The sequence below is a fragment of the Fenollaria sp. genome (genome assembly GCF_057222035.1).
Map to the genome: position 1 here is coordinate 1 of NZ_JBXXYC010000009.1, position 42,620 is coordinate 42,620.

Annotated in this window: 33 protein-coding genes and 1 riboswitch; of the genes, 21 read left to right on the forward strand and 12 right to left on the reverse strand. The window is 37.8% G+C overall.

All coding sequences use genetic code 11. From position 1 onward, the window contains the following. Positions 1-318: 318 nt before the first annotated feature. On the reverse strand, positions 319-5,718 hold the full coding sequence (locus AC2UOP_RS06615; protein WP_484833077.1) for a lectin like domain-containing protein: 5,400 nt from the start codon (positions 5,716-5,718) through the stop codon (positions 319-321). A 409-nt stretch (positions 5,719-6,127) separates the two neighbouring features. Between AC2UOP_RS06615 and AC2UOP_RS06620 the strand changes: the two genes are divergently transcribed. The 3 genes from AC2UOP_RS06620 to AC2UOP_RS06630 are packed head-to-tail and all read left to right on the forward strand — an operon-like array spanning position 6,128 to position 11,995. Beyond that, positions 6,128-9,202: a C1 family peptidase gene (locus AC2UOP_RS06620; protein WP_484833078.1), complete on the forward strand. Its 3,075-nt coding sequence runs from the start codon at positions 6,128-6,130 to the stop codon at positions 9,200-9,202. Between the two features lie 54 nt (positions 9,203-9,256). Continuing rightward, a complete protein-coding gene (locus tag AC2UOP_RS06625) occupies positions 9,257-10,954 on the forward strand; it encodes a CAMP factor family pore-forming toxin (protein WP_484833079.1) in 1,698 nt (565 codons plus the stop codon). 24 nt (positions 10,955-10,978) lie between these two features. After that, complete coding sequence (locus AC2UOP_RS06630) at positions 10,979-11,995, forward strand: CAMP factor family pore-forming toxin (protein ID WP_106018399.1); 1,017 nt, start codon at positions 10,979-10,981, stop codon at positions 11,993-11,995. 365 nt (positions 11,996-12,360) lie between these two features. Here the strand turns inward: AC2UOP_RS06630 and AC2UOP_RS06635 are convergent, their stop codons facing one another. From AC2UOP_RS06635 to AC2UOP_RS06670, 8 genes are all read right to left on the reverse strand, one after another. Next, positions 12,361-12,624: a hypothetical protein gene (locus AC2UOP_RS06635; protein WP_484833080.1), complete on the reverse strand. Its 264-nt coding sequence runs from the start codon at positions 12,622-12,624 to the stop codon at positions 12,361-12,363. 489 nt (positions 12,625-13,113) lie between these two features. After that, positions 13,114-14,793, reverse strand: a complete 1,680-nt coding sequence (locus AC2UOP_RS06640; protein ID WP_484833081.1) for a sensor histidine kinase — start codon at positions 14,791-14,793, stop codon at positions 13,114-13,116. Further along, entirely contained in the window at positions 14,790-15,461 is a 672-nt protein-coding gene (locus AC2UOP_RS06645; protein WP_484833082.1) for a response regulator transcription factor, read from the reverse strand. Before AC2UOP_RS06645 ends, AC2UOP_RS06640 begins: the two co-directional genes overlap by 4 nt. Positions 15,462-15,469: 8 nt before the next feature. Next, positions 15,470-16,126: a phosphate signaling complex protein PhoU gene (phoU, locus tag AC2UOP_RS06650; protein WP_484833083.1), complete on the reverse strand. Its 657-nt coding sequence runs from the start codon at positions 16,124-16,126 to the stop codon at positions 15,470-15,472. A gap of 15 nt (positions 16,127-16,141) precedes the next feature. After that, positions 16,142-16,894 carry a phosphate ABC transporter ATP-binding protein PstB gene (gene pstB, locus AC2UOP_RS06655; protein ID WP_484833084.1) on the reverse strand — a complete coding sequence of 251 codons (753 nt, stop codon included), beginning with the start codon at positions 16,892-16,894 and terminating at the stop codon, positions 16,142-16,144. Further along, positions 16,894-17,697, reverse strand: coding sequence for a phosphate ABC transporter permease PstA (pstA, locus tag AC2UOP_RS06660; RefSeq protein ID WP_484833085.1), 804 nt, complete (start codon positions 17,695-17,697; stop codon positions 16,894-16,896). Before pstA ends, pstB begins: the two co-directional genes overlap by 1 nt. Beyond that, positions 17,690-18,556 carry a phosphate ABC transporter permease subunit PstC gene (pstC, locus tag AC2UOP_RS06665; RefSeq protein WP_484833086.1) on the reverse strand — a complete coding sequence of 289 codons (867 nt, stop codon included), beginning with the start codon at positions 18,554-18,556 and terminating at the stop codon, positions 17,690-17,692. The genes pstA and pstC overlap by 8 nt, the downstream gene beginning before the upstream one ends. Before the next feature lie 68 nt (positions 18,557-18,624). Beyond that, entirely contained in the window at positions 18,625-19,560 is a 936-nt protein-coding gene (locus tag AC2UOP_RS06670) for a substrate-binding domain-containing protein (RefSeq protein WP_484833087.1), read from the reverse strand. A gap of 942 nt (positions 19,561-20,502) precedes the next feature. Here AC2UOP_RS06670 and secA point away from each other — a divergent pair. The 8 genes from secA (at position 20,503) to AC2UOP_RS06710 (ending at position 30,476) form a co-directional block, all read left to right on the forward strand. After that, complete coding sequence (secA, locus tag AC2UOP_RS06675) at positions 20,503-23,265, forward strand: preprotein translocase subunit SecA (RefSeq protein WP_484833088.1); 2,763 nt, start codon at positions 20,503-20,505, stop codon at positions 23,263-23,265. Continuing rightward, positions 23,265-24,369, forward strand: a protein-coding gene (prfB, locus tag AC2UOP_RS06680; RefSeq protein WP_484833089.1) for a peptide chain release factor 2 whose coding sequence is annotated in 2 segments (ribosomal slippage) — positions 23,265-23,339 and positions 23,341-24,369 — 1,104 coding nt in all. Because the reading frame shifts where the segments join, the coding sequence is not laid out codon by codon here. The genes secA and prfB overlap by 1 nt, the downstream gene beginning before the upstream one ends. 1 nt (position 24,370) lies before the next feature. After that, entirely contained in the window at positions 24,371-24,787 is a 417-nt protein-coding gene (gene tsaE, locus AC2UOP_RS06685; protein ID WP_484833090.1) for a tRNA (adenosine(37)-N6)-threonylcarbamoyltransferase complex ATPase subunit type 1 TsaE, read from the forward strand. 7 nt (positions 24,788-24,794) lie between these two features. Next, a complete protein-coding gene (tsaB, locus tag AC2UOP_RS06690; RefSeq protein ID WP_484833091.1) occupies positions 24,795-25,466 on the forward strand; it encodes a tRNA (adenosine(37)-N6)-threonylcarbamoyltransferase complex dimerization subunit type 1 TsaB in 672 nt (223 codons plus the stop codon). Then, the gene (gene rimI, locus AC2UOP_RS06695; protein ID WP_484833092.1) at positions 25,463-25,879 is read left to right on the forward strand and encodes a ribosomal protein S18-alanine N-acetyltransferase; all 417 of its coding nucleotides are present in this window, start codon (positions 25,463-25,465) and stop codon (positions 25,877-25,879) included. Before tsaB ends, rimI begins: the two co-directional genes overlap by 4 nt. Next, on the forward strand, positions 25,864-26,877 hold the full coding sequence (gene tsaD, locus AC2UOP_RS06700; RefSeq protein WP_484833093.1) for a tRNA (adenosine(37)-N6)-threonylcarbamoyltransferase complex transferase subunit TsaD: 1,014 nt from the start codon (positions 25,864-25,866) through the stop codon (positions 26,875-26,877). Before rimI ends, tsaD begins: the two co-directional genes overlap by 16 nt. Before the next feature lie 1,732 nt (positions 26,878-28,609). Continuing rightward, positions 28,610-28,756 carry a hypothetical protein gene (locus tag AC2UOP_RS06705; protein ID WP_480021397.1) on the forward strand — a complete coding sequence of 49 codons (147 nt, stop codon included), beginning with the start codon at positions 28,610-28,612 and terminating at the stop codon, positions 28,754-28,756. Positions 28,757-29,011: 255 nt separating this feature from the next. Next, positions 29,012-29,078: riboswitch (Fluoride riboswitch) on the forward strand. A gap of 204 nt (positions 29,079-29,282) precedes the next feature. Next, positions 29,283-30,476 carry a cation:proton antiporter gene (locus tag AC2UOP_RS06710; RefSeq protein ID WP_484833094.1) on the forward strand — a complete coding sequence of 398 codons (1,194 nt, stop codon included), beginning with the start codon at positions 29,283-29,285 and terminating at the stop codon, positions 30,474-30,476. 98 nt (positions 30,477-30,574) lie between these two features. On the opposite strand, the gene AC2UOP_RS06715 is transcribed toward AC2UOP_RS06710, so the two are convergent. Continuing rightward, entirely contained in the window at positions 30,575-31,279 is a 705-nt protein-coding gene (locus AC2UOP_RS06715; RefSeq protein ID WP_484833095.1) for a B3/B4 domain-containing protein, read from the reverse strand. Positions 31,280-31,506: 227 nt separating this feature from the next. Here AC2UOP_RS06715 and AC2UOP_RS06720 point away from each other — a divergent pair, with 227 nt between their 5' ends. Genes AC2UOP_RS06720 through AC2UOP_RS06730 form a run of 3 tightly spaced genes read left to right on the forward strand, consistent with a single transcriptional unit; the run spans position 31,507 to position 34,439 of the window. Next, a complete protein-coding gene (locus AC2UOP_RS06720; RefSeq protein WP_484833096.1) occupies positions 31,507-32,739 on the forward strand; it encodes a DNA cytosine methyltransferase in 1,233 nt (410 codons plus the stop codon). Positions 32,740-32,742: 3 nt separating this feature from the next. Continuing rightward, positions 32,743-33,993 (forward strand): hypothetical protein, encoded by a 1,251-nt coding sequence (locus AC2UOP_RS06725; RefSeq protein WP_484833097.1) that lies wholly within the window; start codon positions 32,743-32,745, stop codon positions 33,991-33,993. After that, the gene (locus AC2UOP_RS06730; RefSeq protein ID WP_484833098.1) at positions 33,993-34,439 is read left to right on the forward strand and encodes a hypothetical protein; all 447 of its coding nucleotides are present in this window, start codon (positions 33,993-33,995) and stop codon (positions 34,437-34,439) included. The genes AC2UOP_RS06725 and AC2UOP_RS06730 overlap by 1 nt, the downstream gene beginning before the upstream one ends. A 195-nt stretch (positions 34,440-34,634) precedes the next feature. On the opposite strand, the gene AC2UOP_RS06735 is transcribed toward AC2UOP_RS06730, so the two are convergent. Together AC2UOP_RS06735 and AC2UOP_RS06740 are read right to left on the reverse strand one after the other, a co-directional pair. Next, positions 34,635-35,765, reverse strand: a complete 1,131-nt coding sequence (locus AC2UOP_RS06735; protein ID WP_484833099.1) for a voltage-gated chloride channel family protein — start codon at positions 35,763-35,765, stop codon at positions 34,635-34,637. A gap of 12 nt (positions 35,766-35,777) precedes the next feature. Next, positions 35,778-37,007, reverse strand: coding sequence for an aminopeptidase (locus AC2UOP_RS06740; RefSeq protein ID WP_484833100.1), 1,230 nt, complete (start codon positions 37,005-37,007; stop codon positions 35,778-35,780). 95 nt (positions 37,008-37,102) lie between these two features. On the opposite strand from AC2UOP_RS06740, the gene AC2UOP_RS06745 reads away from it, so the two are divergent. The 7 genes from AC2UOP_RS06745 to AC2UOP_RS06775 form a co-directional block, all read left to right on the forward strand. Then, complete coding sequence (locus AC2UOP_RS06745; RefSeq protein WP_484833101.1) at positions 37,103-37,810, forward strand: hypothetical protein; 708 nt, start codon at positions 37,103-37,105, stop codon at positions 37,808-37,810. 40 nt (positions 37,811-37,850) lie between these two features. Further along, on the forward strand, positions 37,851-38,933 hold the full coding sequence (locus AC2UOP_RS06750) for a hypothetical protein (protein ID WP_484833102.1): 1,083 nt from the start codon (positions 37,851-37,853) through the stop codon (positions 38,931-38,933). A 5-nt stretch (positions 38,934-38,938) separates the two neighbouring features. Continuing rightward, the gene (locus tag AC2UOP_RS06755) at positions 38,939-39,361 is read left to right on the forward strand and encodes an NUDIX hydrolase (RefSeq protein WP_019214436.1); all 423 of its coding nucleotides are present in this window, start codon (positions 38,939-38,941) and stop codon (positions 39,359-39,361) included. Continuing rightward, positions 39,361-40,299: a DNA-binding protein WhiA gene (whiA, locus tag AC2UOP_RS06760; protein ID WP_070600170.1), complete on the forward strand. Its 939-nt coding sequence runs from the start codon at positions 39,361-39,363 to the stop codon at positions 40,297-40,299. Before AC2UOP_RS06755 ends, whiA begins: the two co-directional genes overlap by 1 nt. A gap of 1 nt (position 40,300) precedes the next feature. Next, on the forward strand, positions 40,301-40,687 hold the full coding sequence (locus tag AC2UOP_RS06765) for a GrdX family protein (protein ID WP_019214438.1): 387 nt from the start codon (positions 40,301-40,303) through the stop codon (positions 40,685-40,687). Continuing rightward, positions 40,687-41,991 carry a 23S rRNA (uracil(1939)-C(5))-methyltransferase RlmD gene (rlmD, locus tag AC2UOP_RS06770; protein ID WP_484833103.1) on the forward strand — a complete coding sequence of 435 codons (1,305 nt, stop codon included), beginning with the start codon at positions 40,687-40,689 and terminating at the stop codon, positions 41,989-41,991. The genes AC2UOP_RS06765 and rlmD overlap by 1 nt, the downstream gene beginning before the upstream one ends. Positions 41,992-42,287: 296 nt before the next feature. Next, positions 42,288-42,620, forward strand: a 333-nt coding sequence (locus tag AC2UOP_RS06775; RefSeq protein WP_484833104.1) for an ASCH domain-containing protein, incomplete at its 3' end; no start/stop codon positions are given.

Below are 42,620 nucleotides of genomic sequence, written 5' to 3' on the forward strand. Positions count from 1 at the left end.
TGATACAATAGACCCTTTTAAAGGGTAGCTAGTATAATTTGCAAGTGACAGATTAACCAACGTCCTTGAGGCGTGGCTAGTAATACAGGCCCTTTGGGCCGCATGAGAAAAACCCCCGGCTAGGCCGGGGGATATTTATTGGTGTTTCAAACTAGATAATTATTTACAAGTGTGTGAAGCTATTCTATATACAAAATTATTAAATTATTTATCTTGTAATTAGCAAAATATATTCACAAGAAAATAGGTGCCATCTTTTTTAGGTGGCACCTACGGTGTAAACTAATTATTAAGCTGTATAATAGAGTGTGTGTTTAATTATTTCGAAGTTGTTCCAGCTATTGTCCTAACTATGCTTAGTACTTCTTCGTTTGAGTTAAAGTAGCTTAGGTTTGTTATATTGCCGTCTTTATCAAGATACATTAGGCAAGGAACGTAGTTTGAGCTGATTAGGTTAAATAAGCTTCTTGCGTTGTAGTGGAAATATGGTAGCATTTGGCTTAAGCCAAGTCTGTTTAGTATGGATGTGATGCTTTGGCTGTCGCCGTTTGTCATTGCTTCTACCATGTTGAAGCTTGATTTATTGATGTTTACAAGGCTTCTCCAGCTTGCTTGACAGCCTCCACATGTTGGATAACCCATGGCAATGACTGTTGGGCGGCGTCCATCCATTAGTGAAGCGATAGTAACTGTTTGTCCTTGCATGTTTGTAAGTGTGTAGTTAGAAACGTTTTTGCCGTATGCGTTTCTTAATTTGCCAAGTAGGTCGCCTGATTGTAAGTGATTAAACTCGCCGTTATTGTATCTGTCTTGATAGCTTAGTGAATCTTTGTTTATAGGCTTATCTGGATCTTGGCTTCCAATTGTGAATGACTTTTCGGCTGTATACTCTGGTCTATCTGTCAATGATGCTTTTAATGTGAATTTGCCTTCTGGAACGTAGGAGTTTGTTGTAAATGTTAGCATTGCTTGTCCATAGTAGTCTGTTTGTCTATCATAGTTATATGATTTTCCATCAGGATATACGAATATTAATTTAACTCTTTCGTTTTTAACTGCGTTTCCATTTTGGTCTTTCACTTCTAAAACCATTCTGATAACGTCGCCTTTTTTGAAATTATCTTTACCAAAGGAGATGTTTAAGTTATAATCGGCTTTCTTTTCTTCTTTCACTATTCTAAATGATTTTGTGACTTTTTTTGCTTTGTAATTATTTGAGATAAGTTCGATAGTAACTTCATGTTCGCCTTCTACGCTTGATTCATCACTTGTGAAGTATAAGTTTGTTTCGCCTGTATAAAGTGTTTTTCTATCGTATACGCCGTCTTTGTAAGCGCCGTTTGGGTACTTGATTGTGTATCTGATTGTATCTTGGTTGATGTTATTACCTGCTAAATCTTGTAGTTTAGCTGTAATCTTAACTGTTTCGCCACTTCTTATCTCTTCTTTATCGAAGTTTAAGTCTAATTTAGCGTTATATTCTTCTACTGGTTTGTCGTCTCCTTCAACGTTTAAGCCTAAAGTTTTGTATAGTAAATCATATAGACCGTCTTTATCAAGTGCGCCGGCTATATTTACTAATCTTCCGTTTTCATCTAGTATAACTGTGTTTGGTGTTGTTAAGAAACCAAGGCGTGATGCCCAGATTTTTTCGTCTGCATCGTAGAATATATGGTTTTTGAAGTGTTCGATATTTAATTCTTTCAAAACATTGTCTACGAAATTAACTGTTGATTTAACATCTTCTTCAACTGAAGTAACTATCTCAATGAAATTATATTTTTCGTGTGCAAGTGGCGCCATAGCCTTCCACATTTCTACACAGGCTCCGCATCCTGGGTAACCAAAGACTAAAACTGTTTTCTTATTAGGGTCTATAAGGTCTAAAATTTTGTGATCTTTTAGATTTGCATCCTTTACATAATATTGAAGTATGTTCTTGCCATAATGTTTTTGAAGTGCTTCGTATTCAAAATCAGTTGTTTTTAAGTGCTTGTATTGGCCAGCTGCTTTTCTTTCTTCATAAGATGTGAATTCTTTTGCATTTGCATCTACACTAAAGATGGCAAGACCATTTGCATTTTTGAAGTCGTTGTAGCTAGCCTTTGCTTCTACTGTGTATTTGCCAAGCTTTGCTGGAGCTGTGAAATTAACTGTGAACTCACCAGTATTGCCTGATTGAACAGTTTTTCTATCGATAGATTTGCCATTGTCATCAAGTAAGACTAAATCGATATTTGCTTTTCTTACGCCGTTAGCATCAAGGTCTGTTACTTTTGCGTTTAAAACAACATTTTCGCCAGGAGTGTAGGCTGATTTTTCTGCGCCAATGTTTAAATCAAGCGCTTTATCGTATTCAGGGAAGACTGATGGACGATTTTCTCTAAGCCACTTAGTCATACCGCCGTTCATCCAATAAATCTTAGTAAAGCCAAGCTTTTTCATAATCTCAGCAGTAGCGCCTGAACGAACTTGTGTCCTGCAGTATAATAGGTAAGTTTTGTTCTTATCTAGTGTTTTTATAAAATCTTCATGATCTTTTTGGTAATAATCGTGGTGTATGCAGCCATCGATGTGAGATTCGTTGTATTCAGCCTTTGTTCTTGCGTCAAAGATAACAAAGTTTTCATTGCCTTTATTTTCTTCGATAAGTTTTTGAGCTTCATCAGTCTCTATCATCTTGTAGATAGTTTCTTCTGGTATAACTGGGTCTACTGGATCGATAGGCTTTTTATCGCCGAAAATAATTTTGTATTCGCCAAGAGCATCGTCGTAGCCGTATTTACTTGCGCTTGCCTTGATAGTGTATTCGCCATCGCCCATTTCAGCTGTTGGAGTGATGTAGACTGTAGCTATACCATAGTTATTAGTGTATTTTGTTAAATTATATTTAAAGTTATTTGGACCACTTACTTCAATCTTAACAGGTAAGTATCTTACACCATATTTTCTTTGGTCAATAACTTTAATGTTTATCTCAGCTCTATCGCCTAATTTGTAGCTTTCACTATCTTTTTCGAAAGACATATCTAGGTGATAAGGGTTTTTGTATTTTTTAACTTCAAAGCTTGCTGTTCCAACGGCGTCCTTATATTGAGAGCTCTTAGCTGTAACTTTAACAGTATAAGTGCCTTCAGCTCCTCCGTCTGGACTGTAGAAATAGTTTGCTCTGCCGTAGTAGTTAGTTCTGCCTGTGTTTTTATGAACAGCGCCACTTGCAGTTACTATCTCGATATCTAGGTCTACATTTCTTAAGTTTCTGCCGTTAGCAGTAGTTTTGATTGCTAGTTGAATTTTTTGGTTGTTCATGATTTCTTTTGACATAGGTTTTACCTCTACATCAAAACTTGGACGAGAATCTTCAACTGTAAATGTTAATTTATCAGTATTTGCTTTGTAAGTTCCGCCGCTAACCTTGATATTGACAGTGTATTCACCTGTAGCATAAATTTCATTTGAGCCGAAAGTGAATTTTGCGTTGCCATAGTAGTCAGAGTAGGCTGATTTGTTTATGCTAGTTCCATCTGGAGCGATAAGTTCGATCTCAGTCATTACATAGCGAAGATTTCTGTTTAGGTAGTCCTTTGAATTAACTGTTATACTTTGGCTGTAGCCTTGCTTTATAGTCTTAGCGTATACAGATGATGATACTTTGATAATGTTTTTGTCATTATCATCATTATCATTATCGTTATTTTCATCATAAACAATTACGTGAGCTTTTTTATAAACACCGTTAGCAGTTTTAGCGATGATGTCGCACTCGCCCTTAGCAATGGCTTTTACGAAGCCTCCTTGAACTGTGGCAACTCTTGTGTTAGTGCTTGTCCAGTATATAGCTCTGTTTGTAGCATTACTTGGCTCAACGCTTGCTTTTATGGTACTTGTTTCATTAACTTTTAATTTAATATTTTCCTTATCTAAGATAATATTTTTTACTTCAATATTTTGAACGTCATCCAAAACATTTACAGTAAATGAATTTCTCTTGTAAGAGCCGTCAGTAGCTGTGGCTGTTACAGTTGCTGTCCCTTTTCTTAAAGCTCTTAAAACGCCGTTATTAACACTAACAATTCCGCTTGGATTAACAGAGTAGTTTAAATTTTTATTTGCAGCGTCCTGTGGCAAAACAGTTGGATTTATTTCATAATTTTCTCCGACTTTAATATTTAGTGGATCTTCATTAAATTCGATTGAAGAAACTTTCTTATCATACGATGGAGAAGAACCTGCTGGTACTGTCATAGCCTTTAAAGCGACGTTAGCATTGTATCTAACTTGAGTCATATCAGTCCATCTAGCTCCGTCGTAGGAGATGTAGGACTCGCCTCTATTTGCTCTTGCTCTTGATGAGTAGCCAGCGATGTAGTTTTCAACAGGGATTGGATAGTTATATCCAGGAGTAGTTAGTTTAACTATAGGGGCAAAGTATTCACCGTTTGAAACATTATACTTCCTTATAGGTACATTGACATAGCCAGCATAAGTTACACTTCCTTCAGCAACTTTTACTCTGTTATTGAAAGAAACTTGTCCTCTGCCTTTAGTCATGTATATTTCATATCTTGCTCCGTTTGATGGAACAAAGAAACCAACTTGGTAAACATCTTTATTAGCATTAACTGGGCCGAAAACATTTGAGAAATAAGCACTTTGACCATTACCATAGGTACTTGTCATACCTAAGTCGTCATAATACCAAATCTCTTCGTTAGGAGTCATGTCCTTTAATTTAAAAATTGCATTGCTTCTGCCTGCAAAACCGTCATAATAAGAAACCCAATAATAACCGCCCATGTATTTCCAGTTTTGTCCCCAAGAGTTCTTGATTAACCAAGCGCCATCTCCTGGAGGAGTGATACCAAAATTATAACGAGAGAAATTATCGTCCCAGCCGACTATGGCAACAGCGTGGTTAGCATAGCCACGGTAGCCTGGGTTGTATGAACCCATAGTTCTTGTATTTAAGTATGATTCGTCACCGTTAACAGTTGTATAAGCAGCGCCGTACTCCATAACAGCTTGCTTTAAAGTATCTGTATCCCAGCCGCCTCTAACGTCTGGTATATTCATGATCATATCAACATCTTTAACTCTTCTTAATCCTCTAGGAGAGTAAAAATCATAAGGTGAGTATGGTTCGTCTCTTTCTGCGATAGGACCAGAACCACGAGTTAAGTAGGCACTAGCTACTTGCCAAGTACCGCCTTGGTCTGGACCCCAGTCAAAGCCGTGAGTGTTTCTCATGTTCTTTTCACTAAAGTCATTGTACTCGGGCATCAAAACTGATTCAGCTGATCCAAACGATGCAAATGACCAACAAGAGCCGTTAGGACCTTGATTTTTGACTGAAGTAACACGATTGTGCTCTCTTAAGTCATACTTTCTTGGCGCCGCTTGACGCTCTTTCCAAGGAGCAAACTCATCGCTCTTTTCAAGATTATAATTTGCATTGTAAAGCACGGGACTTACACGCAAGCCATAAAACTTTTCGTCTTGCTTGTTTGACATTACCTTGTTGTACTCGGGATTGATAGGCGAGAAAGAGCCCTCGATCTCATCAGTAATTTCATCTTTGTTAACAAGATCTGCTGGATTTACTTGATCTACTAAAGGATCAGATATTTCTAAATCCTCAGCAAATGCTGTTACTGGTGTGACTAGTATTGTAAGCGCTAAAACAAAGCTTAAAATACCTTTAAGAAATTTTCTTTTCATTTACAAACCTCCCTTAGAAAGAAAATGCATGAATAAACAAATAAGTTGCATCATTAAGACGTATACCCAAAACAATTGTACCGCGATAAACCGTCAACATTATACTGCTTATAATAATTGATTATAGCATAAAATATAGAAGATTTCAATGATTAAATCTATAGAAAATATTTATAAAAAAACTCGTATTATATAGAAAAATTTAATAATAAAACCTAAAAATTCATACTTTTGTAGTATTTTTCGGTAAAAATTGAAAAAAGTTTGCAATATTTGAAAAAAATCTTGCAAAATGTATTATAATGAATTAAGTTTTATCTTGATTAGCATACGCTAAATAAAAAATTTTTTTTATTAATTATTTTGTTTACAATCACTTGTAAAAATATAAAGAGAGGAGAGGATATCAATGGGGAGTAAAAAGTTTAGAAACTTAGTTTTTCTTTTAGTTCTATGTTTAATATTGACAGGTAATCTTCCAAACATATCTAAGGCACAAGACTTTGAAGGCTTAGAATTTGATGACAATTATGAAGAAACAGTTTTAACGCCTGACGATAGCTCGGAAGATTTTCCTTTAGAGATAAGCGAAATCAATGAAGACTTTGATGAGGGCGACTTAAGCGTTGCACCATTAAAGGTTGACACAAAGGCAACTGTTCCACAGCTAAGAACTAGATCTATGAGGGCAGCAAAGTTTTATCCTGCTAAATTCGACTTAAGACAAACAGGCATGGTATCTCCAGTTAAAGATCAAGGACAAAATGGTTCGTGCTGGGCATTCGCTACATATGGATCTATGGAATCTATATTATTAAGACAAAAGAAGGGCCTATACGATTTTAGTGAAAAACACTTAAGAAATATGCACGATTTTGACTGGTCTGCAGAAAAGGGCGGTAACCGTGATATGGCAGCTGCTTACTTAGCAAGTGGCAAGGGACCTATATCTGAAGAAGATGACCCTTATGATCCAGTTATAACTGTTTCAAAAAAGGACTTAAGAAGAGTTTTAGATATCGACAAAGTTATCTATCTTCCAGACGTAACAAACATAAACGAAATCGATAACATTAAATGGGCTATAAGTGAGTACGGCGGTGTTTATACTACTGTTAACTCTACATCTTACTATGAAAATAAAAATACAAACTCTATGTATAACCCAGGTCATGGATCTACTAACCACGCTGTAACTATAGTTGGTTGGGACGATAATTTCCCTGCAACAGGATTTACTCAAAACGCACCAGGCAATGGCGCTTGGATTTGTAAAAACTCTTGGGGCAATAAGTATATGGATGCTGGTTTTTACTATGTTTCATACTATGATGGTTTTATCGGAAAGAGTCCAACTGTTTTTATTCCAAGGAAAAAAGACTTAAGAGGTATCATTCATCAATACGATCCACTAGGAGCAACAAGATCTGTTGGATTTAAGGGCGAAGGATACATGGCAAACATTTACACAGCTAAATACAAAGAACTTCTTCATGAAGTTGGTGTATTTAACGTTTCTAATCAAACTAGTTATGAGGTTTATGTAGTAAGACACATCGATAAAACATCTCAGCTATCAGATGACAAAATTAAGGTAGCTGAAGGAAATATACTTTATCCAGGTTATTACACTATAGACATAACACCGCAAAAACTTGATGAAGGCGAACAATTTGCTGTAGTTGTCTATATGAATTCACAAAGAGCTAAAAACAATACACCACTTGCCATCGAATCAAGAATTAGCGGCTACACATCTAAGGCTGCAGCTGCACCTGGTCAATCATTCTACTCAAAAACTGGTAGCGGTTGGAAGGACTTAACAGAAACTGTTGCTAATGCAAACTTCTGTATCAAAGCTATCACTACAACTGGTGATGAGGTTCCTGAAAAGGACTTAGCTGAGGTTGACGATTCTGGCAGCGATATAATCATAGACGGAAAAGTAAAATTAAGAGATATATCTTTTAATCAAGGCAGCCAAGGCGTTATCGAGATTGATAAAAAAGGCATACTAAGATACACTTTAGAGCCAGCTAATGCTGATGATGTTGAACTAGTTTTTGGCAGCATGGATAAAAAGGTAGCTGTATTTAAAGACGGCGGCATACTTTATCCAGTAGCAACTGGAAATACTAACGTCTTTATAAAAACTAAGGACGGCACTTTAGAGAAGAGATTTAACGTACAAGTAGTTAATCCAGGCATAAGAATTCCAGGAAGAGAAAAGATTGAAGTTTTAGGCAATAACGATTATGTTCCTGAACCTGAACCAGAACCAGAAAAACCTGGCATTCCTGACGACAAAAAGCCTGACCCAATAAAACCAGAACTAGATCCAGATGTTGCTATATCATTATTTATGAATAGACAATCAGACGTTATAACAGAAGGAAAAACATTTAACATCGAGCCACTTGTTGGTACTTACCCAGCAACAGCTAAAAGAAACTTCATTTATTACTCAGATCATCCAACTGTTGTTGAAGCAAGACCAGACGGTATACTAGTTGCTAGATCTGTTGGTTACTCAAACATAACTGTAATGACTGATAAGGGCCTAAAGACAACATTTAGAGCAAAGGTAGTACCTGACTATGACAAGCAAGTTATTGAAATAACAAGTTTTACTAACTCAGAAAGAAGATCTGGTATCTTCAGATTATATGGCGAGGCAACAGTTGATGGCAAGCCATACAATGGAGCCGCTACAATCATAGTTAAAAGTGATGACAAAGTAGTCGAAAGAAAAGTTTACTTTAACGCAGGAAAAGTTGTAGCTAAGTATCTTGGCGGAGACTTTGCTCTTTCAAGAAGTAAATTCGAAGCAACACTTAAGATAAGAAACGAAGAAAAGACTATAAGATTTGGCAAGTATGGCGAGATACTCACAGAAGACTTAGAAGATATAAGAATCATAAGTCTTGAAAATACAGAGCGCCACTCAGGCATCTTTAGAGTAAATGCTTATATAGAAGCAAATGGCAAACCATACACAGGCTATACAACATTAGAAGTAGAAGCACTTGATGGCAAGACAATCACATCAAAGCTTTGGGCTAAAGAAGGCTACATTGTAAGAGAGTTCACAGTTGGATCCTTTGGATTGGGTCATGATGATTTTGTAGCAAGACTTACAGTAGGAAGCGAAAGAAAAGAACTACACTTCTCTTATGACTTAACAAAACCCGCTTATGGAACTAATCCTGTAGTGAAGATACTATACTTTAGAAATTCAGCTACAAGAACATCAGCTAGATTCACACTTACAGCCGAAGCCATGGTAGACGGAAAACCTTTTGATGGATATGCTACTATAACAACAGAGGGAAACGGCCGTAAACTTACAGACATTGTTAAATTTACAGACGGTAAAGCTCAAATCGAGTACACAGCTGGCAGATTTGCTAACTGGAGAAAAGAATTCACATCTACACTGAATATTTATGGTGAAGAAACATCCATTAAATATTCATATAATTAATATGATATAAGTGGCTTAGCCAATTATATAAATACATTAAGGGGAGGTTTACCTATGAAAAATTACAAGAATGTACTATCATTTGTCTTGGTATTGGCAATCTTAGTAACAGTATTTAGCCCTCTAGGCAGCGTAGTTAAAGCTGAATCCCAAAAGGATCAAGTTTTACTAGAAATTTCAGATTTAAAGGTCGATATTAAAAACGCCGTTCAAAGCGTTCAAGATATCGAGCCAAAGAATGCTGATGAAAAAGAACTTCTAGATAAGTATCATGAAGCTGCTAAAGACATCAACAGAGAGCTTGAAATAAGCGAAGAAAGAGTATCTGGTGCTGTACAAGGCATCGCAGACGGATCAGTTTATGATCTAACAACAATTCCAGTAAGAATACAACTTCTTATTAGAATCGGTCGCGCTATAAGATTTGCAACTACTGAACTTTCAAACAAAGTAGTAGCTGCTCACACTAAGATTGCAGAATATATCTTAACAGGTATATTATATGTAGTTAATCCATTCGCAAGCGAAGGACAAATCGTTGAGTACATGGAAAAATTTGAAGCACTTCAACAAGAATTACTTCAATATCCAGATCTTAGACCTGAAGATATAGCAACTATCTACAAGAAAGCTGCTTTTAGTAGAGAGTTATCAGAAGCAAGAAGAGTTTATAACAGTCAAAACAGCGTGACTAAACAATTTAGAGCAAGACCACTTAAAGAAGCCATCGACAACGCTTCTAGAATGTGGTGGAGAATTGATGTAACTTGCGGAGAACTTGATGCACAAGTCGAAAAAGTTCATGCTGAAATGGAAAAGATAACTGGACCAAAGGTTAGAGTAGACAGAATTGAATTTATGGAAGGACCAGCTGGATATATTACAATAGATAAAAAGACAAGAATCAGACCAGTTATATTCCCAAACGAAGTAAAGAATAAAGACGTCATCATTTACTCAGCTAATCCATATATCGCAAGAGTAAGCGCTGGAGAAATCATTCCACAAAAGACTGGATCAACTGAAATCATTGTTATTGCTAAAGATAACAACGTTCAAGGCAAATTTACATTATACGTTGTTGAACAAGGCGGATACATGGATCAAATCCCACCACTACAAGCAACAGGACAAAATTACGGCTACGATTTAAATCCAAACCCAAATCCAGGACACGACGATCAACCACCAATACAACATGACAAGACAATAGTAAAAAGCGTTGATTTTGCTACAGATAAAATCACTATGATAGTAGGAGACACTTATGATTTATCAGCTCAAGCACTAGTTTATCCAGTAGAAGCAGTTAATAAATCATTATCATACACTTCAGAAAACGATACTATAGCAACAGTTGACAAAACTACAGGACTTGTAAGAGCACTACACCCAGGACTAATAAAAGTATTTGCTACTTCTGAAAATGGAGTTAGAGGCTCAGTTTATGTAGAAGTAAAAGAAAGAAAATTAGAAGATAACATCGAAATTGTTAGAGTAGAAAACACTCAAAGAATAGCTGGTATCTTCTCTATCGAAGTAGAAGCTTTAAACAACGGCAAAGCATATAACGGTTATATGACAGTAGAGGTTACTTCTGGCAGCAAAACTTTAACAAAGAAAGTTTATATGAGCCAAGGAAAAGGCAGAGTAAAATTCAACGGATTTGAATTTTATGTATGGTTAAAAGATTTCCACGCAAAAGTAACAATTAAAGACCAAGTAAAAGAATTAGACTTCTCATACAGATAGTCTATAAATGAAAGGAGATAAAAAATGAAAAAACTTATGACAATCTTCTTAGCGTTATTATTAATGTTTAACACTGTATTAACTACAGTTGCATCAGCTAAGATAGTTAACGACGACGAAGCAGCCATTGGCGAAGACGACATTGATATCGAAGTAAACGATCTAGAAGTTTACAAAAGACAAGTTCAAGCTATAAGAGACGAAGCAAAAGACATCACACCACACAACAAAACAAACAGAGAAATGCTTGAAAACTTCAACGCAAAAACTGACGAATTAGAAGCTAACATTGAAAACTCATATGCACCAGAAGCAGTTGGCGGATTTGGTATGGGATTTGCACAAATCTACGACCTATCATCAATCCCTCAAAGATTAATGCTAGTTGGTAGACTATGTGTAGCAATGAGATTCGCAACAACAACATTAAGATACAAAGTTGACCAAGCTCACGTAGAAATCGCTGAATATGTATTCCAAGGTTTAGTAATCGCAGTAAGCCCATTCCATACAGTTGACGATATGAAAGCTTATATGGCTGAATTTGAAGCACTAAAAGCAAAACTTATAGGTTACCCAGATTTAACACCAAACGATACAGCTAACCTTTATGTAAGAAGCGACCTTGACCACAAGCTAGTTAAAGCTAGAGCACTTTACAGAACAGACCTTAAAGAAGCTCCTCAATACGTTTTAGACGACCTAAACAAGGTTATTAGAGAAGTTACTTCAATAAGACTTAGACCACAATCATTAGTTAGAGAAATCTATGAAGCATCAGATTTACTAGATGCAGCAGTAGGTAAAGCAATAGCTCAACTACAAAATGACCACAGAATTACTTCAACTGAAAGAAGCGACCTAAGAGAACACAGAAACTTAGCTAGAAAAGCTAGAATGAACGGAGACAAGAGAAAAGAATTAGGAGACGCTATAGATGGAGCTAACAAATTGCTTCTTCAAATAAGAGCATCTTCAAGACAAGTTCAAGAAATGATCGACACAATCAGAATGCTTCTTGACATGGGTCCAAGAAACTAATTATAGTTTTTATTAATAGTTAATAGCAATTAAATGAGAGAGTCTATATATCAATTTATATGGCTCTCTTTAATTTTGCATTTGATTTGCGCCCGTGCGAAGCACCAAGGTTCTTGACCTAAAGGGAGAGGTTCTTCAAACGAGCCCTTGAACTCGTTCCCTCCTCAGCAATGCTCACTTATTTTGCATTAAGTTGAGCCCTTTTGCTAGTTTCGAATTATTTTGTCGCTGCGACGTATGTTTATACGTCTCACTCGAAAAAATTCTGTACTACGCATAGCGTAAAGGTTCTCGGCCATTTATGGATGAGGTTCTTCAATCATCTCAACTTTTCTGCAAACTAAGAGTTTAAGTGACTTGTATAATTATATCAAGATTTCACTTCGTCCAATCATATCAGTGCGAAGCACCAAGGTTCTTAAGTCCATGCACCAAGAGAATGAGTTTGGCGATGTTCGATTGGCTATGCATGCCTTATGCCAGAGTTTACAAAGAGACGCAACGAAGTGAACGTCGATTTGATTAAACTTACGGCCTGGACCCATCCAAAGCTTTAGCTTTGATGATGGGTGAGGTTCTTCTTTTCTTCGCAAATCTAGTATGGCGACTGTCAATTTGATTTTTATCAAATCGCTATAAAAAAATGAAATAAAAAATTTTGTGATAATTACGGAATTAATACAATTTATTTCGAATGCTGCGTTCGTGAAAATCAATTTTCTCACTAAAACGCTTTGTATTTATATTGATCAAGAAATGCGCTGCTTTTGGAACATATCTTTTCTCACTAAAAACAGTTTTCTCTGAATGCTACGCTCGTGGAAATCACTTTTCTCGCTAATAATGCTGTTAAGCACAAAAAGAGACCAAAGACTAACTTTGATCTCAAAATATTTTTTATTAACTACTTAAAATAGAACGTGAAATATTTATTTTAATAAAATTTCTTTATTCACTAAATTTTTATCCATATACTCTGGATCATTGTCCGACCATGGGACTTCGCAGAGCAAGTGAGATGATTGAGCGAAGTGGACTGACGAAGCAAGCGCAGCGTACTAAGCGTACGTGAGCATTGCTGAGGAGGAACAAGCTCAAGTCGCTCACTTGAATGCGAACTATTTACTGAAAATAACTTTAAATGTAGTTCCTTCGCCCAAAGTACTCATAACATCTATCGTTCCACCCATATCCTCAACTATATGCTTAACAATGGCTAGGCCCAATCCTGTTGAGTTTGTATTTCTATTTCTTCCTTTGTCAACCATGTAGAAGCGTTCAAATATACGAGGGATCTCATCTTTCTCAAGGCCTATGCCTGTGTCTGTAATTTTGCTTATAATATTGTCAGCGCGTTTTTCGACCGAGATAATTATTTTGCCGCCATCTTTATTATACTTAATTGCGTTTGAAATTAAATTTCTGTAAAGCTCTGAAAGCATGCCAAGTGGCACGTTTTTCTTAAGCCCTTCTTCAATATGGCACTCGACTGATAAATTTTTCGCGTCAATTTTTCCTTTATATAGCTTTAAAACATCGTCGATGGTCTCTTTAATCGAAACTTCTTCTTCGCATCTTAGCTCTGGTTTTTCGTCAAGCTTTGATATCAATATGATATTTTCGATAAGTCTGAGCATTTGACCTGCTTCGTCAAAGATGATGCCGGAGAATTTTTTAATGTCTTCGTCCTTTACCATTCCATTCTTAATTAGCTCGGCGTAGCCAGATATCGATGTTAGTGGGCTCTTTAGCTCGTGCGAAACATTGGCAGAAAATTCGCGTCTAAGCTTTTCGGCCTTTTTCTCATCGTTTACATCAAGTACAAGCATGATGATGCCTGTAAGTGCGCTGCCGTTCTCAATTGGGGAAAGATATATTTTTAGGCTGTCTTCATCAGCCATAAGCTCGAAGCTCGAGGCTTTATGCGTTTTGACTAGTTCTTTCAATTTATCCGAAACTTCTTGGCTTCTTGTTAGTCTCACTATGTCCATGCCCGTATAATTAGTTTGCATATTTGACTTAAATAGCTTCTTCGATGCGTCGTTGAGCTGAACGACCTTTAAGTCGGTATCAATGAGTACCAAGCCTTCGTTCATGTTACGAAGTATCTCATTTACTGTTGATTCCTTAGTTTCAAGGCTTTCGATATAGCCTTTGATGTCTTTATTTTTTCTCTCTATAGTCCTTATGAATGGACTTAGTTCGTCGTAAACGTCAAGCTTCGCTGTATTGAAATCGTCTCTGTGTAAGTGTTCTGAAGCGTAATCGATAGGCAATAGCAGTTTGTCTACGAGTTTTTTGTTTATTAGTAAAAGCACTAGGATGAGTAGGATAGACATAAGTAGTATTAGTGGAACTGTCTTCATGAACTGACCAAGTATTGACTCTGTTTGCTTTGAAATTCTTACTACGTTTCCGTCTTGCATAAGCATTGCGTAGTAGTAAGTGTCTTTACCAAGAGTATTTGATAGCCTTACGTCCTTACCGACTTCGTCAGCAAGCGCTTCTTTAATCTCTTTTCTACCCGCATGGTTCTCCATATTTTTTGGATCTGTAAAATTGTCATAGATGACGTTTCCATCAGGGTCCACTACTGTCATACGGATATTATTTTTAAATGCGCCAATATTTTCAAGCGCGTCTAAATCCATGCTCGAGGCAAGTTTCAATTCATCTTGCAAATCTCTTAGCTCGTTTGCGCTAGTATTTTTGTATGTTATAAGCACTGTTAGCGAGACAGATATTAATATAGCTAGAAAAAAGCAGATGGCGTAGGTGATATTTAATTTTTTCTTCATTTAGCATCACCAACCTTGTAGCCAAGACTTCTGATAGTCTTGATAACGCCTTGATATGGCTCAATCTTGGATCTGATTGAAGCGATGTGAACGTCAACGGTTCTTGTTTCTCCTTCAAAATCGTAGCCCCAAATCTTTTCTATAAGTCTATCTCTAGTCAAAACGATGTTTGGATTTGATAGTAAAAAGTAGAGTAGCTCGAATTCTTTATATGTTAGAGAAATTTCGCGTCTATCGACTTTTGCGACTCTTTTGTCGTAGTCAAGCGTTATGCCTGCGTACTCAAGGACCTCGCCTTCACTCACTTTGCTGCGTCTAAGTAGGGCTCTGACCCTTGCTAATAGCTCAAGCACGCTAAATGGCTTTGTGATGTAGTCATCGGCGCCTCTATCGAGTCCAGTAATCTTGTCAAACTCAGTTGTTTTTGCAGTTAGCATTATCACAGGTATATTCTTTAGCGCAGCATCTTTTTTCATTCTATCAAGTATTTCAAGGCCGCTCATACCAGGCAGCATGATGTCGAGCATCACTAGTGTTGGCGTCTCTTTTTTTAGCGCGAGAAATAATTCATCGCTATTCTCAAAGCCTTGAGCCTTGTAATTTTCATTGTGCAGAGCATATAGAACTAATTCTCTAATGCTTCTGTCGTCTTCAACTATATAAATCATAGTTCCTCCTACTCATAGTGCTTTGCTGTGATTGAAAATACGCTCCAGTCCGCGATAGATTCTGCGTTGTCGCCAATTCTTTCGAAGTACTTCGATATTTGTATGATGTCTATAAGCCTTAGAGCGTCATCTTTTTTCTCGCCAATCTTGTCTACGACCTCTTTCATGACATGACTGAATAAATCGTCAATCTTGTCGTCAGAGGCGATGACCTTGTAGCTCTCTTCCAAATCGCCAGTGATAAAGGCGTCAATCGCGCTCTTTAACATCTTCTTAGTCGATAGGCACATATCCAAAATTTCTTCAGTGAAGTCCTCACCGATCATTACAAAATCAAGTAGGCCAGCGACTTCAATCACGTGTCCGCCAATCTTTTCAATATTTCTAATGATATTCAAAGTTGACGAAACAAATCTCAAATCCTTCGCAACCGGTTGCTGCGTCGACATAATCTTAAGGCAAAGCGTCTCGATGTTTCTGTTATACTCGCGAATTTCGTCCTCTTTATTGACAATATCGCGAAGCTGATCTTTTGTATCAGCACCATCCGCAGCCGTCTCTATAGTCACCTTCATGTCCATCAGCATCTTTTCAACGATAGCACTATATAAAATGATTTCATTTTTTAAATTTTCTAACTCGTTAATGTATCTTGTTCTTACCATAATTATACCCCTTTTTTAACCGAAACGACCAGTAATATAGTCTTCAGTCTTTTTATTTTTTGGATTTTGGAAAATGGTGCTCGTTTGATCTGATTCAATTATTTCTCCTTCAAAAAAGAAAGAGCAAAAGTCTGATATACGAGCCGCTTGCTGCATGTTGTGAGTCACTATGACGATGGTGTAGCGATCCTTAAGTGAGTCGCATAATTCTTCGATCTTAGATGTAGATATTGGGTCAAGGGCCGATGTTGGCTCGTCCATCAAGAGTACTTCTGGCTCAACAGCTAGCGCCCTTGCAATGCAGAGCCTTTGTTGCTGTCCTCCTGATATTTGAAGCGCATTTCTTTTTAATTTATCCTTTACTTCGTCCCAAAGAGCAGCACCTTGTAGTGACCTTTCTACGATGATGTCAAGGTCTTTTTTCTTTTTTATCCCGTGAACGCGAGGACCATAAGCAATGTTATCGTAGATAGACATGCTGAATGGGTTTGGCTGCTGAAAAACCATGCCGACTCTCTTACGAAGCTCGTTCACATCTACCTTTGGCGCGTAGATGTCCTCGCCATCTAAAGTGATTTCGCCAGTGATTTTTACACCATCGACAAGATCATTCATTCTATTTAAACTCTTTAATAGTGTTGACTTACCACAGCCAGATGGGCCGATGAAAGCCGTTATTTTGTTTTCAGGCATATCCATAGACACATTCTTTAGCGCCTGAAAATCACCATAAAAGAGGTCAACATTTTTAACTTCAATTTTATTCATTATTTCATAACCTTTCTTGATAATTTTGTTGATAGCATATTGATAATTACGACCACTATCAGTAAAACAAAGGCAGTTGCAAAACTTTCTTCAACGTGGAAACCTTCGTCACTTAGTACGTACATGTGTAGGGCAAGTGTCCTTCCTGATTCGTTAAGCGCTTTTGGCATGGCAGTTGCAGTACCTAGAGTGTAGATAAATGCAGCAGTTTCGCCGACGATTCTGCCTATTGAAAGTATGATACCAGCCAAAATTCCGTTTATAGCTGGAGGCAAAACTACTTTGAATATCGTCGATAGTTTTCCTGCGCCTAAACCAAAGGAGGCCTTTCTAAACGAGTCAGGCACAGCTAGTATCGCTTCTTCCGACGTTCTTATAATTATAGGTAGGACCATGATGATGGCGGTTAAGACGCACGCCATGATTGAGTATTGCATCTGAAGCTCATATACGAAGAAGATCATACCAAATAGACCGTAGATGATAGACGGGATACCTGCTAGAGACTCAGTACCAAGTCTAATAATCTTTACGATTTTCGAGCCTTTCTTGGCGTATTCACTTAGGTAGATGGCGCTCGCGACGCCTATAGGCACGGCTACTAGTAAAGTGAGAACAACAATTACAAGCGTTACAAAGAGGCTTGGCAGCATCGATACGTTCTCTGTTGTGTACTTAAGCGCAAATAACGATGGCTTCAAGTTTGGTATACCATTGATGGAGATGTAAAGGATTATGAAGACAAGAACCCCTAAAGTGAAGTAGGCAGCGAGCTTAATTAGTATTTTCAAAAATTTACTCATAATTCTTTTCACTTCCTTTAATAAAGTAGAATATAATGTTGATTATCAAAATAAAGATGAATAGGACCATGGCTGTTGCGATAAGTCCTTGTCTGTGCTTTGGTGTAGCGTATGCCATCTCTATAACTATGTTTGTTGTTAAGGTTCTAACCCCTTGAGTAATGGAAGTCGGTATTCTTGGCTGATTACCCGCGATTAAGTAAACAGCCATAGTTTCACCTATCGCTCTACCTATACCTAGGATAAAAGATGAGATGATTCCGCTCTTTGCGGCAGGTACAACGACTTTAAATATGCTTATTTCCTTGCTTGCGCCGAGTGCTACTGAACCTTGATAGAAGGCTTTTGGGACGGCCATTAATGATGCCTCGCAAATGGAGATTATAGTTGGAAGTATCATTATTCCTAGAAGTAGGGAAGCCGTTATTATATTCATGCCGTCACCGCCAAACGCGCTTCTTATTAAAGGCACAATAACAACAAGGGCAAAGAAACCATATACAATTGAAGGGATGCCCGCCATTAGCTGAACGGCTGGCTCAAGTATTTTGTAAGCTTTTTTATTGGCGTAGAATGCCATATATATGGCGGTCAAAAGCCCTATAGGTAGGCCTATGATGATGGCTCCGAGAGTTGTATACACACTTCCAACTACCATTGACACGATACCGTAAGATGCGGGAACGTTTCTAGGAGCCCATACTTTGCCAAATAAAAATGCTTTTAGTCCATATTCTTTTACAAAGGGAATGCCACTTGAAAAGATGAAGTAGCATATTAGTAAAAGAGCAAAGACTGAGATAAGAGAGATGACAAAGAAGAAATACTTCATGAAAGTCTCTTTAAAATTTTTGTTCATAATTACTCCTTATATAATTATGGAGGGCTCAAATCTGGCCCTCCTCGTGTAGTACTAATTTATTTTAATTATTTTATATCTCCCCAAGTTTTGATATCTCCTACGAAGATGGCCTTGATTTGATCAAGACTTAGGTCTTCGCAAGCGTTGTCGTTGTGAACTATAACAGCGATACCGTCTTTGGCGATAACTACATTTGTTAATTCAGCCTTTTCTTCATCAGATAGATCTCTTGATGCCATACCTAAATCAGCTGCACCTTCGATAGCTGCTTGGATACCAGCAGATGAACCAGTTGATTGGATTTCGATCTTAACGTCTGGATACATTTCCATGTATTTTTCAGCAAACTTTTCCATAAGTGGAGTAACAGATGTTGAACCACCTACAACAAGCTTACCACTTTGAGAATTTTGTTTGTATTCACTAGCTGCAGTGTCAACTTGAACGTATTTATTTTCAAGAACCATTTCTTGGCCTTCCTTAGACATCATAAAGTCGATGAAGTCTTTCTTAAGTCCGTCTAGCTCACCTTTATAAACAATGTTGAATGGTCTTGCGATCTTGTATGAACCGTCTAAAACGTTTTCAGCGCTTGCTTCTACGCCTTCAACCTTGACAGCCTTAACGCTATCGTTTAAAGATCCTAAAGAGATGTAGCCGATTGCGTTTTTGTCGCCGTTAACAGTCATTAGAACAGCGTTAGTAGATTTTTGAACAACAGCGTCAACAGTAGTTTTGTCAACTTTTGTGTCACCGTCTTTTTCTTCGATGCCAGTGATTTCGATGAAAGCTCCTCTAGTACCAGAACCGTCTTCTCTTGAGATTACAGTGATAGGTTCGTTAGAAGCTTCAGGTGCTTTTTCTTCAGTTTTTTCTTCAGTCTTTTCTTCTGTTTTTGTTTCAGTAGCTGTTTCCTCTGGTTTGTCCTCGCCCTTAGAGCAAGCTACTAGTGATAGAGCTAATACAAGTACTAGCATTAATGAAATAAATTTTTTTGTCATTTTAAATAACACTCCTTTAAATGATTTTTACAAATTGATTATAGGGTTATTATGTAAAGGAAGTATGTATGAAGTGTAAAGATTATGTAAAATATGTAAAATAACCAAAATTTTGCATTCGATTTGCGATCTTGGCTAGTTTCGAATTATTTTGTCTGCGCGGAGTGCTCTTGCACACGTTAAGTCCATGCACCAAGAGAACGAGTGTTAGCGATGTTCGATTGGCTATGCATGCCTTATGCCAGAGTTTACAAAGAGACGGAGCATAGCGAACGTCGATTTGATTAAACTTACGGCCACTCCAAAAAATTCTGTACAACGCCAATCTCAGCATAGCGCAAAGGTTCTCGGCCATTTATGGGCGAGGTTCTTCATCGCTCTGCAAAATTATGTAGTAACGATTCAGATGCGTCATTTCACAAAACACTTTCCGTTCTGATTTAGAGCTAAGATTATTTGTAGTTCTTATAAAAATTATATAGACAGCTCAGAAAAAATAAGTACAGCAACTATTTAATTAGAAAATTGATTTTCACGAGCGCAGCCTTCGGAGAAAACTGCCTTAATTTCTTAGCGCAACGAACCGCCCGTGGGCTCATCTAGTGAAACGAATATGAGACCACAGATGAGTAAGCTTAGAAATTATCAGTTTTCGTAGACGTAGCAAGCGAAGGAAAACAATTTTCGATGTATGTTAAAATCAAAACCATTTTCAAAAATCAAATGCCTATATATAATAGGAAGACATTTTTACAAAAGTCTTCTTTCGATCAAAAATACTCACGTATTTTAAATCTATGGAAAGAGAAGTATTAAAAACTATATATCACTCGTCCACGTAAAAAATAAAATTGCCATAGCCATTATCATTATTAAATTTCTTGTATTTTAATCAAAAATAAGGTATAATAAAGGGTGAAGTAATTTAAAGAGGGTGAAAATATGGGATTATTCTCAAAAATATTTGGCTCTACATCTGATAGGGCTATTAAAAAGAACAGATCACAAGTTGATGAAGTTATGGCTTTGGAGGATTCTTACTCTAAGCTATCTGACGAAGAATTAAAGGACAATACTAATAAATTAAAGGAAAGACTTAAGGGCGGCGAAACGCTTGATGACATTTTACCTGAGGCTTTTGCAACTGTTAGGGAAGCTTCTAAGAGGGTTCTAGGCATGACGCCATACAAGGTGCAAGTCGAAGGCGGCATCATTTTGCATCAAGGCCGCATCGCTGAGATGAAAACTGGTGAAGGTAAAACTTTGGTTGAGACTATGCCGGCCTACCTTAATGCGCTTGAGGGCAAGGGCGTACACATCGTTACTGTAAACGATTACCTTGCAAAGCGTGACAGGGACTGGATGGGCAAGATTTTTGAATTCCTTGGTCTATCTGTTGGCTGCATTATTCATGATATGCCTAAAGATGAGAGGAAAGTGGCTTACGCGTCTGACATAACTTATGGTACTAACAATGAATTTGGCTTTGACTACCTAAAGGACAACATGGTTATCTACAAGGAAAATATGGTGCAAAGAGAGCTAAATTACGCGATTGTCGACGAAGTTGACTCTATATTGATAGATGAGGCAAGAACACCACTTATCATTTCTGGTCAAGGCGATAAGTCTACTGACCTTTACGAGCTTGCCAAAACTTTTGTCTCAAGGCTATCGGTTAGGGTGCAAGACCCTGATGAAAAGATTGACCCGCTTGATAGATTTGTTAAGCAAGAGGAAGAAGAGGAAGAGACTAAGGACTATATTGTCAATGAAAAGGAAAGAACTGTGCTATTAACAGAGCTTGGTACTAAGAAGGCGGAAGAATTTTTTAAGGTCGAAAACCTTTCTGATATTGAGAATATGGAGATAATCCATCATATCAATCAAGCGATGAAGGCTAGAAGTCTTATGAAGAAGGACAAGGACTACGTTGTGAAAGATGGCGAGATCATCATCGTTGACGAGTTTACTGGCCGTTTGATGTTTGGTAGACGCTACTCGGATGGTCTACATCAAGCAATTGAGGCGAAGGAAGGTCTTGAGGTTAGGAGCGAGTCGAAGACTTTGGCGACTATTACTTTCCAAAACTACTTTAGAATGTACAAAAAACTTTCGGGTATGACTGGTACTGCGAAGACTGAAGAGGAGGAATTCCAAGACATCTACCACATGGACGTTATTGAGATACCGACTAACAAGCCGGTTATAAGACAAGATAATCCTGATGAGATTTATAGGACTGAGGGCGAAAAATTCGGCGCAGTTATTGATGATATCAAGGCTAGACACGAAACGGGTCAACCGGTTCTAGTCGGAACTATATCCATAGAAAAGTCGGAAGAACTATCGAAACTACTTAAAAAGACTGGCATCAAGCATGAGGTCTTAAACGCGAAGTTCCACGACAAAGAAGCTGAGATAGTTGCTCAAGCTGGACGTTTGGGCCAAGTTACTATCGCGACTAACATGGCGGGCCGTGGTACCGACATCATCTTAGGCGGTAACCCTGAGTTTATGGCGAAGCAAGCGATGAGAAGAAAGGGTCTATCTGAAGAAGAGATGGCTCAAGTTGACTCTCACGAGGATACAAAGGATACTGAAGTTTTAAAGAATAGAAAAGAGTACGAAGACTTTGTTGAACAATACAAGGATGAACTTCAAGAGGAAAAGGCTAAGGTTATTGCAGCAGGCGGCCTACACATCATCGGTACTGAAAGACACGAGTCAAGACGTATCGACAACCAACTTCGTGGTCGTGCTGGTAGACAAGGCGACCCTGGTTCATCAACATTTTATATATCGGCTGAGGACGATTTGATGCGTCTATTTGGCGGAGACAGATTTAAAAACGCCATCGACATGATGAATATGCCTGAGGGTGATTCAATTAAATCACCGCTATTGACAAAGCTAATCGAGTCAGCTCAAAGAAAGGTCGAAGGAAATAACTACGGAATCAGAAAGCACGTACTTAAATACGATGACGTAATGAACAAGCAAAGAGAAGTTATCTATACTGAAAGAAAGAAACTTCTTGATGGCGCTGATTTTAGGGACAATATCGTTGCCATGATCAAGGATGTCATAGCTAGTTTTGTTAACACAATGTGTTTCGAAAAAGAAGACTGTGGCGACTGGGACTTCAAGAGCTTATTTATGCACCTTAAAGCCATTTTCGATATAGACATGGAAGATATTAGTGGTCTAAACATAAAGGACGTTCACAAAGACGAGCTTATAGACATGCTTACAGAGCACGCATTAAAAAAATATGAGGCGAAGGAAAGGGAATTTACTCCTGAAAAATTCAGAGAAGTAGAAAGAATCGTGCTTTTACAAGTTGTTGACGACAAGTGGATGGATCACATCGATGCGATGGATCAGTTGAAACAAGGTATTGGACTTAGGTCTATGGCGCAAGAGGACCCTGCTAGAGCCTATGCAATTGAAGGCTTTGACATGTTCGAGGCGATGAACGAAGCGATCAAGGAAGATACTTTAAGAATTTTATTCCACGTTGAAGATCCAAGCAAGGTTAAGAGAAAAGAACAAAATAAGAATATAAAGGAAGGTTTTGAAGGCGATAATGCTGGCGAAAAGAAGAAGCCATTCGTTAGAAAAACTAAAAAGATAGGCAGGAACGATCCTTGCCCATGCGGAAGCGGCAAGAAATACAAAAACTGCTGCGGAAAGGACGAGTAATGAAGACTTTACAAGAGTATAAAGAAGATTACGCGGATTTTAATGAAAGATATATAAAGTTAGGAGACTATCTTTGACGTTCGTAGTCTAAAAGAGACTAAGGATAAGCTTGAGAAAAAGATGGCTGAGCCGTCATTCTGGGACGATAAAGATGCCGCAGATAAAGTTATAGACGAGCTTAAAGACATTAATACGCCTCTAGGAACTTATGAGGAGATAGGCTCAAATCTTGAGGACATGAGTGTCTATATAGAGCTATACGAAGAAGAAAGACCCGATAATTACAAGGCTCTACATGATTTATCAGAAACTATTGACAATGCGCTCGAAGAACTTAAAGTCAGGACGCTACTAGATGGCGAATATGATAAGAATGGCGCGGTCGTCTCGATACACGCAGGTACTGGCGGCACCGACGCTCAAGATTGGGCGGAGATGCTCTACCGCATGTATACGAGATGGGCAGCCGATCATGAGTATAAACTTGAGGTCATCGATTATCTAGCGGATACTGAAGGCGGCATAAGAAGCGTTTATTTCAAGGTTCTTGGTGCCTACGCTTATGGTTTTTTAAAGGCAGAGCGCGGGGTTCACAGACTTGTTAGGATATCGCCATTCGACGCGCAAAAGAAGAGGCACACAAGTTTTGCCTCGGTCGACGTCTTTCCTGACATAGATGAAAATATTGTGATAGATATAAAAGAAGAGGATTTAAAGATAGACTACTACCGCTCACAAGGCGCTGGCGGTCAATCCGTAAACACTACTGATTCAGCGGTTCGTATCACGCATATACCAACTGGTGTGGTCGCGACTTGCCAAAACGAAAGAAGCCAAAAGCAAAATAAAGAGGTTGCCCTACGTATTTTGTACGGCAAACTTGTTCAGCTCAAGGAAGAAGAGCGCAAAAAGACCATAGATGAGCTTACGGGCGACTACTCACAAATTGCGTGGGGCTCGCAAATTAGGTCTTACATCTTCAATCCGTACATGCTTGTCAAGGACCATAGGACAGATGTAGAGAACTTTGATGTACAAAAAGTCATTGACGGCGACATCGACAAATTTATCTACGCTTACCTTGATCACGTGAGGGAGGCATAGCATGAGAGAAGTACTGAAAACACTTGATGATACAAGGCGCGCCGCTGAGCATATAGCTAAGAAAATAAATATTGGCGACATAATTCTTTTAAAAGGGGAAATGGGCGCCGGCAAGACAACCATCACCAAGACCATAGTCAAGGCACTTGGTTCAGATGCTTACGTAACAAGCCCGACCTTCGCCATAATGAACGTGTATAAGGCGCCGGAGATGGCGATTTATCATTTTGATCTATATAGACTAACAAAGTCCATGGATCTAGATACGCTAGGACTTGATGACTACCTATACGATAGTGGCGCAATTAGCCTGATTGAGTGGCCTGAAGCGATTGAAAATGAGTTCAAAGACGCAAAAAAGATAAGCCTAATTAAGGACGGCGAGAGCCGAATTTTAGAAACAAATTTTGATTTTTAGAGGTTATATGAAGATTTTAAGTTTAGACAGTTCAAGTAGATATATAAGCGCGGCGCTTGCAGTTGACGGCGTTGTGAGAGGCGAGTTCAACGTTTCATACGACAGAAGCGCCTCAGAAAAGCTTGCCCTGATGGCAAAGGAGATTTTAGACATCTTTGGTCTAAAAGTGGACGAGATTGATGCCTTTGCTGTTTCGAAGGGACCAGGTTCATTCACAGGACTTAGGATAGCCGCCGCCATGATTAAGGCGTTCAGCTTTAAGGACGATAAGCCGATTTATACAGTATCTTCGCTTAAGGCGATGAGCTATCGCTACAAGGGTCTTAAATACATCGTTCCAGCGATTGACGCGAGACGCGATAGAGCCTTTGCGGCGCTTTATAGCTACGAAAATTCTTTTGAGCTAGTGAATGAGGAGCGCATATACACTTTGGATGAGCTTATTAGCCTTGTGAATGGACTTCGCGGCACTATCATTATGCCGGGCGATTTCCATGGAAAATATAAGGAAAAGTTTGGGGATAATGTTGTGGCAGGCGTTTATAGAGAGAACGAACCCATCGCAAAAGAAGTCCTTGACTACGTCATAGACCACATCGATGAGATGAGAGCCGAAGATAGATATGGCGCGATACCAATTTATATGAAGTCGTCGCAAGCCGAGGAAGATAAAAAGTGATTAGAAGGGCTGAACTTAGCGACTTAAATGCAATTTATGAGATTTTATCAAAAACCGATGACCCATGGACAGTCGGCGTCGTGGAAAGCGAGCTAAAAAGTGAAAGCTCCAAGGCCTTTGTATACCTAGGCGATGAGGGAGCTGTGCAAGGCTTTGTTGACATCAAGATTTTGTATGACGAGGCAGACCTGATGCACATAGCGGTCTCAGAAGATATGAGGGGTCAAGGCATAGGAGCAAAACTATTGGCCCATGCAATTGAAGAAGCCGAAGGCAAAGCCATTGCCTTAGAAGTTCGAAAAAGCAATTTTAAAGCGATAAATTTATACGAAAAATACGATTTTTTAAGAGAAGGCACTCGCAAAAACTATTACCATGGTGAAGATGCAGTGCTTATGTGGAGGAGAAAGTGAAACATTTAGCGATAGAAAGTTCATGCGATGAGACATCGATCGCCATATTGGACGACTTAGAAGTTTTGTCAAATGTCATAGCAACGCAAATATCAACGCACAGAGAATTCGGGGGCGTAGTGCCTGAAATAGCGTCAAGAATGCATATCGAAGCGATTTCAGGGGTTTTGGAAGAGGCACTAGCTGAGGCAAAAACTGACTTATCCGAGATCGAATTTATCTCTGTAACGAGGGGACCGGGACTGATCGGAGCCCTGCTTGTTGGCGTGTCATTTGCAAAAGCCTTGGCAATGTCCTTGGACGTGCCGATAGTGCCAGTCAATCACATGAAGGGACACATCGCAGCAAATTACATAACGACAGAGGGCCTAAAGCCGCCATTCGTCTCGCTAGTCGTTTCAGGCGGACACACCTACCTTGTCAATATGAAGGATTACTACGACTACGACTTAGTTGGAAGGACACTTGATGACGCAGCAGGAGAATCCTTCGACAAAGTTGCCAGAGCCTTGGGACTACCTTATCCGGGCGGACCAGAGATAGAAAAACTGGCAAAGGAAGGAAATTCAGATGCTATCGAGCTTCCACGAGTTATGATGAAGTCTGGCGACTATAATTTTAGTTTTTCGGGATTAAAAACAGCCGTGCTAAATTATCTGCATAATGAGGAGCAAAGAGGCCAAGAAGTGAATAAAGCAGACGTTGCAGCCTCCTTCCAAAAAGCCGCAGTTGATGTACTCGCGAAAAAGGCAGTCGATTTAAGAGATGAGCTAGGCTATGACAAGATAGTATTAGCAGGCGGCGTATCGAACAACAAGGCCCTACGCGAGGCACTAGCTAAGGAAGAGAAGGCACATGGCTTTAAATTATATTATCCAAAGCCAGTTTATACCACAGATAATGCCGCGATGATAGCTGCACAAGGGTATTTAGAATATTTGAAAAATAAGCAGGGGTTGGATTTAGATTTTGAAGTGGATCCAAATCTTGGTTTATAAATACTTTTGCATTCGATTTGCGATCTTGGCTAGTTTCGAATTATTTTGTCGCTGCGGAGTGCTCTAGCACACCTCACTCCAAAAAATTCTGTACAACGCCAATCTCATCAAATCGCTCTGCAAAATTATCTCGTTTGCTCTGCAAAATTGACCGATAAAACTGTTTATTAAAATTTTCCTACAAAATTGTTTGGAGAAAATGTGAGTAAACAAAAAAATCTAAAAGCAAATAAATTAAACAATTATACTCAATAAAAGAGGGCACTATGCTCTCTTTTTTTGTGTTAGTATTTGATTTTTTGCTCAAGTGAAGTTTAATCAAAAATATTTTTCAAAAATTAAATGCGAAAAAAACTAAAATTTTAAAAAGATATTCTCATAATAATTATAATTTCTTAGGAAAAGAAGAACCCCGTCCATAAATGGCCGAGAACCTTACTGCTACGCATCGTGATGATTGGGCGAAATGGAGCTTTGAAGCAAGCGGAGTGTAATCAAAAAAGCTAAAATTTAATCGATCCACATCAAAATAAATAAATTCTTTCAGCAGAAGAAGAACCTAGTACATTGAAATGTACTAGAACCTTTACGCTACGATGAATAAGGCGAAGTACAGCGAACGCCCGAATGAGGTGTAATCAAAAAATTTTCGCAGAGCGATGAAGAACCTCGCCCATAAATGGCCGAGAACCTTTGCGCTATGCTGAGATTGGCGTTTGAACACAAAAAAAGCTAATATTTAAAAAGATAGTCTCATAATAATTATAATTTCTTAGGAAAAACTAGATGATTGCGCGAAATGGAGCTTTGAGGCAAGCGGAGTGTACAAAAGTACTCGAGCATTGATGAAAAGCGAATGAGCGCAAGGGCTAGTTTTAACAAGAAATTAACAAATAAAAATAGCTAGTAGATCAAATACTAGCTATCCATCCCTTGACGATTTCCTTTAGGTTCAATCATCGCTTTAACAACTTCCTTTCGTTCGTGTGCTTCAAAAGAACATCTTATACATCCTTTCTTAGCGATCTTACTTTGTAGATTCATCCATATGCACTTCATTGTTTAATTTTCACCTTGAAAAGATAAGTAAATCTCCCTTAAGAGATGAATAAAAGTCTTTTCATAGTCGTGACCTTTAACACATGTCATCTACCATCGTCATAAATATTAAATTTTATTTCTAAATTACCTCCACTAATAAATATCTTATTCTTCTTATATAAGAATTAAGAGAATATGATTAAACAAGCACTCTTGCAGCCATCGCCGCTTGAGGTTCATCTAATTAGACTTTATTTACCTTTGATCCGCTTTCGCTCTCAAATAGTAAAACTTAAGTCATTCATTCCTTGCTAAAATATTTAGCTTCGTATCTATATAAAGTCAAGGGATGGAGCTAATTTTCTTTTTCAATAGATGTTATCCATCTATCTTGGTTATAGTATAGCATGCTAAATCGATTTTGTCAAGTACTTTTTTTAAAATTCATACTTTAGTAGTACGTTTTTCCGTTAAAACGGCAATATCATTCATAAATCTTTATAAAAACATTGAAAGTATAGATAAATTTTATAGCTTTGGGTATATATAGGCGGGTGATGATATGAAAATAGAAATAAAAAATAAAGCAGCGGCAAGACTTAACGAGCTTGGCGTTAAGGAAAATACAGAAAAGGCCCTACGCATCAGGGTTTTAAACTACTCCTGAAGGGGCGCCATCTATGGCGTGACTTTGGATAAGTCAGATGAAAACGACATAATCATGGACGTTGATGGTTTTAAAATTTGTGTGAACAAGAATATGGATTATATTGAGAAATTTACGATTGATTATTCGACGAACCCGTTGGCTAAGGGCTTTCAAGTCTACGTTGATTAAATTTTGCGTTCGAATTGCGCCTAAGGCTTGTTTCGCTCGCTTCCTCCTTGCGGAGTACTTGTATGTACACCTCAGTCGGTCGCTCGCTGTACTTCGCCTTATCCATCATAGCGCAAAGGTTCACGCCCAGTTATGGACGGGGTTCTTCTTTTCCTAAGAACTTTAGTGTGCTTAGGCTCAGTAACATGAATAATTAAATAAATTATTTAAAAGCACTTGACAAAATCTATAAAATTAATTAAAATAATTATATAATAAATACATGGGAATGAAGTTCTCCCACAAAATGAAACCGCTATAAGCTGATGACTTCTGTTTTTACAGGAGCAGCAGCTTTTTTTGTGGCTTCTAGAAGATTATAATAAAAAGAAAATAATTGTAAGAAGAAAATATTTTTGCTAAGAAATTTGATGGATGAAGCGATGTGGAGTTTTGAGACAAGCGGAGTGTACACGTAAGTACTCGAGCATTGTCGAAAAACGAACAAGCTTCAGGCGCAAATTTATAGCAAAAGAAAGGAGTTTTTATGATACAATCACTCGCATTTATATTATTATTAGGCTTAATACTAGCAGAAGTTTCAAAACGTCTCAAGCTGCCACGCATAGTCGGCATGCTATTTACAGGGATTCTCTTAGGTCCCTTCGTACTAAACCTCTTAGACCCAAAAATCCTATCGATTTCGGCTGAACTAAGGCAAATCGCTCTACTCATCATACTGATCAAGGCAGGACTATCCTTAGACTTAAGCGACTTAAAAAAAGCAAGCAGACCAGCACTTTTACTAAGTTTTTTGCCAGCGACCTTCGAAATTTTGGGCTATGCACTTCTTGCACCCATTTTGTTAAAAATTCGTGCCATTGACGCCTTGCTTATGGGCGCCGTACTAAGCGCAGTCTCACCTGCAGTCGTTGTGCCTCGTATGTCCATGCTCATGGATGAGGGCTACGGCACGAAAAAAGCAATACCGCAAATGATTATGGCGGGTGCATCCATGGACGACATCTACGTAATTGTTCTATTTACAAGCTTTTTAGGCATGGCAATGGGTAAAGGCGTTGACCTAAGTAAATTCGCCGCGATACCCATCAGCATAGTTCTAGGCATTGCAATAGGCGCGGTCTTTGGGCTTGTGGCGAGCTTTGTCTTTGAAAAATCATTTTCAAAAAAACATCTAATAAGAAATAGCATGAAGGCTCTAATCATCATGGCACTAAGCTTTTTACTCGTTGCAACCGAGGGACTACTTAAGGGAAAAGTCGCAATTTCCTCGCTTATAGCCGTCGTTACCATGGCGATGACCATCAGAATAAAGAGTGTGGAGAGCGTTTCCTCGAGACTTTCGTCAAAATTCGCTAAGCTTTGGATAGCTGCCGAGATAATGCTTTTTGTGCTTGTTGGAGCCGAGGTAGACATACGCTACACACTAGACGCTGGGCTCATGGCTGTCGTCATGATATTTTTAGCGCTTGCGTTTAGAACAGTCGGGGTAATCATCTCAACCGCAGGTACTGGACTTAATAAGAAGGAAAAACTATTCACAGTTTTTAGTTATCTACCGAAAGCGACAGTGCAAGCAGCGATAGGCTCTGTGCCACTAGCTATGGGACTTGAAAGCGGCAAGATAATTTTATCAGTCGCAGCACTTGCGATACTTATTACTGCACCACTTGGAGCGACGATGATGGATTTGACCTATAAAAAATTCTTAGAGAAATAAGCTAGCAGTAAAACTAATATATTAAATTAAACAAAATAAAACAAAACAAGGGCATATGGTCTAGACCATATGCCCATTCTTATTATTAAATGTATTTATTAATTTAATGATACTTCTGGATTGTCCTTATCTAATATGTGTACTGCCACATCAGCATTTAAGTACTTAGTAAGGTTTTCTTTCAAAAATTCAAGAGCACCTTCAAGCGCATCATATCTATCCGGATCAACTAGCTCCATAATCATGAAAGCGTTCTCAGTATCCTCTGTAATCATGGTTCTGATGCCATCACGCCAGTTAAAGCATCTGCAGATAGCACCCTTGTCGTCCTTGTAGCAAAGTTCGCCCTCATAAGTCTCAGACGGATCCTCACCTATAGCTTGAAATTCATCGCCGCCCTCAGTGATAGTTAATTTTAAATCGCCAACGAACTTGTCAGAGTCTTCAGCACCGCATGGAAGCGCAAACTTAAGCGATGCAGCGTTATAGATGTCAACTAAAGTATTGATCGAGCCAACGATGTTGCCCTTAGAAAGTCTCTTTAAAAGCGCTTCAATCGAGCATCTTGCGCCTTTTTTAGTCTTAAACTTCTTGTAAGCCTCTCTCCAAACAGCTACCTCTTTATTCTCACTAAGCTGTCCAGCTACAAGATATTTTTCAGCCTCATCATTCGCATCAAGCAGCATCTTTTTTACTTCAATCGGGCTTTCGTCCGAATTTTCCATGTTCTTAATTAGAATTACCCCAAGCTTCGCCTCAGGAAATAATTCAAAAAAGCTTTTGTCCGCTATAAATTTACTCATTTCTTCCTCCTTAAATATTTTCTCGTTGTACTTATTATAACATAAAGAGACGTTATTTGCAAAACCATAATTATAGTATAGCCACTTCGTCTATTTATATGCAAAATGAAAAATAGGGGGAACTTTCCCCTTAATTTTCAGTCAGCTTATTAAAATTATTTAATTTATTTAAGTTAAACTTAAAAATATGATATAATAAGATTAAATAATTTTAGATTGAATCCAAAATGTTTTTTGTTGAATGGAGGAAGAAAGTGAATAGGCAAGAATGCTTGTGGGATATATGGGATAGTAGAATTCCTGTACAAAAAAGTCTTTACTTAAAAGATGATGAAATCATATATTATAATCTTGATAATTTTGTTGCGGAGCCTGATAAGCTAAAGATGTTAGATTTATTTTGTGGTGCGGGCGGTTTTGCTGTAGGCTGTTCATGGGCCGGATTTCAGTCTATATTTGCAGTTGATCACTTTGCACCAGCAATTAAGACGTGGCGTAGGAACCACCCTAATGGAATTGCTTGTTTAGGAAATATTAAAAATTTAAATCCTAAAGAAGTAAAATTGCTTTTAGAAAAAAAAGGTATAGAACATGTTGATTTAATAACTGGCGGTGTTCCATGTCAAGGTTTTTCAATCTCTAATAGAAAACATAACGATAATGATGAAAGAAATTTTTTATTTATTGAGTATATGGAATTTGTGAGAGAATTTATGCCAACATGTATAATCTTAGAAAATGTGTCAGGTATGAGAAGTACTGCGTCAGGTCATTTTGAGCGGGCAATAAAAGAGAGTATGGAAAATCTTGGATATGTAGTTTCCATAAATCTTGTAAATGCTGCTAATTATGGTGTACCACAAATGCGACAAAGACTTATTTTTGTCGGAATTCAAAAGGATTGTGGAATGAGTATCCCATATATTTTTCCAGAAGGAAGATATAAAGAAAAATTTCGTACTGTTGAAGAAGCAATATCTGATTTGCCACCGTTAGGAAATAATGAATCAGCAAGTAATTATGCATGTGAGCCTTTAAATGAATATCAAAAGCTAATGCGAGGTCTTGGGGTTATAAAGGATATTAAAAATTTAGATCGTGTATATAATCACGTTGCACCAAATCATACACAACAAACTATAGACAAAATAGCTTCTACTTTGCAAGGTCAACCTATGTATACTAAATTTAAACAAAGAATAAGACTAAGAATGGATGCACCAAGCCCTACTCAACTAGCTGGAGGCATTAGACCTCAGTTTCAGTTTGGACACCCAACACAGCCAAGAGGCTTATCGATTAGAGAAAGAGCTAGGATACAAAGTTTTCCAGATAGCTATATATTTGAGGGAGGAGTTGTACAGGAGCGTGTTCAAACAGGGAATGCTGTGCCACCGCTTTTAATTTATAATATTGTTAAGCCAATTGCTGATGAGATTAAATCTATGAAAGGAGAATAGAATATGTATAGAATTTGGTATAGTACTGAGAGTTTTGTAGATTTTATTATTGATAAAACTTTGTTAGCTAAAAAAGATGTTATAAAGAAAAAAATGTATGAAAGTGATGCTAATAATCCTAACAATTTTCACAAGATGCCAGATCATATTAGAAAGATTTTATATTTAGATGCACCTGATTTAATAGTTGAAAAAGATGATGAGCCAGTTTTTTCTATAGAAGTAACTACTGAAGCTGGTACTGGGCACAATGTTTTTCAAAGATTTGCTAGATTAGCTGCTTCTGTAGAAAATAATGTGCCTACTATATATATTTATCCAGAAGCGAAAATAATATCTAGAACGAAAGTATCTGAGAAATGGGATATGATAAATCCTTTGATATTTAATGCTCTTGAATCGGTAATGAGTGTTTATAATATACCAGCACTATTATATTACTTCCCTACAGATGATATTAATAAATATCGTGATAATGTTAAAAGTGCGCCACATATAAAAAGCAGAGGGCTATGTTTTGATTCTAATATAATAAAATACACAGGATGTCCTGACTCATCAGCAGACAGTATGATTAATATGTTTGAAGCTTTAAATGAAATAATTGAGGAAACAGAGAAAAAAGGTGTTATTGCAGCCCGTAAAGATCTTTTAAAAAAGTTAGTTATACGCAAGCAACGCAGGTTTATGAATAAGGAATATAATAAAAAAATTGAAAACAAACTTTTAGAAAACATGTCTCCTATGTCAGCTGTAGTAGAAATACCAACTTTGTATCTAATAAATTATTTATCCAAATATGAAACTAATGGCTATAAAATTGGAGAATTATTAAGAAATCGAGAGGTATCGTGTTTATATCAGGTAAATGCTGCATTTAGAGGGGATCCATATCCAGGCTGTCTTTCTGCGATAGACTATATGGTATGCAGAGAGGGAATGACTTATGAAGACAGAAAAAAGAACCTTATTATGGTATGGGGGTTAATCAATGTCGATGAGAAGAATCAAACTATAAGCATAACAAATGATAAGAATTCAAGCATTAAAGATTTTTTTTCGGCAGTACAAAGTAGTTCCAGATTAAATTTATTGACTAAAAATTATAATGATTTGAAGAGCAAAGATATACCTAGATATTTTATGCAAGCTAGGTATGGTTCAACATATTCTAAGGTTAAACATATTAGAGTTTATTCCTACTTTGCAGATGCGATTCTTTTTCCTGATGGCTCTTTATGGAGGGATGCTTAATGACAGAAGAAAATGTTACAAAAACTTTATTGAATTGGCTGATAAAACGAAATTGGCAAATAGTATGTTTTGATTTTCCGCAAAGCGGTACTGGAATACTGCTACATCCAAATAATAAAAGTTCTGAAAAAAATAAAGATTCAATAAATGTTGATATTGTAGCGGTCAGAGACAATATTTGTGTGTTTTTAGAAAATAAAAATAGATTTTGCTATTCTGATTATAAAAAAATTAATTTTTTAATTAATGAAAATGAGTATTCAAAATCAATAGAGAACCTATTATCAGATTATACTGTTGATAAGATATACTATGGAATTGGAATACCATCAAACAAACATTCTAAACAATCAAAGGATTCGGAAAAACTTGTAGATTTTATTTTAGGAGTGGAAGAAACTGGTGGTGTTTCAGTATTATATAATCCTAAATTAGTTAATTTTTAACAATTGTATTTAACAAACGTTATGTGCTATATCATACTATTAATACATTATTATTCTATTTATAGGCTATGATTTTTCATAGCCTATTATTTCTTTCCTTCACAATAAAAGCGCATCACCCGATGCGCTTAAAATATTTTCAAAACTATTTTCTAATTCAATCAATATTTTTAATTTTAATCAATTTAATTAAATTTATCTATCCAAGTTATTATAAAAATCATCTACGCTTCTTGCTTCGTCGTCTTGGTAGCGTCTTGGTTTGTCTGTGTAGTCGTATCCGTCATCTTCGTATATGTCGTAGTAGTCGTAGTCTCTGACTACTCTTCCTGTTCTAAACTCGTATTGGTTTGTGTAGTCGCACATCGCCATTTGTGAGTAGACTGTTGAATAAAGCGTAGCGCATATCCAAGGGATGGCTGCTAGTGCAAATACCCATGGCGCTCTTAGTCCTGTTGCAATAAAGGCTATAACTAGTGTTGCGAAGCCTCCTACTACAAAAGTGCCTATATAAATAATTAGCATTTTGCCTATCCAGTTGAGTATAAATCTATTGACTATGCCAAAGGCTGCGCTGATGCATGTACCTATGCCGATGTACTTGTTTGTTGTAACTAAGTAGTAGGCGAAGGCTCCTGCTAGGCCGATGTAGAAGTTTACTAGTGCTAAAACTAGTGTCATGATTATGACTATGGCATCATAAGAGCCTGTCATAGCGCTGATTATACCAAAGATTATGGCTGTCGCGCCAGATATTAGTCCAAAGATTATTGTTATTGCTATACCTTTAATAAATTTGATGAATACGGACTCTGTTACGTCTTTTACAACTCTATTCATCTTGAATATCCACTTGTTAACGTGTGTAACGAAGGCGATGGCGATTAATTGAATTGCTATGCCCATGATTAAGAAGCTTAGTATCATAAGTGTTGATGTTCTTGTGATATTCATGAAAGCGTTTAGGTCTTTATCGTTTAAGCCGCCGCCATCTTTAAAATTCTTGATGCTGCCCATAACGTCATCAAAGCTTTCTGCGTCATCTAGCTCGTTTGTGAAATCTTCTAGACCACTGATATTTGCATCGATTTGATTATTCTTTCTCATTTGGATATTTAATGCCTCTGATGAAATTTGCATTATGGATCCAACGTTTAAGGCTAGAAATCCGCCTATAAGCACGATGTAAACTAGTGCAAAGCAAAGAAGCGCCTTGATATTGTTTTTGATATAGCTGTTTGTTGCTTGGAAAATCTCTGTGATGCCGCTTGCTCTGCCGCCTTTCATCTTAGGATTAAATTCATCGTATACAAAATTTTCGTTCATAATTATTCCTCCTTAAAAGGCCCAATTGCCTTTTTCAAATATTTTGTATTCTTTATTATCTTTATACCCAATTATCTCTGTTGTTTCATCACCAATCATAAAATCGACATGAATTTTGCTATCATTTATACCATTTTTAAGTAATTCTTCTTCGCTCATGGCAGCGCCGCCTTGGACGCAAGTTGGGTAAGCAGCTCCAAAAGCTAGGTGGCACGATGCGTTCTCGTCGAAAAGTGTTGAGTAAAATAATTTTTTACTATTGCTAATAGGTGAGTCGTTTTGCACAAGGGCTACTTCGCCTAGCATACAAGCGTTTTCATCTGTCGCGATTAAATCCTCTAATAATTTTTGATTTTTCTCTGCTTTTACTTCTACGCATTTACCATGCTCAAATCTTAGTGAAAAGTTTTCAACAAGTTTACCTGATAGTGATAATGGTTTTGTCGCATAAACTATGCCACTCACCCCATCTCTTTTAGGAGCGGAGAAAATTTCTTCTGTCGGGATATTGGCTGTGAAGCGAACGCCTGTCTCGCTCATGGATGAGCCGCCTATCCATAGATGATTTTTTGGCATCTCTATAGTTAAATCAGTACCTAATTTTGATCTGTAATGAAGTTTTTCGAATTGCATTTCGTTTAAGTACTTAGCTTTTTCTTGTATAGTGTTTTCGAAATCGTTCCAAGCCTTGTCTGGATCAGAGCCATCTACTCTAACTATCTTAAATATTAAATCCCAAAGCTCTGATATACGCTTGTCTTCAGATACGTCTGGTAAAACTTTATCTGCCCAAGCCTTTGATGGCACTGCTACGACACACCATGGATTTATGTCGTTCATAGTGTATTTTTGGAAAGGTTTCATCAGATTTGCGTTCACGCTGCGCATAAGCATAAGTCTTTCAGGAGAGACGTCCTTCATTAGAGACGGATTTGGTGCGATTACTGATAAAAAGCCTGCTTTTCTCTCTGCAAAATCAAGCATCATATCAAGCTTCCACTCAGGTGCGTGCTTTATCGCCTCTTCACTCATCATCATCGCGCTCATTCTGTCACATTCGTCGTCGTGAATCCTTACAATTACTTCACTTGCGCCTCTATCGTAGGCAAGTTCAGTTAGTTGTCTTACGAAGTCCATCGCTTGGGTCGAAGTATTTATAACTAGCGGCATGCCTTTTTGTACGTTTATGCCCCTTTCGATAACAACTTTCGCATAATTTTTTAATTTATCTTCAAAATTCATTTTGCCCTCCTTAGTAAATAAAGTATTAAATACACTCTTCTTGTGATATAATATATATTATAACATATTTATTAAAAATATGTAATGGAGGCCGTATGAAAAAATTTAGAGATTTAATAATTTTAGATGAAATGAATTTAGTTCTTGCTTGTGATAGCGCTGGGGGCATAGGCGAGAAGCCATGTGACGAAGTTTTTGCAAACATTGAAATGGTTTCATATTATGCAGCTTTTGTGCCAATAGTTGAGGCGATATGCGCAAGAAGCACGCCCATGGTCTTGATTGACACGCTTTGTAACGAAAGAGAGCCCTATGGCGAAAAAATTATTCGCGGCATAAAAAGAGCGATGAGTGAAGCGGGCATGACGAGTGAAAATGCTTTTACTGGTTCAAGCGAAGAAAATTTTTTAACAAATATGACTGGGATAGGCGTTACAGTTTTGGCTAGGGGGATAGATATACGCAAGGCGCAAAAAGGCGATCGGGTCTACGCCATCGGTCAGGCACTTGTCGGCGAGGAGCTTATAAAGCATCGTGACAGAGCCATGAGCATGAGCGATTATATATATTTGAAGGAGCAAAACTATATTCATGACATCGTTCCCATCGGCTCAAAAGGTGCGGCACATGAAATAGCTGAGATCGAGTCACACTCAGGTTTAAGAGCGCGCATAGTAAATCATGATTTTGATTATCATAAATCGGGCGGGCCATCCGCCATTTGCCTAGTCACTATGAATGAAGATGACTTTAATAAATTAAATTTAAAAAAGGACGCGAATTTGTTAGCTTTTATGGAGTAAATGGGTATAAATATGTTTAGAGTACTAGGAGGAGAGTCAAATGAAGAAATTTAAGTTCTTAATAATTTTTTCTGTCATGCTAATAGTTTTGACAGGATTTAATGCTTTTGCAAAGAGCGAAAATAAAATGACTTACAAGATGAATCTCATGGAGGACGCGATGTATGTAGACGTCAAGATCGAGACGGAGCACACAAGTTTTAAATTTGCAATCGATGTACCAAAGGGCGCTGAAGTCTACGATGTAGAAGGAAAGAGCCTTAGAGATAGTTTTGAGTCGGGAACAAAGTACATCTTTGACTTTAACGGCGGCGACAAAGAAGTTTCATACAAGATCAAGGGCCTTCCAAAGGCATTTAAAAGAGCGGACGGATTTGTTTTTGGTCTATATAGAGCTTTTAACACGCATATCAACTCCATTGACATAGCCTACGATAGCGTTTATTATGACGAGCCGGTATATGAACTATTTACTTCCAAGGGTCTTAACGCTACTTTTGACAATGGTAAGACTGGCCTTTACGATATTGACGAGCCTATTGACATAGCTATAGGCATTAAGTATCCGAAGAATGAGTTTGTGAACGCGCCTTATGAGGACATGGACTACGAAGACTATCGAAACGATGAGCTTATGAGGACGCAAATTACACGCATTGACAGGCCTGGCATTTCGGAGATAGTTCTTAAGGGGCTTATAGCTGTGGCACTACTTGCATTTATAATAGTCGGATTTTTAATGACAAAGAACCAAAGATTTAGAAATAAATTTAGAATAAAGAAAAAATACGAAGAAAAAGAAAAAAGAGGCAAAACTTTTGACATAAATGACATAGATGAGTACATTTATTTAATTTATCAATTTTATGACATAAAAGAGGATAAAATTGCTAGCTACTTAGGCGTGGACGAGGCTGACAAGCTTGTCGAGGAAAAATTAACCAGTTCCTATGAAGTGCTATTAAAAAAGGGATATATAGAGAAAGAAGACTCTGATTACAGCGTGGCTCTAACAAAGAAGGGCAGGCTGAAACTAGAAGAGATACTTATCAAGAAGGAATATTTACTCAGTCAAGACAATATTTCAGATGAGGAAGAAAAATTTTTAAGATTGTTCAGGTGATTTAGGTGAGGGTACTTAGCTCAGGAGGCGTAATTATCAATAACAATTTAATACTACTTTTGAAAAAGTACAACGGCGACTACGTTTTACCAAAGGGCAGGATAGAGCGTGGCGAAAGCATTCAAGAGGCTGCGCTTCGCGAGGTAAAGGAAGAAAGTGGAATCACTGGCGAGATTAAAAAATATTTAGGCAAGATTGAATATTCTTTCATTAACAAGGTAAGAAACATAAGGATTGATAAGACAGTGCATTTCTTTTTGATGTCTACAAAGGACACTCACACTAAGCCTCAGAGCATGGAAGGCTTTAAAACGGCAAAGTTTTACGAAAGAGATGAAGCGATCAAGCTTATGAAATACAGCCAAGAAAGAGAAATAATCAGAAAAGCTATAGAAGAGTACGACAGAGAGAAGAATGAGGAGAAGTAATGAGTTTTTCACAAAAAGCTAAGGACGAAGCGGCTAAGCTGATGATCACAGACGAAGACACTTCCCTTGCTGAGCTTATGGCATACGTGAGATATGTCTCATCCATTAGCTTTATATCAGGGAAAGTCGCTGTTTCATTCAGAGTGCAAAAAGCGGCTCTCGCGAGACGAATTTTTACAGTAATCAGAAATTTATACGATACAGACCTTGATGTAGGTATCTCAAAGATGACGCAGCTAAAAAAGATGAACATCTACACAATCGTCCTAAACGATACGGATATAGTTATGCAGATGTTTAAAGACACGCGCATGGAAGGTTTTTTGGACGTGAACAAAGTGCCGAGAGCCATCAAAGAATCGGACGATATGAGGAGGAGCTACTTAAGAGCGGCCTTTTTGGCAGTCGGCTCCATCACTAATCCAGAGCGCGGCTACCATCTCGAAATGCTCTTCGAAAGCGAGTTCGAGGCAAACGAGGTCAAGGACTTGATGAACGTCTACGGTCTTGGGGCGAAGTACGTTATGCGTAAAGGTAACTACATCACTTACCTAAAAGGCGCCGAGGAAATTTCAGATTTTCTCACAGTTATAGGCGCGATGAGAGCAGTGCTTAGCTTTGAGAATATCAGGGTAGTTAAGGACGTTAGAAATAATGCGAACAGACGGACCAACTGCGAAACAGCCAATATACAGAAAACAGTCGATGCATCGACAAGGCAAGTAGCTGATATAGAGTACATCGACGAAATGATAGGCCTAGATGCACTAGATGCTGATTTAAAAGAACTCGCTATACTTAGACTGAACAACAGAGACGCATCACTTGCAGAGCTTGGAAGGCTTATGGAGCCAGAGCTTGGCAAATCAGGCGTAAACCATAGACTTAAAAAACTAGCTGAGCTAGCAGAAAATTTAAGAATAAATGAGGAGAATTAAAATGAAAAGAACCATAGTTACAAACAACGACTACGTTAGAGACAAATACAAAGATGACTTCGATATGATCTACATAGACAAAGTCGATAATTATACAGGTGTTTTACTTAAGGCAAGAGACCTAATTCACGAAGGATATAAACTACTTACACATCCACTATCAGGCTCAGTTAAGCCGAATGAAACACCATTTAAGACAATTATTTTGGAAAAAGGCAAAGGACTTGACCAAGACGGACTTATCATAATTGAAGAAGCAATCGGAACCATTAACAAATTTTTAAATATCGAGAAAACACCCGATTACAACGAGCGCGTCATCGACGACTGCAAAGTCATAGACCTTTCCATCATAGACAACACAATCAATTTAAGAAGTTCAATCTAATGAAAGAGTTTTACATTGAAGATATGACCAGTCAGCTAAGGGGCGTTGCTAAGTCCGAGGGACTGGTCTATTTTATTAAAGGAGCCGTGCTTGGCGATACAGTCACAATCACAAACGAAGTGAAAAAGAAGAGCTTTATCGAGGCAGATGTCTTGGATATATTCTCGCCATCGGAGTTTCGCGTGGACGGAGCAAGTGATGAGGCGATCTTATCCTCTCTTTCTTATGAAAAAGAATTTGAGTGGAAAGTTAATGGACTTAAGATGAATCTTAAGAAGATGGCTGGGCTTGACGTGGACGTAGAAGAATATATGGCAAAGACTTTAACTCACTACAGGGACAACACACAGGTCAAAGTCGCTCGTGGGGCAAATGGTTTTGTTAATATCGGATATTTTGAAGAAGGCACAAATACAGTAGTCGACTCAGAAGAGATGCTCTACATGAATAAGGAAGCGCTTTCGGTTTACAAAGGACTTAGAAAATTTGTAAAAGAAAATTATAAAGGCTACGATTGGAAGGCAAAGAAAGGCGATATCAAGGACATAGTCTTTAGAAATAACGAAAAAGATGAGCTGATGATTACCTTTGTATCGCACGATGAAATTATTATCGATATTGAAAAATTAAAAGCAGCCATAGACATGAGTAGAGTCAAATCCATTTATCTAAACATAAACGATAAATCAGATAAAGTGCTTTACGGAAGAAAATTTACTAAGCTATATGGTGACGACTTTTTAAGCGTAAATATCTTGGGACTTGATTTTAAGATCTATCCGCAAACATTTTTGCAAGTGAACTTAGAGATGATGGACGTTTTATATAAAAAAGCACTAGAGTACCTAGGAGACGCAGCAGAGATGGACGTCCTTGAGCTATACTCAGGCATAGGCACAATAAGCTTATGCGCCGCCAAAGAAGCAAAATCAGTAACAGCAGTCGAAGTCGTAGAAGCCTCAGTTAAAAGCGCAGACGAAAACGCAGCCGGCAATGGCATAAAAAACGCAAAATTCATACACGCCAAGGCCGAAGACGCGATAAATAGAGTATTGAAAGAAAAAAGATACGACGCAGTCATCGTCGACCCGCCGAGAAAGGGCCTAGACAAAAAAGTAGTCGATATGCTAAATGCGAGCGGCATAGAAAAGATTGTATACATCAGCTGTAACCACGCAAGCCTAGCCAGAGACATCGCCTTGATGAGTGAGGTGTATAAGGTAGAGAGAGTGGCCGCAGTTGATATGTTTGCAAGAAGTGGACACTTGGAGAGCGTTGTATTGATGACAAGAGAAAATGAGTAACCAGACTTTGAAAGGCTTAAAATTAATAGGTGTATGATTTTTAGATTCAACAATAAGAGTCTGGAAATTTTGAAATTAGTTATCAGAAATGTTTTCTAAATACTTGCTTGCAGCAACACTATAAATATTATGGAAAGGTTGTAGCACCAAGTAGGTAAGCATTTTCAATAATTTCCTCTTAGCTTCGCTTGCGGAAATTAAGAAAATTGCTTAACACTTTAGATATTTTGGTAGGTTATGTCAACGGTATGGACGGGGAAGAATAAGGTAAATTAGAATTTGTAAGGAAGATAATAATGAACATGAGAGAGCAAATTGAAAAATACATTAAAGAAAATCAATTAAATGTTAGTGATGAGTCTATTTGGAGTTTTGATGAGAGTATTGAAGAGGAACTGTTATATTTAATATCTCATGGAATAAAAACCGCCACATCTTCACTGTATAAATTTTATGAAATGGAAAATGAGGATTTACCAAAAGTTGGCAATTTAAGTATCATTACAAATAGTAAAGATGAATATCAATTTCTTATAGAAACTATTAGAGTTGAAATTGTTCAGTTTAAAGAGGTATCGTCTGAACATGCATATAAAGAAGGTGAAGGAAACAGAACATTAGAATATTGG

Excerpts from the sequence above, each read along its gene's own strand:
- tsaB (WP_484833091.1), top strand. The coding sequence starts at position 24,795 with ATGAAGATTTTAAGTTTAGACAGTTCAAGTAGATATATAAGCGCGGCG.
- AC2UOP_RS06750 (WP_484833102.1), top strand. The coding sequence starts at position 37,851 with ATGAAGAAATTTAAGTTCTTAATAATTTTTTCTGTCATGCTAATAGTT.
- tsaE (WP_484833090.1), top strand. The coding sequence starts at position 24,371 with ATGAGAGAAGTACTGAAAACACTTGATGATACAAGGCGCGCCGCTGAG.
- AC2UOP_RS06645 (WP_484833082.1), bottom strand. The coding sequence starts at position 15,461 with ATGATTTATATAGTTGAAGACGACAGAAGCATTAGAGAATTAGTTCTA.
- AC2UOP_RS06630 (WP_106018399.1), top strand. The coding sequence starts at position 10,979 with ATGAAAAAACTTATGACAATCTTCTTAGCGTTATTATTAATGTTTAAC.
- secA (WP_484833088.1), top strand. The coding sequence starts at position 20,503 with ATGGGATTATTCTCAAAAATATTTGGCTCTACATCTGATAGGGCTATT.
- AC2UOP_RS06670 (WP_484833087.1), bottom strand. The coding sequence starts at position 19,560 with ATGACAAAAAAATTTATTTCATTAATGCTAGTACTTGTATTAGCTCTA.
- AC2UOP_RS06640 (WP_484833081.1), bottom strand. The coding sequence starts at position 14,793 with ATGAAGAAAAAATTAAATATCACCTACGCCATCTGCTTTTTTCTAGCT.
- AC2UOP_RS06725 (WP_484833097.1), top strand. The coding sequence starts at position 32,743 with ATGTATAGAATTTGGTATAGTACTGAGAGTTTTGTAGATTTTATTATT.
- AC2UOP_RS06765 (WP_019214438.1), top strand. The coding sequence starts at position 40,301 with ATGAAAAGAACCATAGTTACAAACAACGACTACGTTAGAGACAAATAC.
- AC2UOP_RS06625 (WP_484833079.1), top strand. The coding sequence starts at position 9,257 with ATGAAAAATTACAAGAATGTACTATCATTTGTCTTGGTATTGGCAATC.
- pstB (WP_484833084.1), bottom strand. The coding sequence starts at position 16,894 with ATGAATAAAATTGAAGTTAAAAATGTTGACCTCTTTTATGGTGATTTT.
- whiA (WP_070600170.1), top strand. The coding sequence starts at position 39,361 with ATGAGTTTTTCACAAAAAGCTAAGGACGAAGCGGCTAAGCTGATGATC.
- AC2UOP_RS06710 (WP_484833094.1), top strand. The coding sequence starts at position 29,283 with ATGATACAATCACTCGCATTTATATTATTATTAGGCTTAATACTAGCA.
- phoU (WP_484833083.1), bottom strand. The coding sequence starts at position 16,126 with ATGGTAAGAACAAGATACATTAACGAGTTAGAAAATTTAAAAAATGAA.
- AC2UOP_RS06730 (WP_484833098.1), top strand. The coding sequence starts at position 33,993 with ATGACAGAAGAAAATGTTACAAAAACTTTATTGAATTGGCTGATAAAA.
- AC2UOP_RS06740 (WP_484833100.1), bottom strand. The coding sequence starts at position 37,007 with ATGAATTTTGAAGATAAATTAAAAAATTATGCGAAAGTTGTTATCGAA.
- AC2UOP_RS06715 (WP_484833095.1), bottom strand. The coding sequence starts at position 31,279 with ATGAGTAAATTTATAGCGGACAAAAGCTTTTTTGAATTATTTCCTGAG.
- AC2UOP_RS06615 (WP_484833077.1), bottom strand. The coding sequence starts at position 5,718 with ATGAAAAGAAAATTTCTTAAAGGTATTTTAAGCTTTGTTTTAGCGCTT.
- AC2UOP_RS06745 (WP_484833101.1), top strand. The coding sequence starts at position 37,103 with ATGAAAAAATTTAGAGATTTAATAATTTTAGATGAAATGAATTTAGTT.
- AC2UOP_RS06620 (WP_484833078.1), top strand. The coding sequence starts at position 6,128 with ATGGGGAGTAAAAAGTTTAGAAACTTAGTTTTTCTTTTAGTTCTATGT.
- AC2UOP_RS06720 (WP_484833096.1), top strand. The coding sequence starts at position 31,507 with ATGTTTTTTGTTGAATGGAGGAAGAAAGTGAATAGGCAAGAATGCTTG.
- pstC (WP_484833086.1), bottom strand. The coding sequence starts at position 18,556 with ATGAACAAAAATTTTAAAGAGACTTTCATGAAGTATTTCTTCTTTGTC.
- AC2UOP_RS06735 (WP_484833099.1), bottom strand. The coding sequence starts at position 35,765 with ATGAACGAAAATTTTGTATACGATGAATTTAATCCTAAGATGAAAGGC.
- pstA (WP_484833085.1), bottom strand. The coding sequence starts at position 17,697 with ATGAGTAAATTTTTGAAAATACTAATTAAGCTCGCTGCCTACTTCACT.
- rlmD (WP_484833103.1), top strand. The coding sequence starts at position 40,687 with ATGAAAGAGTTTTACATTGAAGATATGACCAGTCAGCTAAGGGGCGTT.